The organism is Pseudomonas sp. P65(2024) (assembly GCF_057480955.1).
This window is the reverse complement of the sequence record NZ_JBLIYX010000002.1, coordinates 57250-113219: the sequence shown is the minus strand read 5'-3', so window position 1 is coordinate 113219 and position 55970 is coordinate 57250. Positions and strand designations below refer to the sequence as shown.

General features: G+C 65.2%; 51 protein-coding genes (2 of these 51 only partly in view). 16 read left to right on the top strand and 35 right to left on the bottom strand.

What is annotated here, in order from left to right; translation table 11 throughout:
* The 7 genes from AC25MA_RS03260 to urtA form a co-directional block, all read right to left on the bottom strand.
* Positions 1–132, bottom strand: partial view of a GNAT family N-acetyltransferase gene (locus AC25MA_RS03260; RefSeq protein WP_028691304.1) — the 5' portion only. 411 nt of this gene lie to the left of the window's left edge; 132 of the gene's 543 nt are visible here — the first part of the coding sequence; the start codon lies at positions 130–132; its stop codon lies beyond the left edge, outside the window.
* Between the two features lie 5 nt (positions 133–137).
* A complete protein-coding gene (locus AC25MA_RS03255) occupies positions 138–662 on the bottom strand; it encodes a GNAT family N-acetyltransferase (RefSeq protein ID WP_028691303.1) in 525 nt (174 codons plus the stop codon).
* A 31-nt stretch (positions 663–693) separates the two neighbouring features.
* Positions 694–1392: an urea ABC transporter ATP-binding subunit UrtE gene (gene urtE, locus AC25MA_RS03250; RefSeq protein WP_028691302.1), complete on the bottom strand. Its 699-nt coding sequence runs from the start codon at positions 1390–1392 to the stop codon at positions 694–696.
* A gap of 127 nt (positions 1393–1519) precedes the next feature.
* Positions 1520–2377 carry an urea ABC transporter ATP-binding protein UrtD gene (urtD, locus tag AC25MA_RS03245; protein WP_028691301.1) on the bottom strand — a complete coding sequence of 286 codons (858 nt, stop codon included), beginning with the start codon at positions 2375–2377 and terminating at the stop codon, positions 1520–1522.
* Positions 2374–3453: an urea ABC transporter permease subunit UrtC gene (gene urtC / locus AC25MA_RS03240; protein ID WP_062572703.1), complete on the bottom strand. Its 1080-nt coding sequence runs from the start codon at positions 3451–3453 to the stop codon at positions 2374–2376. Before urtC ends, urtD begins: the two co-directional genes overlap by 4 nt.
* Positions 3453–4940 (bottom strand): urea ABC transporter permease subunit UrtB, encoded by a 1488-nt coding sequence (gene urtB, locus AC25MA_RS03235; protein WP_028691299.1) that lies wholly within the window; start codon positions 4938–4940, stop codon positions 3453–3455. The genes urtC and urtB overlap by 1 nt, the downstream gene beginning before the upstream one ends.
* A gap of 138 nt (positions 4941–5078) precedes the next feature.
* Positions 5079–6344: an urea ABC transporter substrate-binding protein gene (gene urtA, locus AC25MA_RS03230; RefSeq protein WP_028691298.1), complete on the bottom strand. Its 1266-nt coding sequence runs from the start codon at positions 6342–6344 to the stop codon at positions 5079–5081.
* Positions 6345–6859: 515 nt separating this feature from the next.
* Between urtA and AC25MA_RS03225 the strand changes: the two genes are divergently transcribed.
* On the top strand, positions 6860–7159 hold the full coding sequence (locus AC25MA_RS03225; protein WP_028691297.1) for a hypothetical protein: 300 nt from the start codon (positions 6860–6862) through the stop codon (positions 7157–7159).
* Positions 7160–7245: 86 nt separating this feature from the next.
* On the opposite strand, the gene cycA is transcribed toward AC25MA_RS03225, so the two are convergent.
* The 13 genes from cycA to cbiE form a co-directional block, all read right to left on the bottom strand.
* Entirely contained in the window at positions 7246–8661 is a 1416-nt protein-coding gene (gene cycA, locus AC25MA_RS03220; protein WP_028691296.1) for a D-serine/D-alanine/glycine transporter, read from the bottom strand.
* Between the two features lie 231 nt (positions 8662–8892).
* Positions 8893–10257, bottom strand: a complete 1365-nt coding sequence (locus tag AC25MA_RS03215) for a PepSY-associated TM helix domain-containing protein (protein ID WP_088852335.1) — start codon at positions 10255–10257, stop codon at positions 8893–8895.
* Positions 10258–10315: 58 nt separating this feature from the next.
* A complete protein-coding gene (locus tag AC25MA_RS03210; protein ID WP_028691294.1) occupies positions 10316–12382 on the bottom strand; it encodes a TonB-dependent copper receptor in 2067 nt (688 codons plus the stop codon).
* A gap of 69 nt (positions 12383–12451) precedes the next feature.
* Complete coding sequence (locus AC25MA_RS03205; RefSeq protein ID WP_028691293.1) at positions 12452–12877, bottom strand: DUF2946 domain-containing protein; 426 nt, start codon at positions 12875–12877, stop codon at positions 12452–12454.
* A 25-nt stretch (positions 12878–12902) separates the two neighbouring features.
* Positions 12903–13385, bottom strand: a complete 483-nt coding sequence (locus AC25MA_RS03200; protein ID WP_028691292.1) for a copper chaperone PCu(A)C — start codon at positions 13383–13385, stop codon at positions 12903–12905.
* A 47-nt stretch (positions 13386–13432) separates the two neighbouring features.
* Complete coding sequence (locus AC25MA_RS03195; RefSeq protein WP_197866998.1) at positions 13433–13822, bottom strand: DUF2946 domain-containing protein; 390 nt, start codon at positions 13820–13822, stop codon at positions 13433–13435.
* A 240-nt stretch (positions 13823–14062) separates the two neighbouring features.
* Complete coding sequence (locus AC25MA_RS03190) at positions 14063–14917, bottom strand: SPFH domain-containing protein (RefSeq protein WP_197866997.1); 855 nt, start codon at positions 14915–14917, stop codon at positions 14063–14065.
* 26 nt (positions 14918–14943) lie between these two features.
* Positions 14944–15381, bottom strand: a complete 438-nt coding sequence (locus AC25MA_RS03185) for an NfeD family protein (RefSeq protein WP_088852331.1) — start codon at positions 15379–15381, stop codon at positions 14944–14946.
* Positions 15382–15453: 72 nt separating this feature from the next.
* Positions 15454–15864, bottom strand: coding sequence for a type II toxin-antitoxin system tRNA(fMet)-specific endonuclease VapC (gene vapC / locus AC25MA_RS03180; protein WP_028691288.1), 411 nt, complete (start codon positions 15862–15864; stop codon positions 15454–15456).
* The gene (gene vapB / locus AC25MA_RS03175) at positions 15864–16094 is read right to left on the bottom strand and encodes a type II toxin-antitoxin system VapB family antitoxin (protein WP_036986184.1); all 231 of its coding nucleotides are present in this window, start codon (positions 16092–16094) and stop codon (positions 15864–15866) included. The genes vapC and vapB overlap by 1 nt, the downstream gene beginning before the upstream one ends.
* Positions 16095–16176: 82 nt before the next feature.
* Positions 16177–16905: a cobalt-precorrin-6A reductase gene (locus AC25MA_RS03170; protein WP_486971783.1), complete on the bottom strand. Its 729-nt coding sequence runs from the start codon at positions 16903–16905 to the stop codon at positions 16177–16179.
* Positions 16902–17996 (bottom strand): cobalt-precorrin-5B (C(1))-methyltransferase, encoded by a 1095-nt coding sequence (locus AC25MA_RS03165; protein ID WP_069016473.1) that lies wholly within the window; start codon positions 17994–17996, stop codon positions 16902–16904. Before AC25MA_RS03165 ends, AC25MA_RS03170 begins: the two co-directional genes overlap by 4 nt.
* On the bottom strand, positions 17989–19200 hold the full coding sequence (gene cbiE, locus AC25MA_RS03160) for a precorrin-6y C5,15-methyltransferase (decarboxylating) subunit CbiE (protein WP_486971782.1): 1212 nt from the start codon (positions 19198–19200) through the stop codon (positions 17989–17991). The genes AC25MA_RS03165 and cbiE overlap by 8 nt, the downstream gene beginning before the upstream one ends.
* Positions 19201–19367: 167 nt before the next feature.
* Here cbiE and cobG point away from each other — a divergent pair, with 167 nt between their 5' ends.
* From cobG to cobJ, 4 genes are read left to right on the top strand one after another with little or no spacing between them, the layout of a single operon-like run.
* A complete protein-coding gene (gene cobG, locus AC25MA_RS03155) occupies positions 19368–20693 on the top strand; it encodes a precorrin-3B synthase (RefSeq protein WP_069016472.1) in 1326 nt (441 codons plus the stop codon).
* Complete coding sequence (locus AC25MA_RS03150; protein ID WP_011535884.1) at positions 20686–21312, top strand: precorrin-8X methylmutase; 627 nt, start codon at positions 20686–20688, stop codon at positions 21310–21312. Before cobG ends, AC25MA_RS03150 begins: the two co-directional genes overlap by 8 nt.
* The gene (locus AC25MA_RS03145) at positions 21309–22043 is read left to right on the top strand and encodes a precorrin-2 C(20)-methyltransferase (protein WP_175406169.1); all 735 of its coding nucleotides are present in this window, start codon (positions 21309–21311) and stop codon (positions 22041–22043) included. Before AC25MA_RS03150 ends, AC25MA_RS03145 begins: the two co-directional genes overlap by 4 nt.
* Positions 22031–23731, top strand: coding sequence for a precorrin-3B C(17)-methyltransferase (cobJ, locus tag AC25MA_RS03140; protein ID WP_486971781.1), 1701 nt, complete (start codon positions 22031–22033; stop codon positions 23729–23731). Before AC25MA_RS03145 ends, cobJ begins: the two co-directional genes overlap by 13 nt.
* Positions 23732–23743: 12 nt before the next feature.
* On the opposite strand, the gene AC25MA_RS03135 is transcribed toward cobJ, so the two are convergent.
* The 11 genes from AC25MA_RS03135 to AC25MA_RS03085 form a co-directional block, all read right to left on the bottom strand.
* A complete protein-coding gene (locus AC25MA_RS03135; RefSeq protein ID WP_028691281.1) occupies positions 23744–24340 on the bottom strand; it encodes a MarC family protein in 597 nt (198 codons plus the stop codon).
* Positions 24341–24411: 71 nt separating this feature from the next.
* Complete coding sequence (locus tag AC25MA_RS03130; RefSeq protein ID WP_486971780.1) at positions 24412–27177, bottom strand: hybrid sensor histidine kinase/response regulator; 2766 nt, start codon at positions 27175–27177, stop codon at positions 24412–24414.
* A 136-nt stretch (positions 27178–27313) separates the two neighbouring features.
* On the bottom strand, positions 27314–28609 hold the full coding sequence (gene purD / locus AC25MA_RS03125; protein WP_028691279.1) for a phosphoribosylamine--glycine ligase: 1296 nt from the start codon (positions 28607–28609) through the stop codon (positions 27314–27316).
* Between the two features lie 182 nt (positions 28610–28791).
* Positions 28792–30399 (bottom strand): bifunctional phosphoribosylaminoimidazolecarboxamide formyltransferase/IMP cyclohydrolase, encoded by a 1608-nt coding sequence (purH, locus tag AC25MA_RS03120; RefSeq protein ID WP_028691278.1) that lies wholly within the window; start codon positions 30397–30399, stop codon positions 28792–28794.
* 79 nt (positions 30400–30478) lie between these two features.
* Positions 30479–30799: a DNA-binding transcriptional regulator Fis gene (gene fis, locus AC25MA_RS03115; protein ID WP_011535876.1), complete on the bottom strand. Its 321-nt coding sequence runs from the start codon at positions 30797–30799 to the stop codon at positions 30479–30481.
* On the bottom strand, positions 30796–31809 hold the full coding sequence (gene dusB / locus AC25MA_RS03110; RefSeq protein ID WP_028691277.1) for a tRNA dihydrouridine synthase DusB: 1014 nt from the start codon (positions 31807–31809) through the stop codon (positions 30796–30798). Before dusB ends, fis begins: the two co-directional genes overlap by 4 nt.
* A gap of 228 nt (positions 31810–32037) precedes the next feature.
* A complete protein-coding gene (locus AC25MA_RS03105; RefSeq protein WP_028691276.1) occupies positions 32038–33366 on the bottom strand; it encodes a DUF3426 domain-containing protein in 1329 nt (442 codons plus the stop codon).
* A 43-nt stretch (positions 33367–33409) separates the two neighbouring features.
* The gene (gene prmA, locus AC25MA_RS03100; protein ID WP_232853681.1) at positions 33410–34288 is read right to left on the bottom strand and encodes a 50S ribosomal protein L11 methyltransferase; all 879 of its coding nucleotides are present in this window, start codon (positions 34286–34288) and stop codon (positions 33410–33412) included.
* Between the two features lie 170 nt (positions 34289–34458).
* Positions 34459–37269 (bottom strand): FAD-binding and (Fe-S)-binding domain-containing protein, encoded by a 2811-nt coding sequence (locus AC25MA_RS03095; protein ID WP_486971779.1) that lies wholly within the window; start codon positions 37267–37269, stop codon positions 34459–34461.
* Positions 37270–37340: 71 nt separating this feature from the next.
* Positions 37341–38486, bottom strand: coding sequence for an FMN-dependent L-lactate dehydrogenase LldD (gene lldD, locus AC25MA_RS03090; RefSeq protein WP_028691273.1), 1146 nt, complete (start codon positions 38484–38486; stop codon positions 37341–37343).
* Between the two features lie 63 nt (positions 38487–38549).
* Entirely contained in the window at positions 38550–40220 is a 1671-nt protein-coding gene (locus AC25MA_RS03085; RefSeq protein WP_486971778.1) for a lactate permease LctP family transporter, read from the bottom strand.
* Positions 40221–40480: 260 nt separating this feature from the next.
* Here AC25MA_RS03085 and AC25MA_RS03080 point away from each other — a divergent pair, with 260 nt between their 5' ends.
* On the top strand, positions 40481–41248 hold the full coding sequence (locus tag AC25MA_RS03080) for an FCD domain-containing protein (protein WP_028691271.1): 768 nt from the start codon (positions 40481–40483) through the stop codon (positions 41246–41248).
* 113 nt (positions 41249–41361) lie between these two features.
* Here AC25MA_RS03080 and smpB read toward each other — a convergent pair whose 3' ends face one another.
* Positions 41362–41844, bottom strand: a complete 483-nt coding sequence (smpB, locus tag AC25MA_RS03075) for an SsrA-binding protein SmpB (protein ID WP_011532120.1) — start codon at positions 41842–41844, stop codon at positions 41362–41364.
* 161 nt (positions 41845–42005) lie between these two features.
* Between smpB and AC25MA_RS03070 the strand changes: the two genes are divergently transcribed.
* Entirely contained in the window at positions 42006–42440 is a 435-nt protein-coding gene (locus AC25MA_RS03070) for a type II toxin-antitoxin system RatA family toxin (protein WP_028691270.1), read from the top strand.
* Between the two features lie 85 nt (positions 42441–42525).
* On the opposite strand, the gene AC25MA_RS03065 is transcribed toward AC25MA_RS03070, so the two are convergent.
* The gene (locus AC25MA_RS03065; RefSeq protein WP_028691269.1) at positions 42526–43044 is read right to left on the bottom strand and encodes an outer membrane protein assembly factor BamE; all 519 of its coding nucleotides are present in this window, start codon (positions 43042–43044) and stop codon (positions 42526–42528) included.
* Positions 43045–43141: 97 nt separating this feature from the next.
* Here AC25MA_RS03065 and fur point away from each other — a divergent pair, with 97 nt between their 5' ends.
* Entirely contained in the window at positions 43142–43546 is a 405-nt protein-coding gene (gene fur, locus AC25MA_RS03060; protein ID WP_028691268.1) for a ferric iron uptake transcriptional regulator, read from the top strand.
* Between the two features lie 95 nt (positions 43547–43641).
* On the opposite strand, the gene recN is transcribed toward fur, so the two are convergent.
* Positions 43642–45315: a DNA repair protein RecN gene (gene recN / locus AC25MA_RS03055; protein WP_028691267.1), complete on the bottom strand. Its 1674-nt coding sequence runs from the start codon at positions 45313–45315 to the stop codon at positions 43642–43644.
* A 182-nt stretch (positions 45316–45497) separates the two neighbouring features.
* Between recN and grpE the strand changes: the two genes are divergently transcribed.
* From grpE to AC25MA_RS03015, 8 genes are all read left to right on the top strand, one after another.
* Entirely contained in the window at positions 45498–46052 is a 555-nt protein-coding gene (gene grpE / locus AC25MA_RS03050; RefSeq protein WP_028691266.1) for a nucleotide exchange factor GrpE, read from the top strand.
* Positions 46053–46153: 101 nt separating this feature from the next.
* Positions 46154–48079 carry a molecular chaperone DnaK gene (gene dnaK / locus AC25MA_RS03045; RefSeq protein ID WP_028691265.1) on the top strand — a complete coding sequence of 642 codons (1926 nt, stop codon included), beginning with the start codon at positions 46154–46156 and terminating at the stop codon, positions 48077–48079.
* A gap of 211 nt (positions 48080–48290) precedes the next feature.
* The gene (gene dnaJ, locus AC25MA_RS03040) at positions 48291–49415 is read left to right on the top strand and encodes a molecular chaperone DnaJ (RefSeq protein WP_028691264.1); all 1125 of its coding nucleotides are present in this window, start codon (positions 48291–48293) and stop codon (positions 49413–49415) included.
* A 13-nt stretch (positions 49416–49428) separates the two neighbouring features.
* A complete protein-coding gene (gene dapB / locus AC25MA_RS03035; RefSeq protein WP_486971777.1) occupies positions 49429–50235 on the top strand; it encodes a 4-hydroxy-tetrahydrodipicolinate reductase in 807 nt (268 codons plus the stop codon).
* A 226-nt stretch (positions 50236–50461) separates the two neighbouring features.
* On the top strand, positions 50462–51598 hold the full coding sequence (gene carA, locus AC25MA_RS03030; protein WP_023629348.1) for a glutamine-hydrolyzing carbamoyl-phosphate synthase small subunit: 1137 nt from the start codon (positions 50462–50464) through the stop codon (positions 51596–51598).
* 105 nt (positions 51599–51703) lie between these two features.
* Positions 51704–54925: a carbamoyl-phosphate synthase large subunit gene (gene carB, locus AC25MA_RS03025; protein ID WP_028691262.1), complete on the top strand. Its 3222-nt coding sequence runs from the start codon at positions 51704–51706 to the stop codon at positions 54923–54925.
* The gene (gene greA, locus AC25MA_RS03020) at positions 54922–55404 is read left to right on the top strand and encodes a transcription elongation factor GreA (RefSeq protein WP_011532131.1); all 483 of its coding nucleotides are present in this window, start codon (positions 54922–54924) and stop codon (positions 55402–55404) included. Before carB ends, greA begins: the two co-directional genes overlap by 4 nt.
* Positions 55382–55822: a hypothetical protein gene (locus tag AC25MA_RS03015; RefSeq protein WP_011532132.1), complete on the top strand. Its 441-nt coding sequence runs from the start codon at positions 55382–55384 to the stop codon at positions 55820–55822. The genes greA and AC25MA_RS03015 overlap by 23 nt, the downstream gene beginning before the upstream one ends.
* Positions 55823–55968: 146 nt before the next feature.
* Here the strand turns inward: AC25MA_RS03015 and yhbY are convergent, their stop codons facing one another.
* On the bottom strand, positions 55969–55970 hold a 2-nt sliver of the coding sequence (gene yhbY / locus AC25MA_RS03010) for a ribosome assembly RNA-binding protein YhbY (RefSeq protein WP_003249945.1). 307 nt of this gene lie beyond the right edge of the window; only 2 of the gene's 309 nt are visible here; the start codon falls outside the window, past its right edge; only part of the stop codon is in view: it crosses the right edge, with 2 bases visible at positions 55969–55970.

Genomic DNA, 55970 nt, shown 5'->3' with positions numbered 1-55970 from the left:
CTGCTCGTCGATATCGGCCAGAAACCCCACCGACGCGCCCTGGCGCACCGCATTCAGCAAAAGGGCCACCAGCCCGTCGCGGTAGTACGCCAGGCCTTCGTGGGTGACGCGGTGCAGCTGGGCGGTGTTCATTGGCTTCAGGTCCTTGAAGGGGGAAGGGTGTTGTCATCCAGGTAAAGCTGCATGAAGGTCAGGTCCAGCCAGCGCCCGAACTTCACCCCCACCTGCGGCATCTGCCCGGTGATGCTGAAGCCCAGGCGTTCGTGCAGGCGGATCGATGCGGCATTGCCGCTCTCGATGGCGGCGACCATCACATGTTTGTCGCAGTGGCGCGCGCGCTCGATCAGCGCGTCCATCAACACCGGGCCCAGGCCCTTGCCGCGTTGGTCGCCACGCACGTACACCGAATGCTCGACGGTGTGGCGAAAGCCCTCGAACGGTCGCCAGTCGCCAAATGAGGCATAGCCCAGCACGCCGCTGTCGTCCACCGCCACCAGGATCGGATAGCCCTGCTGCGCACGGGCCTCGAACCAGGCCTGGCGGTTGCCCAGGTCCACGGGGGTTTCGTTCCAGATCGCCGTGGTGTTGGCCACGGCGTCGTTGTAGATGTCGAGGATACCCGGCATGTCGTCGATCAGGGCGTCGCGGATCTGGTAACTCATGACAGCGTCTCGCAAGGGAAGTGGCTGCAGATTAAATGGTAACCAGGCCGCGCACACCTTCGGCCTGCATGTTTTCACCCCGGCCGCGCTGGACGATCTCACCGCGGGCCATGACCAGGTACTGGTCGGCCAGCTCCTCGGCGAAGTCGTAGAACTGCTCCACCAGAAGGATGGCCATGTCACCCCGGTCGGCGAGCGTGCGAATCACTGCGCCGATTTCCTTGATCACCGACGGCTGGATGCCTTCGGTGGGCTCGTCGAGGATCAGCAGGCGCGGGCGGCTGGCCAGGGCGCGGCCGATGGCCAGCTGTTGCTGCTGGCCACCGGAGAGGTCGCCGCCACGGCGTTGCTTCATCTGCTCCAGCACCGGGAACAGTTCGTAGATGAAGGCTGGCACTTCCCGGGCCTCGCGGGCGGGGAACCGCGACAGGCCCATCAGCAGGTTTTCCTCGACGGTCAGGCGCGGGAAGATTTCGCGGCCCTGCGGCACGTAGCCGATGCCGGCCTGGACCCGTTGCTGGGGCTTGAGCGTGGTAATGGGTTTGCCTTCCCATTCCACGCGGCCCTCGCGGGCCGGCAGCAGGCCCATCAGGCAGCGCAGCAGGGTGGTCTTGCCCACGCCGTTGCGGCCCAGCAGGCAGGTGACCTCGCCGACCTTGGCCTCGAAGGACAGACCGCGCAGGATGTGGCTGCCACCGTAGTATTGGTGCAGGGTGTCGATTTTCAGCATGTGTTGTTCCTGAACGCTGGGGGTGACTGCACGGGCCTGTTCGCCGGCAAGCCGGCTCCTACAGGAGGGCGCGATCTTCCGTAGGAGCCGGCTTGCCGGCGAACAGGCCCGTGCAGCCACCTGGAATTCATCGGCCGAGATACACCTCGACCACCCGCTCATCCTCCTGCACCTGCGCCAGCGACCCTTCCGCCAGCACACTCCCCTGGTGCAGCACCGTCACATGGTCGGCAATGCTGCCGACGAAGCCCATGTCATGTTCCACCACCATCAGTGAATGCCTGCCCGCCAAGGAGCGGAACAGCTCGGCGGTGAACGCGGTCTCGGCATCGGTCATCCCCGCCACCGGCTCGTCGAGCAGCAGCAACCTCGGCTCCTGCACCAGCAGCATGCCGATCTCCAGGAACTGCTTCTGCCCGTGGGACAACAGCCCCGCCTGGCGCTGGGCCAGGGGCAGCAGGCGCAGGGTGGTCAGCACCTCCTCGATGCGCTGGCGCTGCTCGCCGGACAACCGCGCCACCAGGCTTGCCCACACCGACTTGTCGGCCTTGAGCGCCAGCTCCAGGTTCTCGAACACCGTCAGCGCCTCGAACACCGTGGGTTTCTGGAACTTGCGGCCGATGCCGGCCTGGGCGATCTGGCATTCGCTCATGCGGGTCAGGTCGAGGGTGTCGCCGAAAAACGCGGTCCCCGTGTCGGGCCGAGTCTTGCCGGTGATCACGTCCATCATCGTGGTCTTGCCGGCACCGTTGGGGCCGATGATGCAGCGCAACTCACCGACGCCGATGTACAGGTTCAGATCGTTGAGCGCCTTGAAGCCGTCGAAACTGACGCTGATGCCCTCCAGGCTCAGCACCGTGCCGTGGCGGGTGTCGAGCCCAGTCTCGCGGCGCCGACCGAGGCCGATCGCCTCGCGACCGCTGCCGATCTGGTCGAAGATCGGCTCCAGCATGAATTCCGGATGCACCGGGGGCACGCTTCTCATGGCTGGCTCCTTTTCTTCACAAGGCCGACCACGCCCTTGGGCAGGTACAGGGTGACGAGGATGAACAGCGCGCCGAGGAAGAACAGCCAGAACTCGGGGAACGCCACGGTGAACCAGCTCTTCATGCCATTGACCAGGCCGGCGCCGAGCAGAGGCCCGATCAACGTGCCGCGCCCGCCCAGGGCCACCCACACGGCGGCCTCGATGGAGTTGGTCGGCGACATCTCGCTGGGGTTGATGATGCCCACCTGCGGCACGTACAGCGCCCCGGCCAGGCCGCACAGCACGGCGCTGAGCACCCATACCAGCAGCTTGAAGCCACGCGGGTCGTAGCCGCAGAACATCAGGCGGTTCTCGGCGTCACGCACGGCAGTGAGCAGGCGCCCGAACTTGCTCTGGGTCAGGCGCCAGCACAGGAACAGGCTGCCCAGCAGCAGGCCGACCGTGAGCAGGAACAGCACGGCCCGGGTGCCCTGGGCGGCGATGTCGAAACCGACGATGGTGCGGAAGCTGGTGAAGCCGTTGTTGCCGCCAAAGCCTGTCTCGTTGCGGAAGAACAGCAGCATCCCGGCGAAGGTCAGGGCCTGGGTCATGATCGAGAAATACACGCCCTTGATCCGCGAGCGGAACGCGAAGAAGCCGAACACCAGCGCCAGCAGCCCCGGCGCCAGCACCACCAGGCACAGCGCCCAGGCGAAATGCTGGGTGCCGGCCCAGTACCAGGGCAGCTCGCTCCACGACAGGAAGGTCATGAACCCCGGCAGGCCGTCGCCGGCCGCCTGGCGCATCAGGTACATGCCCATGGCGTAGCCGCCCAGGGCGAAGAACAGGCCATGACCGAGCGACAGCAACCCGGCGTAGCCCCAGACCAGATCCAGGGCCAGGGCGACGATGGCGTAGCAGAGGACCTTGCCGACCAGGGTCAGGGTGTAGGCCGAGACCTGCAAGGCGTGCCCGTCGGGCAGCAGCGACAGCAGCGGCAGGGCCAGCAGCACCAGGACGACAACGGCGCCGACGGCCATTGAAACCCGGGTGCCAGCCTTGCGCGTGGCAGTGACAATCAATGGCTGGTTCATCAGTCGATTACCCGTCCCTTGAGGGCGAACAGGCCTTGCGGGCGCTTCTGGATGAACAGAATGATCAGCGCAAGGATGAGGATCTTGCCCAGCACCGCACCGATCTGCGGCTCCAGCAGTTTGTTGGCGATGCCCAGTCCGAAGGCCGCCCACAGGCTGCCGGCCAGTTGGCCGACACCGCCGAGCACCACCACCAGGAACGAGTCGATGATGTAGCTCTGGCCCAGGTCCGGCCCCACGTTGCCGACCTGGCTCAAGGCCACGCCGCCGAGCCCGGCGATGCCTGAGCCGAGGCCGAAGGCGAGCATGTCGACGCGCCCGGTGGACACCCCGCAGCAGGCGGCCATGTTGCGGTTCTGGGTGACCGCGCGCACGTTCAGGCCCAGCCGCGTGCGGTTGAGCAGCAGCCAGGTAAGCAGCACCACCGCCAGGGCGAAGCCGATGATCACCAGGCGGTTGTACGGCAGCACCAGGTTGGGCAGCACCTGGATGCCGCCGGACAGCCAGGCCGGGTTGCTCACCTCGACGTTCTGCGCGCCGAAGATCAAGCGCACGGCCTGGATCAGGATCAGACTGATGCCCCAGGTGGCCAGCAGGGTTTCCAACGGCCGGCCATACAAGTGACGGATCACTGTGCGCTCCAGCGCCATGCCGACACCCGCGCTGACGGCGAAGGCCACCGGCAAGGCGATCAACGGATAGAACTCGATGGCGCCGGGGGCATAGCGTTGCAGCAGCACCTGGACCATGTAGGTGCTGTAGGCGCCGAGCATCAGCATCTCGCCGTGGGCCATGTTGATCACCCCGAGCAGGCCGAAGGTGATCGCCAGACCCAGCGCCGCCAGCAGCAGGATCGAACCCAGCGACAAGCCGCTGAAGGCCTGGCCGAGCAATTCACCGACCAGCAGCTTGCGCTGTACCTGGGCCAGGCTGGTTTCGGCGGCGGTGCGCACGGCGGCGTCGGTTTCGGCGTCGGGTTGTAGTAGCGCTTCAAGGCGGGTGCGTGCCAGTGGGTCGCCGGTTTCGCCGAGCAGGCGCACGGCGGCCAGGCGTACCGCGGGCTCGCTGGCGCCCAGTTGCAGGTTGGCCAGGGCCAGGCCGAGGGCCGCGTGCACGGCGGCGTCGGGTTCGCTGGCGAAGCGGCGGTCGAGGAAGGCCATTTGCGCCGGTTGTGCGGTTTTTTGCAGTTGTTGGGCGGCGGCCAGGCGGATGCTGGCTTGGTCGCTGAATAGCCGATGGCTGGCCAGGGCGTTGTCGATCAGGCCGCGCAGGCGGTTGTTCAGGCGCAGCTTGCGGGTGTCGTTTTCGGCGATGCGGCCTTGGCGCAGGTTGTCCAGCAGCGGCAGGCGGGCGGCATCGGGTTGCGCGGCCCAGGTTTCGAGCAGGCGCGCCTGGTCGGCGGGCTTGGCGCTGAGGAAGAACTCGCCTTCGCTGGCGTGGCTGGCCAGGGGCAGTAACAACAAGAGGGTGAGCAGGAATCTGAGCATTAGTTATTCCTGTGTAGTCAGGGTAAGGCGAGGGCTTCGCCCTCGATCGCGACACAAGGCCGCTCCCACATGGGAACGCGATCTACCTGTGGGAGCGGCCTTGTGTCGCGAAAGGGCCGCAAAGCGGCCCCTGGTCACTCAATTACCTTTCACCGCATAATCCGGCCGCTTGTCATTCCCCGGAATGAACGGGCTCCAAGGCTGCGCCCGCAGCGGCTCCTCGGTCTGCCACACCACGCTGAACTGTCCGTCATCCTGGATCTCGCCGATCATCACCGGCTTGTGCAGGTGGTGGTTGGTCTTGTCCATGGTCAGGGTGAAGCCAGACGGCGCCTTGAAGCTCTGCCCGGCCAGTGCCTCACGCACTTTGTCCACATCGGTGGACTTGGCTTTTTCCACCGCTTGCGCCCACATGTGGATACCTACGTAGGTGGCCTCCATAGGGTCGTTGGTCACCGCCTTGTCGGCCCCCGGCAGGCCCTTGGCCTTGGCGTAGGCCTTCCAGTCGGCGACGAACTTCTGGTTCACCGGGTTATCCACGGACTCGAAGTAGTTCCACGCCGCCAGGTGCCCCACCAGCGGCTTGGTGTCGATGCCACGCAGCTCCTCTTCACCCACCGAGAAGGCCACCACCGGTACATCGGTGGCCTTCAGCCCCTGGTTGGCCAGCTCCTTGTAAAACGGCACGTTGGAGTCGCCATTGACCGTGGAGATGACCGCCGTCTTGCCGCCGGCGGAGAACTTCTTGATGTTGGCGACGATGGTCTGGTAATCGCTGTGGCCGAACGGCGTATACACCTCTTCGATGTCCTTGTCGGCCACGCCCTTGCTGTGCAGGAAGGCGCGCAGGATCTTGTTGGTGGTGCGCGGGTAGACGTAGTCGGTGCCCAGCAGGAAGAAGCGCTTGGCGCCGCCACCATCCTCGCTCATCAGGTATTCCACGGCCGGGATTGCCTGCTGGTTAGGCGCGGCGCCGGTGTAGAACACGTTCGGCGACATCTCTTCACCCTCGTACTGCACGGGGTAGAACAGCAGCCCATTGAGCTCCTCGAACACCGGCAGCACCGACTTGCGCGACACCGAGGTCCAGCAGCCGAACACCACCGCCACCTTGTCCTGGGTCAGCAACTGGCGGCTCTTCTCGGCGAACAGCGGCCAGTTGGACGCCGGGTCCACCACCACCGCCTCGAGCTGCTTGCCGTTGACCCCGCCCTTGGCGTTGATCTCGTCGATGGTCATCAGCGCCATGTCCTTGAGCGAGGTCTCGGAAATCGCCATGGTCCCCGACAGCGAATGCAGGATGCCGACCTTGATGGTCTCGGCGGCCTGGATGCTCCAGCTCAGGCCCATCGCGGCGATCGATGCGCTGAGGGTGAAGGCCTTGATCAGACTGCGTCGCTTCATGTGCTCACTCCGATGTGATGGTGGGTGTTGGCCTAGTCGGAGATTGCAAAGGCTGTGCCGAGCGATGGAAGGTGCTTGGTAGAGCGGTTGTGCGACGAATCGGGGCGCGAGGAGGAGCCAGGATGGTGCTTGCAGGTTGGGCTTGCACAGGATTGGGTCGGGGGCGATGAACACTTTTGACACATAAGCGGTACTTGAGTACCGTGCCGCACCGCAGTAGTTTCTGCGGTTCGGGATTGGCGTCCCGCTGTCAGAACCGGGCACATCGCACCTGCGATAGCGTGTCCTGCATGGTTGCACCCGTTATGGGCGGAGCCGTGTGTGGGAGCCTTCGGGCTCACCGGACCTTCTGACCGGCAACGCCAACCCGCACGGCTCCGTCCACCCATATTGGCGTATGGGCACGGAGATACACTTCAGAAGGCTGCAAGGAGTCGCACCATGCTCAAGAAGATCGTTCCAGATCCACCGTTCGTATTTGTCGAGATCGCCACCTTTCATCGAGAGGTGCAGCCATGAACCAGGAATCGCTGGTCAACCTCACCCCGCGCAAATCACGTCCCGTCACCGCTTGCTCCCACTTTGGCACCTGCAATCACGCCCATGATCCGATTCTCTCGGTACGTGCTGGCGTTGATAGCGAGGATGCGCTGGTGTGCGCCGTGGCGGCGTTGAAGGCGGCGTATGAGACCAATGCTGCCGCGTTGGAGAAGGCGGGGGAGCCGTTGCGCAGTTTGCTGACGGCGACGGAGAACTCGCTGGAGAAAGGCCTGGCGCTGGCTGAAGCCGTGCTTGAAGGGTTGGAGCAAGGCTAGCGGGCCTCATCGCGGGGCAAGCCCGCTCCCACGCCGACCTCACACGGCAGGCGTGGGAGCGGGCTTGCCCCGCGATGGGTTCAGGATCAGTTGTTCGACGCCCCACGCACGGCGGTACGCGGCTGACGCCTGCTGCGCACGAACTGATAGGTCACCGCCAGAATCACGAACCAGATCGGCGTCACCACCAGCGCCGAGCGCGTATCCGCCTCCAGGCTCAACAGCACCAGAATGCCGGCAAAGAACACCAGGCACACGTAGCACATGAAACGCCCGCCGGGCATCTTGTAGGTGGACTGCTCATGCAGCGCCGCGCGCTGTTTGCGGTAGCTCAGGTACGACAGCAGGATCAGCGTCCACACGAACATGAACAGCACCGCCGACACCGTCGTCACCAGGGTGAAAGCTTCGATCACATTGGGTACCAGGTAGATCAGCACCGCGCCCAGCAGCAGGCAGGTGCAGGAGAAGTACAGGCCGTTGGCCGGCACCGCGCGGCGCGAGAGTTTCTCGAACGCCTTGGGCGCATCGCCCTCCTGGGCCAGGCCGAACAGCATGCGGCTGGTGGAGAACACGCCGCTGTTGGCCGACGAGGCCGCAGAAGTCAGCACCACGAAGTTGATGATGCTCGCCGCCGCCGGCAGGCCGGCCAGCACGAACAGCTCGACGAACGGGCTCTTGCCCGGCACCACGTCGCGCCATGGGGTGACGGCCATGATGGCGATCAGCGCCAGCACGTAGAACACGATGATGCGGACCGGGATCGAGTTGATCGCCCGCGGCAGGGTGCGCTCGGGGTTCTTCGCTTCGGCGGCTGTGGTGCCCACCAGTTCGATACCGACGAAGGCGAACACGGCGATCTGGAAGCCGGCGAAGAAACCGAGCAGGCCGTTGGGGAACATGCCGCCGTCATTCCACAGGTTGGCCAGGGTGGCGGTATGGCCGCTCGGCGACTGGAAGCCGGTGATAACCATGTACAGGCCGGTGGCGACCAGGCCCATGATGGCGATGATCTTGATCAGGGCGAACCAGAATTCCATTTCGCCGAACATCTTCACCGTCACCAGGTTCAGCGACAGCAACAAGGCCACGCAGCTCAGCGCCGGTATCCACTGCGGAAGGTCCGGGAACCAGAATTGCGTGTAGGCGGCGATCGCCACCACGTCGGCGATGCCGGTGACCACCCAGCAGAACCAGTAGGTCCAGCCGGTGAAGTAGCCGGCCCAGGGGCCGAGCAGGTCGGCGGAGAAATCGATGAACGACTTGTAGTTGAGGTTCGACAGCAGCAGCTCGCCCATGGCGCGCATGACGAAGAACAGCATGAAGCCGATGATCATGTAGACGAAGATGATCGACGGGCCGGCCAGGCTGATGGTCTTGCCCGAGCCCATGAAGAGGCCGGTGCCGATGGCGCCGCCAATGGCGATGAGCTGGATGTGACGGTTGGTCAGGTTGCGTTGCAGGTGCTGCTCTTCGGAGGGTGTCTGGGAGGTCCGGGTCATAGGCTGCATTCCATTGAGGGTCAGTCTTTTTGTGAGCGAAAGCCGCGTAGGCTATCACGTCGCGTTCCAATCGCGGGTGTGGCAGATCGGCACGATCTTGGCGGTACAGCGCGGTGCTCGACATGACGGGAATCAATGGTTGTTGGTGCCGGCCTCATCGCGGGGCAAGCCCGCTCCCACGCTGATCTCACAGGGCAGGCGTGGGAGCGGGCTTGCCCCGCGATTGCGATATCAGGCCCTGACCATGATCTGGCGTCTCACCACCAGGCTATCCACCCCCCACATCACCACCATCGAAATCCCCACCAGCGGGAAGGCGACGCCCAGCACCACCATCACCCCCACTGCCGTCTTCCAGCGCGGCAGGTCATGACGCAGCGGCGGCACGCCCAATCCACCCGTGGGCTTGCGCTTCCACCACATCACCAGCCCGCTCACCGAGCCCAGCAGGATCATCAGGCACACCAGCAGGATGACGATTTGGTTCAACGGCCCGAACATCTTGCCTTCGTGCAGCATCACCCCAAGCTCAGTGGCGCGTGCCACCGGGCTGTAGTCCTGCCAGCGCACATCGGCCAGCACCTTCCCGGTGTACTGGTCCACATGCAGGGTGGCGTCGTTGCGCGGATCGTCAGCGAATACCGCAATGGTGAACACCCCGTCAGCACTGCTTGGCAGGGTGATGCTGTAGCCCGGCTCGACCTCGCGCAGATTGGCGATGTTCTCGACCTGCTGCAGGCTCACCTGCGGCGCCGCCGGGGCGTGATCCATCATGTGATGCCCGGCATGCTCGGCATGGGCGCCGGACACTGGCATCGGCGTGTTCTCCATCGCCCACGGCACGGTCTGGCGGTGGGCGCTGTTGAGGTCGCGGGCTTCTTTGTCGGACTTGGGCACGTCGTTCCACATGGCCGCCGGGAAGCGGTTCCACAGGTCGGCATACTGTTTGCCCCACAGCCCGGTCCAGGTCATGCCGCTGAGCAGCATCAACAGCAGCAGGGCCGAGCCCCAGAAACCGGTGACGGCATGCAGGTCGCGCCACAGCAAGCGGCCGCGCGCGCTGAAACGTGGCCACAGCACCCCGGCGCTGCTGCGCCCGCGTGGCCACCACAAATAGAGGCCGGACACGACCAGGACAATGCCCCAGCCGGCCGCCAGTTCCACCAGCCGGTCACCGACCGTGCCGACCATCAGTTCGCCATGCAAGGCGCGTGCGATGGCCTGCAGGTTCTGTTTGCCATCCTGGTCGCCCAGTACCTTGCCGCTGTACGGGTCGACGAAGACATTCAGCTCGCGCCCGCCGTCATGCACCACGAACTGTGCGCTGCGCTCGGCGCTCACCGGCGGCAGATACTGTCCCACCTGGCCTTGTGGATAAGCCTGGCGCACGTTGGCCAGCAGCGTGTCGGCGCCCTGTCGGTGATGGCCGGCCTCGACCACCATCAGCTCGCGGTACATCAACGGATCGAGTTGCGGCTTGAACAGGTAGATGATCCCGGTAAGCGCCAGCAGGATCATGAATGGCGCCACGAACAGCCCGGCATAGAAATGCCAGCGCCACGCAAGGTTGTAGAAGGAAACGTTTGGTTTGCTCATTAGAGCCTCCCGTAGACCTTAAGTGGGCGCGGTCAGGTCCCGCGCCCGTTTGTTGTTGTCAGAAGCTGAAGTCGACCTTGGTCCAGAAGGTCCTGCCTGGCTCGTTCACCGGGTCCGTGGCGCTGGCCGGGTAGCCGAACCCGGCGTTCCCGGCCAGGTTCAGGTGCTCGGCGTAGGCCTTGTCGAACAGGTTGTCGACGCCCGCGCTGAGCTTGAGGTTGTTGTTGACCTTGTAGGCGCCGTTGAGCGAGAACACGCCGAAGCCTGAGCTTGTGTCGTAATCCTTGCCGACCACGTTGCCCTGGTTTTTGGCAATGCGGTTCTGCTCGGCGACCAGGCGCCACAGGGCACCGACGCTCCAGGTGTCGCGGCTGTAGGTCAGCCCCAGGCGGCTCTCCAGCGGTGGCATCTGTGGCAGGGCCTTGCCGTCGCTGCTGTTCTTGCCCCAGGCGTAGGCCAGGGTGGCGTCGGCCTTCCAGTTCTCGGTCAGTTTGTAGGCCGCGCCCAGTTCGCCGCCCATGATGCGGGCGTCGACGTTCTGCGCCTGGGAGGTGAGCGAGCCCATCATGTTGCGCTGGTAGTCGAACAGGATGTAGTCGCGGACCTGCCCGACATAACCCGAGGCCCAGGCCTCCAGGCGCTCGTCGCGGTACTGGATGCCGAAGTCGAGCTGGGTGGTCTTCTCCGGCTTGATGCCGTCGAAGGCGTTGACCGAGCCGGCCGGGGCGCGCTTGGGCGAGAACAGCTCCCAGTAGTCGGGGAAGCGCTGGGTGTGGCCGAGGCCGATGTAGGTGGTGGCCGGAATCGCCGCCAGGTCGTGCTCGTAGCGCACGAAGCCGCTGGGCAGGGTGTCGGCGCGGGTGTCGCCTTCGGTGGCGCTGCCCTTGCGGAAATCGCGGGCCGAGGCACGGTCCAGGCGGGCGCCGGTGACCAGGCGATCCTCACCGGTCGCATACCAGGTGAGCTCGCCGAAGGCGCCGTAGTTGTGGAAGTCGGCGTCCTTGGTCCAGGGCTGGCCCTTGTGCGCGTTGACGCCCATGCCGCCGCGCTGGCGGTGTTCGTTGGTCTGCGCGTCGATGCCGCTGATCAGTTGCACGTCGGCCCAGCGCCAGGTGGCCTTGATCCGTGCGCCCATGGTACGGCGGTCGACGTTGCTGACCATGGGCATGCCCATCATGCCGGTGCCCGACGGAGTGCGCAGGGTGTAGTTGTCCATCACGTGGTCAGCGTAGTTGTAGTAGACCTGCGCCTCGACCTTGTCGAGCACCTCGCCCAGGTTGGACTTCTCGAAGCGCAGCCCCAGGCTCTCGCGCTTGAACTGCGAACCGTCCATGCCGCGTCCGGCGGAGCGAGCCTCGCCGTCGCCCTTGCCAGCGGTCAGTTCCAGCAAGGTGTCGGCGTCCGGGGTCCAGCCGAGGCTGACGTCGCCGTTCCACTTGTCCCAGCGCGACGGCACGGTATCGCCGTTGCCGTCCTCGAAGTCGTCCGAGTGCGACTGGTTACCGATGAAGCGCACGTAGCCGAGCTGGTTGCCGGCCGCGGCGTCGAGGACCTTGTCGAAGCGGCCGTTGGAGCCAGCCAGTACGCTGCCGTTGACCCGGCTACCCAACTCGCCGAACTTCTCCGGCTCACGCTCGAAGAGAATGGTGCCAGCGGAGCCGCCCGGCCCCCAGATCACGCTCTGCGGGCCCTTGATCACGGTGAGGCGGTCGTAGGTTTCCGGCGAGATGTACGAGGTTGGCGCGTCCATGCGGCCCGGGCAGGCGCCGAGCATCATGCCGCCGTTGGTGAGGATGTTCAGGCGCGAACCGAACATGCCGCGCAGCACCGGGTCGCCATTGGTGCCGCCAGCGCGGATCACCGAGAACCCGGGGATGGTCTTGAGGTAGTCACCGCCGTCGCTGGCCGGCACGGGCTGGCGCGGATCCTTGGGGTTGGTGACCACGGTCAGCGGCGAGCTCGGGGCGATGGCGGTGATCACCGTCGGGCTCAGTTCGGCCGTATCGTGGATGTGGCCTTCGTGGCCGGTTTCGGCGGCAAGGGCCAGTGGCGCGAGCAGCGAGCCGCAGAGCACGGCGATGGTGCCGCGCAGGGAAAGGGCAAAAACAGGGGTGCAGCCGGACATAATGATTCCAGTCGATCAGTCATGAGTCAGCGCGAAGCCTCCTGGCTTCGGGCGTTTAGCGTGTGGTGTTCAGGCGACGATCGATCGGGGCGGTGCGCGGCTGCGGGCGCCGGGGAATACAGCCTGCCGGGCATGGCCCTGGCGCGTGGCGACGGTGAGGTGGGTGGGTGGGGTGACGCTGCCCGCGCTGAGCGGGCTGAGGCTTTGGGGCAGGGCGGGGCAGTTGAACAGCAGGCTGCAGTAGCCACACTTCTCCCACATCACATGCAACTGGCCATCGTTGCCGTGGCCGTGGTGCTCGTCGTGACCGTGCGCCATCGGCATGCTCATGTCCATGGGCATGGACATGCCGGCGTGGTGCTCCATTGGCATCGACTGGGAAACCAGCGGGCCGATGAAGATCATCCACATGGCGAACAGGCTCAGCCAGCCGCCACCGACGCGCCTGCGATCAGGGCGGGTAGTGCGGACGGAGCTGTAGCGCGGCAGGCTCATGGCGAGCGCCAGTCAGTCGATCAGGTCAGTGCGCGTGCTCGTGCGCGGCCTGCTCGGCCGGTGGCTGCTTCTGCACGGCGACTTCGACGGTGATGTCACCGGCCTTCTCGAAGTGCAGGGTCAGCGGGAAGCGCTTGCCGTCGGTCAGCAGGCTGCGATCCTTGGGCTGCATGATCATCACGTGGTAGGCGCTGGGGGCGAAGGTCAGGTCCTTGCCGGCAGGCACCACCACGCTTTGCACCTGCTGCATCTTCATGGCGCCGGCGGCGCTCATCGCATGCTCGTGCAACTGGGCGTCGGCGCTGATCGGCGTGTCCGCCGAGAGCAGGCGGTCATCGGTCTTGCCGTTGTTGTGCACGACGAAATAGGCCGCGACGTTAGGCGCGTTCGGCGGTAGCTCCAGCGACCAGGGGTGGGCGATGTGCAGGTCGCCTTTGCTGTACTCGTGGGCGTTGGCGTAGGCACCGGGCAGCAGCAGGGCGGCCAGGACAAGGGCTTGCTTGAGCATGGGAGAGTCTCCGATCTGTTGAGGTTCAGGCCGACAGCGTAGTGAACTCAGGCCGGAGGAGAGGCACGGGGATTGAGCGCGGGCCATAGCTGGCGCGGCGTGGGTTGGTAGTCAGCGAGTTGCGGCGAGTGCCCCGCTGGCAGCACGGGCGGGTTGTGCAACTGCGGCGTATAGCTGGGCAGGGCCAGCAAGGGCGCGGCACCCAGGCAGCACCAGCAGTTCGTCATGCTGGCGCTGTCGTCGCTTTGCGGACCGAGGTCGATCTTGGCCAGGGCCTGGACATCGACCTTGGCCTTGTTGGCCATGCTGGAACAGAAAGCCCCCCACAGCAGCTGTTCGGCCGGGCCCTTGGGCGCGGCAGAAGACAGCGGCATGGCCAGCAGGTTGAACAGCACTGCGAAGCAGGCTATCCAGGCGATGTGCCGACGTGGGGGCATGGAGAGATCCGGTCAGGAATCGTGATGGCTATTGTACGGCGGAGTATAGGTAAAAAAGCTGGGGTGCGGTGAAGTGCCGCACCAGGGGCTGCTGCGCAGCCCATCGCGACACAAGGCCGCTCCCACAGGAGGATACGTTTCCCTGTGGGAGCAACTGTCTTGCTCACATGCTAAAAGCTGGCGCAATTACTGTGGGAGCGGCCTCGTGTCGCGAAAGGGGCGCAAAGCGCCCCGGCGTTATCAGACCTTGCCACGCCCCAGCAGTCCACGCACGGTTTCCTGCAGGTCAGCCGGCAGCACCACCACTTTCGAATTGTCGCTGCTCGCCAGGTTCTCCATCGCGCCAATGTAACGCTCACCCAGCAGGTACATGGCCGGCACGGTATCGCTGCCCACCGCTTCCTTGACCAGGGTGATCGCCCGCGCCGATGCCTCGGCCAGGTTGACCTGGGCCTCGGCATCCAGCTTGGCCGCCTGCAGGCGCGCCTCGGCTTCGAGGATGGCAGCCTGCTTGTTGCCTTCGGCGCGGGTCACGTCGGCTTTACGCTCACGCTCGGCAGCCGCCTGGCGTTCCATGGCGGTCTGCATGCTCGGCGAGGGCTTGATGTCCTGGATCTCCACCGAGCGCACGGTCACGCCCCAGTCTTCGGTCTGCTCGGACATCGCCTCGCGCAGGCGCGCCTTGATCTGCTCGCGGCTGGACAGCGCTTCGTCCAGGTCCATGGCGCCGACGATGGCGCGCAGCGAGGTCATGGTCAGGCTGGTGACGGCGAACGAGAAGTTCTGTACGCCGTACGAGGCCTTCTGCGGGTCGACCACCTTGGCAAAGCACAGGGCGTTGGCGACGATCACCGCGTTGTCCTTGGTGATGATCTCCTGCTGCTGCACGTCGAGGATGATGTCCTTGGTCGGCAGGCGGTAGGCGACTACGTCCATGTACGGGATGACGATGTTCAGGCCCGGCTTGAGGGTGCTGTGGTAGCGGCCCAGGCGTTCGACGATCCACTCCTCGCCCTGAGGCACGATGCGCACTCCCTTGAACACGGTGATGAGAACGAATGCGGCGAGGGTGCCGACGACGATGAGGCTGGTCATGGTGCGAACTTCCTTTTAGTGCGGATTCAGGCCCGGGTGACCCGGGCGGTGTTGCCTTCGATGGCGGCCAGGCGCACGCGCTCGCCGGCGGGGATGTCGCTGTCGGCGACGCAGGTCCATTCCTCGTTGCCGAGGATCGGTTTCTGGAAGCGCACCCGGCCTTTCTGGAACTGCGACACGTTGGCGGTCAGCAGGCCGACCTCGCCGATCACGCTGTCGGCGGTCCAGCGCACGTCTGGCTTCTTGCGGCGGAACACCTTGAACCAGAGCACGGTGGTGATCGATGAGAACACCACCCACAGCAGGCCCTGCATATCGAGTTGCAGGCTGGGCGCGAGCAGCGAGACGAGCGACACCAGCACGGCGCCGATGCCGAACCAGAGGATGAAGAAGGTGGGGAGTACCAGTTCCAGCAGGATCAAGGCCACGCCGAAGACGAGCCAGATCCACCATTGCATTTCCATATGGGTGGAGCCTTCCAGAAGGGGAGAGGTGATTTTACGGCAGGATCAAGGCACAGGGCCATCTCGCGACCGTCAGCGTGGATGTGTCACCCAATCTTCCACACGCAGCCCCGGAACACGCTGGAACTCGCGCAGGTTGTTGGTCACCAGCGTGAGGCCGCGCGCGCGGGCGTGGCCGGCAATCATTCTGTCGTAGGGGCCGATGGGCGTGCCGGCCTTGGCCAGTTCCGCACGTAGCTGCGCGGTGTGAGCTGCGCCCTGAATGTCGTAGTCAAGCACATCGAGCCGTGCGGCGAACCCCTCGACAATGGCCAGATTACGCTCCGGCGCGGCGGACTTTTCCGCACCGTAGATCAACTCCATCAGGGTTACCGTGCTGATGGCCAACTGGCCGTGGTGCCGATTGAATGCCTCGCGCACCACTTGTGGCTTGTTCTTGATGGTGAAAATGCAGATGTTGGTATCGAGCATGTACCTGAGCATCAGAATCCTTCGCGCTCCTGGTCGGCTGGCTGTTCCCTGCTCGCCATGAAGTCCGAACTCACATCGTCACCCTCGAACCAGCTGTCCCAGCTTTCGCCGGCAGGCGAGATGATACGGGAACGGCCCACCGCGACGATGTCCACTCGGGTGACGTCTTCTGGAAGGGCGAGGGCTTTTGGCATGCGGATAGCCTGGCTGCGGTTGCTTTTGAAGACTGCACCTTGCTCCATGATGGGCCTCCTTGAAAGCGCAAATGTATGTCCGGAGTTTAATTCCAGGAGTGGATATGTCAATGGGATATACGTAGCATGATCAGGCCTTGAACAGGCCGAGTGCCTCTAGCAGCGACCCTGCATCGTGAAATGCCCGATCCACTTCCGGCAGCACCGGCCGCTCGAGCACCAGTACTGGAATCCCGCGCTCCCGCGCCACTTCCAGTTTCGGCTCGGTGGCCGTGCTGCCGCTGTTCTTGCTCACCAGCACGTCGATCTGCCGACGTTCGAACAGGGCACGTTCATCGTCGATGAGGAAGGGCCCGCGCGCACCGATCACTTCGCAGCGGTCATTGCCGGGGCACGCCTCGAGGGCGCGCAGGGTCCAGAACTGGTGTGGCGGGATTTCGTCCAGGTGTTGCAGGGGCTCTCGACCCAGGGTGAACAAGGGGCGTTCGAATGGGGCCAGCGCCGCGATCAGCCCGGCCCAGTTCTCGACTTCGCGCCAGTCATCACCGGCCTGCGCCTGCCATGCCGGACGGCGCAGGGCCCAGCAGGGAATGCCGGCGCAGTGTGCGGCGAGGGCGGCGTTGCGGCTGATCTGCGCGGCATAGGGATGGGTGGCGTCGATCAGCAGGTCGATGCCTTCGGCGCGCATGTACTCGGCCAGGCCTTCGGCGCCGCCATAGCCGCCGACTCGCACCTGGCAGGCCAGGTCCTGGGGAATGCGGCCGATGCCGGCGAGGCTGTAGACATGTTGCGGACCCAACTGGCGGGCGATGGCCAGGGCTTCGGTGACGCCGCCGAGGAGCAGGATGCGCCCGTTCATGCCACACCCGCCTTGCCGACGATGCCACCCTGGCGGTCGATGGCGAACACTTCCACCTGCACCTGGGCCGGCACCACGCTGCGGGCGAAGACCAGGGCGTGGCGGCACACCTCGTCACCCAGGGCGATGCCGGCGGCATGTGCCAGGGCGAGGGCCTGCTGGCTGGTGTTGGCGGCGACGATCGCCTGTTGCAGGGCCTGGTCCGCGCCAATGGCCGCCGCCCAGCCCGCCAGTTGCGGCAGGTCGATGCTCGAATGACGGCTGTGCAGGTCCATGTGCCCGGCGGCCAGCTTGCTGATCTTGCCGAAGCCGCCGCACAGCGTGAGGCGCGGCACGGGTACCTTGCGCAGGTGCTTGAGCACGGCACCGACGAAGTCGCCCATCTCGATCAGGGCGATCTCCGGCAGGTTGTAGACCCGGCGCATGGTGTCTTCGCTGGCGTTGCCGGTGCAGGCGGCGATATGGGTGTAGCCGTTGGTGTGGGCGACGTCGATGCCCTGGTGGATCGAGGCGATGTAGGCCGAGCAGGAGAACGGCCGGACGATGCCGCTGGTGCCCAGGATCGACAGCCCGCCGAGGATGCCCAGGCGTGGGTTCATGGTCTTGAGGGCCAGCTGTTCGCCGCCCTGCACGTTGACCGTCACCTCGAAACCGCCGTGGTAGCCGCAATCGCCCGCCAGTTGCAGCAGATGGTCGCTGATCATCTTGCGTGGCACCGGGTTGATGGCCGGTTCACCGACTGCCAGCACCAGCCCCGGGCGAGTCACGGTCCCCACGCCCGCGCCCGCGACGAAGCGAACGCCAGGTTCGGCGCACAAGCGCACCTGGCTGAAGAGCAGGGCGCCGTGGGTGACATCGGGGTCGTCGCCGGCATCCTTCAGGGTGCCGGCCTCGGCCAGGTCGCCCTTAAGGTGGCAGAACTCCAGGCGCATCTGCACCACCTTGCCCTTGGGCAGGGTGATCTCCACCGCGTCGTGCCGTTGCCCGGTCAGCAGCAGGCGCGCCGCCGCCAGGCTGGTGGCGGTGGCGCAACTGCCAGTGGTCAGGCCGCTGCGCAGTGGCGCGGGCTGTTCACGGGTTTCTTCACGCATCGAGAGGCTTCACCACGTCGAGCAGGGAGATCGGCAGGGCCTGGCGCCAGGTGTCGAAACTGCCCAGTGGCTGGGTATGGGCGATATGGATGCGGGTCAGCTCGCCGCCGTGCTGCTCGCGGAACTGCGCCAGGGCGACCTCGCTTTGCAGCGTGACGGCGTTGGCAACCAGGCGTCCGCCCGGCAGCAAGCGCTCCCAGCACAGGTCGAGCACGCCTTCGCGGGTGACGCCGCCGCCGATGAAGATCGCGTCGGGACGTTCCAGCCCGGCCAGCGCTTCGGGGGCCTTGCCGCGGATCAGTTGCAGGCCGGGCACGCCGTGGGTGTCGCGGTTGTGTTCGATGTAGCCCTGGCGGCCTTCGTCGGCCTCGATCGCAAGTGTGCGGCAGCTGGGATGGGCGCGCATCCACTCGATGCCGATGGAACCGCAGCCAGCGCCCACGTCCCACAGCAGTTCGCCGGGTTGCGGGGCGAGGCGGGCCAGGGTGATAGCGCGCACATCGCGCTTGGTCAACTGGCCGTCGTGACGGAAGGCGCCGTCGGGCAGGCCGGCTACTCTAGGCAGACGTGGGGTGTCGGGTGAGGCCTGGCATTCGATGGCGACCAGGTTGAGCGTGGCGATGTCGCCGTGCGGCCAGTCGTCGGCGGTGCCGCACAGCCTGCGCTCCTGTGGGCCGCCGAGGTGTTCGAACACCTGGAGACGGCTGGGGCCGAAGCCATGGTCGCGCAGTTGCGCGGCGATGGATGCCGGGCTGCTTTCGTCGTTGCTCAGCACCAGCAGGCGCATGCCACTGTGCAGATGGGCATTGAGCGCGGTCAGCGGGCGGGCGACCACCGAGACCACCTGTACCTCCTGCAACGGCCAGCCCAGGCGGGCGGCGGCCAGGGCACAGGAGGAGGGCATCGACAGCACCTGCAGTTCGTCGGCGGGCAGCTGGCGCGCCAGGCTGGCGCCGACGCCGTAGAACATCGGGTCGCCGCTGGCCAGTACGCATACCGGCTCGCCGCGCAGGGCCAGGACCGGGGCCAGGGAGAAGGGGGTAGGCCAGTGCAATTGCTCGGCGGTCACGCAGCGGGGCAGCAGCGCCAACTGGCGTGGGGCACCGATGATTCGCGTGGCTGACAGCAGAGCGCGCCGGGCCTGTTTGCCCAGGCCGCTGAAGCCGTCTTCGCCGATGCCTATTACTGTCAGCCAGGGGGCCATCTGTTCCTCGTACCAATCATTGATCGCGGGGCAAGCCCGCTCCCACGAGGGGGCGTGGAAGCGGGCTTGCCCCGCGATTCGTCTAAGCGTTCGACCACCGGTTTTTCATGCCGCCGGACAAAGCAGGCATAATACCGCGCCTTCTACACTGAAGCGCACTTTCACGATTGCCGGATACCCCCTTGACGCAGCCCCCGTCCTCCGAAGTTTCGCCCCGTCCCTCGGCCTGCCCGGGGTTGTGGCGCATCGTTGCTGCGCGCGACGGTGGCATTTGCCGGATCAAGCTACCGGGCGGCCTGCTGCTGGCCGACCAGGCCGATGCCGTGGCCGACGCCGCCGAGCGCTTCGCCGGCGGGGTGATCGAGGCGACCAACCGAGCCAACTTGCAGATCCGTGGCATTGGCCAGGATCACGGTGGGCTGGTCGAGCATCTGCTGGCCGCCGGGCTCGGCCCGCGTGACGCGGCGGGCGATGATGTACGCAACCTCATGCTCAGCCCACTGGCCGGCCTCGATCCGGCCATGCTGTTCGACACCCGACCATTGGCCGGGCAGATCCTCGAGCTGCTGGAAAGCACACCCCGGTTTCACAAGCTGTCGGCCAAGTTCGCCGTGCAGCTCGATGGTGGCGAAGCGCTTGCGATGCTCGAACACGCCCATGATCTGTGGCTGTCGGCGATGCAGCGTGAAGGACGCATCTGGTTGCGGTTCGGCCTCGCAAGCAGCCTGTCGAATGGCCTGGCGCTGGGCGCGGTACCGGTGGAGCAGGGACTGGCGTTGGTGCGGGCAGTGCTGGAGCGCTTCCTTGACCTGGCGACACCTGAGCAGTCTCGCATGCGTCAATTGCTGCAGGTGTGCCCGGTGGAGCACTTCCTTGAAGGGCTGCCCCTCCAGATCGACACCACATTGATGGCCTGGCAGCGCTCGGCGACGACCAGCCCCTGGCTGGGCGTGCTGCTCCAGCGCCAGGGCGTGGCCTTGGGCGCCGCGCCGCCTCTCGGTCGTCTGATGCCCGCTATGTTGCGCAGTGCCGCGCGCATCGCCCGGCAATTGGGCGATGGCAGCTTACGCCTGACGCCTTGGCAGAGCCTGGTGCTGACCTCCCTCGAACCGACCGAGCTGGAAAACGCACGCGCGCAACTGACGGCATCCGGCATGCTCTGCGACAACGAACATCCCCTGGCGCGGGTCGTTGCCTGCACCGGCTCCAGCGGTTGCGCCAAGGCCCAGGCCGACACCAAGGCCGATGCCATTGCCCTGGCCGCACTGCTGCACCACGGCGCCCCGGGAAGCGTGCACCTGTCCGCCTGTCCACGTTCCTGCGCCATGGCCCATGTGGCCCCGGCCACCCTGCTGGCCCGCGCCCCGGGCCGCTATGACCTTTACTTGCGCGACGCGCGCTTGCCGGGTTTCGGCAGGCTGCGCGGCGCCGACCTCACCCCAGAAGAAGCAGGCGCCATGCTCGACCTGCCGACGGAGCACCTTGATGATTGACTACATCCGCGATGGTCAGGAGATCTATCGCAATTCCTTCCGAATCATCCGCGAGGAAGCCCGGCTCGAGCGGATCCCCGCCGATCTCGAAAAGCTCGCCGTGCGCGTGATCCATGCCTGCGGCATGGTCGAGGCCATCGATGGCCTGCAGTTTTCCGAAGGTGCCGGTACCGCCGGCCGCGAGGCCCTGGCCAAGGGCGCGCCGATCCTCTGTGACGCGCACATGGTCGCCGAAGGCATCACCCGCGCCCGGCTGCCAGCGAACAACCCGGTGATCTGCACCCTGCGCGACCCGAGCGTGCCGGACCTGGCCAAGGCCGAAGGCAACACCCGCTCGGCGGTGGCCCTGGAACTGTGGCGCCCGCACCTGGAAGGCAGCGTGGTGGTGATCGGCAATGCACCGACCGCATTATTCTACCTGCTGGAAATGCTCGATGCCGGCGCGCCGAAACCGGCGCTGATCCTCGGCTTCCCGGTCGGCTTTGTCGGCGCCGCCGAATCCAAGGCGATGCTCGCCGCCGACAGCCGTGGCGTGCCGTTCGTGATCATGCAGGGCCGCCTGGGCGGCAGCGCGATGGCCGCCGCCGCGGTCAACGCCCTGGCCACGGAGGTGGAATGATGCACGCACGCGGACGACTGCTGGGCCTGGGCGTGGGCCCGGGCGATCCCGAACTGATCACGGTCAAGGCTCTGCGCCTGCTGCGCGAGGCCCCCGTGGTGGCGTACTTCGTGGCCAAGGGCAAGCGCGGCAATGCCTTCGGTATCATCGAGGCGCACCTGCAAGCTGAACAGATCCTGCTTCCCCTGGTATACCCGGTGACCACCGAGGCGCTGCCCGCGCCGCTCTCCTACGAGCAGGTGATCAGCGACTTCTACGACGAAGCCAGTCTGCAGGTTGCCGCGCACCTGGATGCCGGCCGCGATGTGGCGGTGATCTGCGAAGGGGACCCGTTCTTCTACGGCTCCTACATGTACCTGCACGATCGCCTGGCATCGCGCTACGAGGCCCAGGTGATTCCGGGCGTCTGCTCGATGCTCGGTGGCGCCTCGGTACTCGGTGCGCCGCTGGTGTATCGCAACCAGACCCTCACCGTGCTCTCCGGTGTGCTGCCCCATGAAGAGCTCAAACAGCGCCTGGCCGCTGCCGACGCGGCAGTGATCATGAAGCTGGGGCGCAACTTCCCCAAAGTGCGCCAGGTGCTCGGCGAGCTGGGCCTGGATAGCCGTGCGCTGTACGTGGAGCGGGCGACCATGGCCAACCAGAAGATCGTCGCGCTGGATGAAGTCGACCCGCAGTCCTCGCCGTATTTCTCGCTGATCATCGTGCCGGGTGAGAAATGGCAGGGATGATCAAGGCACCGGCAATCGTCATTCTCGGCCCGGGCAGCTTGGCTACCGCGCAGCGAATCCAGCAGCGTTATCCACAGGCCGTGATCCATGGCCTGCAAGGGCGTGTGGAGGGTGCCGACCAATACTACGCAGTCTTCGGCGACACCCTGCGCGATCTGTATCAGCAAGACACGCCGATCATCGCCTTGTGCGCGGCGGGTATTGTCATTCGCACACTGGCGCCGCTGTTGAGCGAAAAAGGCGTCGAGCCGCCGGTGCTGGCCGTGGCCGAGGACGGCAGCGCCGTGGTGCCGCTGCTCGGTGGCCTGGGCGGGGTCAATGTCATGGCCCGCGAAATCGGCGAGGCGCTGGGTGTCAGCGCGGCGATCACCACCAGTGGCGAGCTGCGCTTCGGCACTTGCCTGCTCAACCCGCCCGAGGGCTACGCACTGGCGGACCTGGAGCAGGGCAAGCGTTTCGTCTCCGACCTGCTGGCGGGCGAAACCGTGCGTGTCGAAGGCGACGCGCCGTGGCTCGAGCACGCGCAGTTGCCTGCAGGTGACGATGCGCGGCGCACCATCCATGTGGGGAGTGCACTGCGTCTGGCCAGCCGTGATGAACTGCTGATCCATGCGCGTTGCGTGGTGGTGGCGGTCACAGCCGGCAGCGCTGACCTGGCGCAACAGGTGCGGGAGGAGCTGCTGCGAGCGAATATCGCCGAGCCCGCGTTGGCCTGCCTGCTGGCGAGCGAAGCCGAGATGGCGGAGCCGACCCTGGACGAGGCTGCCCAGGCGCTGAACGTCGCCCTGCGCTTCGCCCCGGCCGCCGAGAGCCTGGAGCGGATGCTGGCTGATGCATTGCCGCAAGCGCGTGTGGGTTCGTCCATGGGGCTCGCCCACGCCGTTGCCGCGGCACCGGTCGACATCGACCGCGTTGGCCGTCGCCGGGGGCGCCTGGCCGTGATCGGCCTGGGCCCTGGTGCCGCCGAGCTGATGGTGCCGGCGGTCAAGGCGGAGCTGGCGCGGGCGCAGGATGTGCTCGGCTACGAAACCTACGTGCGCATGGCCGGCCCCTTCCGCGACGATCAAGTGCTGCACTGCACCGACAACCGCGAAGAGATGCAGCGCGCCCGCCATGCCTTCGAGCTGGCGGCCCAGGGCCGTTCGGTGGTGGTGGTATCGTCCGGTGATCCGGGCGTATTCGCCATGGCCGCCGCAGTGCTCGAAGCGTTGCACGAGTCCGGCGACCCGGCCTGGCAGCGCGTCGAGTTGCAGATCCTGCCCGGCGTCTCGGCCTCGCTGGCCACCGCCGCGCAAGCGGGGGCACCGCTGGGGCACGATTTCTGCGTGATGTCGCTGTCGGACAACCTCAAGCCCTGGTCGATCATCGAAAAACGCCTCGACCTGGCCGCCCAGGCGGATCTGGTGCTGGCGTTCTACAACCCGATCTCCAAGGCCCGGCCTCATCAGTTGGGCGTGGCGCTGGAAGTGGTACGTCGCCATCGCGACGCAGGCACCCCCGTGGTGCTGGGCCGTGATATCGGCCGGCCGGGGCAGGCGCTGCGGGTGGTGACCCTGGGCGAGCTGCTGCCGGAGATGGTCGATATGCGCACCCTGGTGCTGGTCGGTTCCTCGACCACCTGCACCTTCCCCCGTGCCGATGGCGGCCAGTGGGTGTACACGCCGCGCTGGTACCCCGCCAAGCCTTGAGCGAAGCCGGGGTCAGGGCAGCAGGTAGCCCTTGATCCCGGTGAAGATGATCTGCGCCGCCAGGGCGCAGACGAACAGTCCCATCAGGCGGCTGACGATCTGCAGGCCCTGGTCGCCGAGCAGCCGCTCGATACGGTGCGAGAGGTACAGCACCAGGCCGACGGTGAAGCTGGCCAGGGCGATGCTGACGATGGCCAGCAGCTTGTCGTCCCAGTGCGGCTGGCCCACCCCCATCACCAGCAGTGCACCGATGGTGCCCGGGCCGACGGTGAGCGGAATGGTCAGCGGCACGATGGTCACGTCCTGCTGCACGTTGTCAGTCTGCACAGCCGACTTGCCCTGGGCCATGCCCAGCGCCGAGATGAACAGCACCGAGCCCGCGCCGATGCGGAAGGCGTCGGCGGTGATGCCGAATACCCCGAAGATCACCCGCCCGAACAAGTACAGCAGCACGCTGGCGACCAGCGTGGCAATGGCCACCCGCCAGGCCAGTTGCTTGCGTTCCTTGCTGGAGTGGCCGCGGGTCAGGCCGATGAAACATGAGAGCACGAAGAACGGGCTGTAGAGCACGAGCATCTTCAGGTAGACGCTGAACAACTCATGGAGCATGGGGGCGGGTCCGCGACGGGATAGGTGGCACCTGTATAGCACGGAACCTGCGGGATGGGCGCGGGCTTCTCTCAGGCCAGCGGGTCAGACACTACCTGACGCTGCCCCGCCCAGAACTGGATCAGCTCACGCAATTGCGACAGCTCCACCGGCTTGGCCATGTGCCCATCCATGCCGGCCAGGCGCGCCCGCTCCTTGTGTTCGTTGAGAATGTGCGCGGTCAGCGCCACCACCGGGGTGCGCGGACGCTGGTTGGCGGTTTCCCAGGCACGCAGCTGCTGGGTGGCTGAGAAGCCGTCGAGTACCGGCATCTCGCAGTCCATCAGCACCAGGTCGTAGTGCCTGGCCTTCATCGCCTGCAGGGCTTCCTCGCCGTTGCTGGCGGTGTCCGGCTCGAGGTTGAGCTTGCCGAGCATGCCGCGGATGACCTTGGTCGAGATGCTGTTGTCCTCGGCCACCAGGATGCGGAAGTCGCCGGGCAGGTCCAATGGCACCGGGCTGCCGGCCGGCAGCGGCGGCGCGGCCTGCTCGCGGCCGCGCAGGGCGAGCTCCTCGGCGAGGGTGGTCTTGAGCGTGTAGCCGGCCACCGGCTTGGCGAGGATGCGCTTGACCCCGGCGTTGCGGGCGATGATCTTGCTCGGCGCATTGCTGATGCCGGTAAGCATGACCACCAGGATATCGTGGTTCAGGCTCGGGTCTTCCTTGATCTTGGCCGCCAGCTGCATGCCGGTCATGCCGGGCATGTTCTGGTCCAGCAGCACCGCGTCGAAGTAGTCGCGCAGGTGCGCCTTGGTACGCAGCAACGCCAGCGCTTCCTTGCCCGACGGCACCGCGCTGACGTTCATGCCCCAGGCGCTGCACTGCTGCACCAGTACCTTGCGGCAGGTATCGTTGTCGTCGACCACCAGCACCCGCGCATCGCGCAAAGGGCTGTCGAGGTCGGTGGCCGGCTGCTCCAGGCGCAGCGGGTCCAGCGGCAGGGTCAGCCACAGGGTGTTGCCCATGCTGGTGCTGGTCTTGATGCCGAACTCGCCTTGCATCAGGCCGATCAGCTGCTTGGCGATCACCAGGCCCAAGTGGCCGCCGAGCTTGTTGCTGGAGAGGAAGTGGCGGCTGTGCAGTTCGGCCTGTAGCAGGGCATCGCGCTCGGCGGGCGGCATGGGCTCGCCGCTGTCCTGCACGGCAATGCGCAAGCGCGGGCTGTCGCCGCGTTGGTCGAGGGCCACCACCAGCAGGATCTCGCCCTGGGTGGTGTTTTTCAGGGCGTTGTCCAGCAGACTCGACAGGGCCTGGCGCAGGCGTGTCGGGTCGCCGCTGACGACCCTGGGCACCTGAGGCTGGGTGAAGCTGATCAACTCGATGTTCTGCTGCTCGGCCTTGGCCCGGAAGATGTTCAGGCAATCCTCGATCAGGGCATTGAGGTCGAACTGCACATCGTCCAGTTCGATCTGCCGCGACTCGAGCTTGGAGATGTCGAGGATTTCGTTGATCAGGGTGAGCAGTTCGTTGCCGGCGCTGTGGATGGTTTGTACGTAGTCGCGCTGTTTAACCGACAGCGGCGTGCCCAGCAGCAGCTCGGTCATGCCCAGCACACCGTTCATGGGGGTGCGGATCTCGTGGCTGATCTTGGCCAGGAACTCGGCCTTGGCGTTGATCTCGGCATCGCTGGCGGCCAGGGCGCGGCTGGCGCGGAAACGCTCCTCGCTGATCCGGCGCAGGCGTTCGCTGACCGCGAGGTTGAGCAGCAGGCCGCTGACCACCGTCAGCGCCATGAGGATGCACAGCAGCCAGGGCGTGGGGGTGCGGGTCAGGCCCAGCAGGGCCGGCAGCAGCACCAGGCCGCCGAGGTTGAATACAAGCATCGCCACGGTGAACAACCGCGCCGGACCGTAGCCCTTGTACCAGTGATAGCTGCTGACCAGCAGCATGCTCAGGCTGCCCAGTGCGAGCAGGGCGTAGGTCATCAGGTTCAGCGGCAGCGTGTCGACGAACAGCAGCACCATGCCGCTGACCGCTGCCACCACCATTTCCATGTGCAGCAGGCGGTTGAGCCGCGCCGAACTGCAGGGAGAGAAGAAATGCAGGGTGAAGTACAGCCCGGCCAGGCCCGCCAGCACCAGGGTCAGGTAGGCCGCCGGCGTTTGCGCGCTGTGCCACAGCTGACTCCACGGGCCAGTGAGATTGAGCAGGATCAGCGCGCTGAGCAGCATCAGGCCGTGGTACAGCGCCAGGACCAGCGTGGTGCTGGAGCGTGAATAGGCGAAGCGGATCAGGTTGTGCAGGATCAGCATCACCAGCCCGCCGAACAGCAGGCCGAACAGCAGCGACTGGCGCTGGTCGGCGGCGGCGTGGGCGGTGGACTTGACGCTGATGGCAGGGCGCAACTGGTGTTCGGAGACCAGTCGCAGGTAGATGTCCAGTGGCTGGCTGCTGTGCGGCAGCGGCAGCACATGGTCCCGGCCGCGCTGGGTCGGGCTCAGGCCATCGCCCTGGCGCCCATGGTGCAACTGGCGCAGCAGCTTGCCGCCTTCGAGGGCGTAGAGGTCCAGGCGCGACAAGTCGGGGGCGAAGATGCGGACCAGTTGCTCCTGGTCGTGCGGTTCCAGGCGATAGTGCAGCCAGAGTGCCTGGTCGGGGAGGGCGGCATCCAGTTCGTCGAGGGCCAGGGGGCTGAACTGGTTGCGGTAACGCTCGGAGCGTACATCGGACAATTGCAGGTTGCCCTGTTCATCGAGCAGCGCCGACCAGCCTGCGGCCTGTTCGGCGTGTGCCGGGAGCAGGCAGAGCAGGGTCAGCAGGCTGACGATCAGGGCTATGGCAATCCGAAGCCGACGCACGACGAAATCCCTTCTTAGCTAATGTGCCGGATAACAACTATGCGCGGCGCGCCAAGGCGAAGGCAAGGCCCCGGCGGGGCCTTGACGACGAGCCGAAGGCCGCGTGCGCGGAGCGCCACGGCCGTTCGGTACCTTTTTACTGCTGGTGCTCACCGCGCTCGCGGGCGATGGCCCGGTAGCCGATGTCGGTGCGGTAGAAGCTGGCGTCCCACTTGACCTGTTCGGCCAGGCGGTAGGCCTGCTGCTGGGCGGCCTCGACGGTGTCGCCCATGGCGGTGGCGCAGAGCACGCGGCCGCCAGCGGTGACCACCTGGCCGTTCTTCAACGCGGTACCGGCGTGGAACACCTTGCCTTCAAGCTTGGCGGCGGCATCCAGGCCGCTGATCGCGGCGCCCTTGGCGTAGTCGCCCGGGTAGCCGCCAGCCGCCAGCACCACGCCCAGGCTCGGACGCGGGTCCCACTGGGCCTCGACCTTGTCCAGGGCCTTGGCGAAGGCGGCTTCGACCAGCAGTACCAGGCTCGACTCCAGGCGCAGCATGACCGGCTGGGTCTCCGGGTCGCCGAAGCGGCAGTTGAACTCGATGACCTTGGGGTTGCCCGCCTTGTCGATCATCAGGCCGGCATACAGGAAGCCGGTGTAGACATTGCCTTCCTCGGCCATGCCGCGCACGGTCGGCCAGATTACCTGGTCCATCACGCGCTGGTGCACGTCGGCGGTGACCACCGGGGCAGGGGAGTAGGCGCCCATGCCACCGGTGTTCGGGCCGGTGTCCTGGTTGCCGACGCGCTTGTGGTCCTGGCTGGTGGCCATGGGCAGCACGTTGTGGCCGTCGACCATGACGATGAAGCTGGCTTCCTCGCCGTCGAGGAACTCTTCGATCACCACCCGCGAACCGGCTTCGCCGAAGGCATTGCCGGCGAGCATGTCGCGCACGGCGTCTTCGGCTTCCTGCAGGGTCATGGCGACGATCACGCCCTTGCCGGCGGCCAGGCCGTCGGCCTTGATCACGATCGGCGCGCCTTTCTCACGCAGGTAGGCCAGGGCCGGCTCGATCTCGGTGAAGTTCTGGTAGTCGGCGGTCGGGATCTTGTGACGGGCCAGGAAGTCCTTGGTGAAGGCCTTGGAGCCTTCCAGCTGGGCCGCGCCCTTGGTCGGACCGAAGCAGTCCAGGTTGCGGCTGCGGAACAGGTCGACGACGCCGAGCACCAGCGGCGCTTCCGGGCCGACGATGGTCAGGTCGACGTTGTTCTCGGCGAAGTCGGCCAGTTGCTCCAGGGCGGTGACGTCGATGGCGACGTTCTCGCACTTGGCTTCGGTGGCGGTGCCGGCGTTGCCCGGGGCAACGAAGACTTTCTCGACGCGTGGGTCCTGGGCGACTTTCCAGGCCAGGGCGTGTTCACGACCGCCGCTGCCGATGATCAAAACTTTCATGTCAAAACCTCGAATTCTTTCGGACGGGAGGCAAGGCCTCACGCTGTACGAGGTCGCAATGAAGCAGGTAGATGCAAGGCGGGGCCGGTTCCGATGAGCGGAGTTGCCTTCTGGCAATGAGCATCAGCGGAACCGGCCCCAACGCAGCAGATGCCTGCTTCAGTGCGGCCGATTGCCGTAAATCAGTGGCGGAAGTGGCGCATGCCGGTGAACACCATCGCAATGCCGGCTTCGTCGGCAGCGGCGATGACTTCGGCATCACGCATCGAGCCACCCGGCTGGATCACGGCGCTGATACCCACTTTAGCCGCATTGTCGATGCCGTCGCGGAACGGGAAGAACGCGTCCGAGGCCATCACCGCGCCCTGCACCTGCAGACCGGCGTGTTCGGCCTTGATCGCGGCGATGCGCGCGGAGTTGACGCGGCTCATCTGGCCGGCGCCGACGCCGATGGTCTGGCGGTTCTTGGCGTAGACGATGGCGTTGGACTTGACGAACTTGGCCACTTTCCAGGCGAAGACCAGGTCGTGGACCTCCTGCTCGGTCGGTGCGCGCTGGGTGACGATCTTCAGGTCGTCGGCGCTGATCATGCCGATATCGCGGCTCTGCACCAGCAGGCCACCGTTGACGCGTTTGAAGTCCCAACCGGCGGCGCGCTCGGCTGGCCACTCGCCGCACTCCAGCAGGCGTACGTTCTGCTTGGCGGCCACGACTTCGCGGGCGGCCTGGGAGATTGTCGGGGCGATGATCACTTCGACGAACTGACGTTCGACGATAGCTTTGGCGGTTTCGCCGTCCAGTTCGCGGTTGAAGGCGATGATGCCGCCGAAGGCCGATTCGGTATCGGTGGCGTAGGCCAGGTCATAGGCCTTGCGGATGCCGCCCTCATCTTCAGGCACCACGGCCACGCCGCATGGGTTGGCGTGCTTGACGATGACGCAGGCCGGCTTGACGAAGCTCTTCACGCACTCCAGCGCGGCGTCGGTGTCGGCCACGTTGTTGAACGACAGCTCCTTGCCTTGCAGCTGGATCGCGGTGGAGATGCTGGCCTCGCCCTTCTTGGCCTCGACGTAGAACGCCGCGCTCTGGTGCGGGTTCTCGCCGTAGCGCATTTCCTGGGCTTTGACGAACTGACTGTTGAAGGTGCGCGGGAATTCGCTGCGGCCTTCGGTCGACAGGGTCTGCTTGGCCTGGTCGATGGTGCCCATGTAGTTGGCGATCATGCCGTCGTAGGCGGCAGTGTGCTCGAACGCCTTGAGCATCAGGTCGAAGCGCTGGGCGTAGGTCAGGCCACCGGCCTTGAGGCCCTCGACGATACCGGCGTAGTCACCAGTGTTGACCACGATGGCCACGTCTTTGTGGTTTTTCGCTGCCGAACGGACCATGGTCGGGCCGCCAATGTCGATGTTCTCGATGGCGGTCGGCAGGTCGCAGCCCGGCTTGCTGATGGTGGCTTCGAACGGGTACAGGTTGACCGCGACCAGGTCGATCGGCTTGATGCCGTGCTCGTTCATGATGGCGTCGTCGGTGCCGCGACGGCCGAGGATGCCGCCGTGGATCTTCGGATGCAGGGTCTTGACCCGGCCGTCCATCATTTCGGCGAAGCCGGTGTAATCGGCCACTTCCACCGCGCTCACGCCATTGTCCTTGAGCAGCTTGTAGGTGCCGCCGGTGGACAGGATCTCGACACCGAGCTGTTGCAGCTCACGGGCGAATTCGAGGATACCGGTCTTGTCGGAGACGCTGATCAGGGCGCGGCGGATCGGCAGGCGGGTAGTCTGGTCGGTCATTTCAGATTCCATAACGCGGTGGAGTCAGCAAAAAAGGCGCCTCTTTGCATGAGCGCCTTTTCTGGTTGGGGTTCTGGCCTTACAACAGATCGTACTGCTTGAGCTTCTTGCGCAGCGTGCCTCGGTTGAGTCCGAGCATCTCGCTGGCTTTGGTCTGGTTGCCCTTGACGTAGTTCATCACGCATTCGAGCAAGGGCGCCTCGACTTCCGAGAGCACCAGGTTGTACACGTCCGTGACGGTAGCGCCTTCCAGGTGGGCGAAGTAGTTGTGCAGCGCCTTCTCGACGCTGTCGCGCAGGGTCTGGCCCTCCTCGCTCGGCGTGTTCAGGTGCTGCTTGAGGTTGGCGTTGTCGCTCACGGGCGTTGTTCCACTCACTAATGTCTCGGTCATCATCGTCATGCGGCCACCCCTTGTTCGTCCTCTGTCCCAAGGCTCTGTCGACGTTCGGCGAAAAACGCCTGAACGTTGGCGCACTGCGCTTGTGTGTCTTCCAAAGCGTTGAACCGGCTGCGGAACTCCTTGCCGCCGGGTCGGGTCGCCAGGTACCAGCCCACGTGCTTGCGGGCGATACGCACGCCCATCACATCGCCGTAGAAGGCGTGCAGCGCAGCCAGGTGCTCCAGCAGAATGCGTTCCACTTCGTCCAGCGCCGGTGCGGGCAAATGCTCGCCCGTGCGCAGGTAATGCTCGATCTCGCGGAAAATCCACGGCCGCCCTTGGGCGGCACGGCCGATCAGCAGGCCGTCGGCACCGGTGGCGTGCAGCACCGCCCGGGCCTTTTCCGGCGAGGTGATGTCGCCGTTGGCAAATACCGGGATCGACACCGCCTGCTTGATCGCGGCGATGGTGTCGTACTCGGCGTCACCGGTGTACAGGTCGGCGCGTGTGCGGCCATGCACCGCCAGCGCCTGGATGCCGGCCTGTTCGGCGATCTTCGCCACATTCAGGCCGTTCTTGCTCGCCCGGTCCCAGCCGGTGCGGATCTTCAGCGTCACCGGGACGTCCACGGCGCCGACGACGGCGTGGAGGATCTCGGTGACCAAGGCTTCATCTCTCAATAAAGCAGAGCCTGCGGCCTTGTTGCAGACTTTTTTCGCCGGGCAACCCATGTTGATGTCGATGATCTGGGCGCCGGCCTCGACGTTTGCCCGGGCCGCCTCGGCCATCATCTGCGCGTCGCCGCCGGCGATCTGCACCGAGCGCGGCTCGGGATCACCTTCGTGGATGCGGCGCAGGCTCGACTTGCGGCTGTTCCACAGGCGCATGTCGCTGGAGACCATCTCCGAGACCACCATGCCCGCCCCGAGGCGTTTGCACAGGGTGCGAAAAGGCTGGTCCGTGACGCCGGCCATGGGAGCCAGGATCAGGTTGTTCTGCAGTGTGTAAGGGCCGATGCGTACCGCCGACATAGGTGTTCCCTGTTGTGGGGCCGAATCATTGGAGTTCGAAAAAGGGATGGCATGATACCCGCTCTCGATGACCGGATAAAGATGAATCTGGATAAAATCTGAACAGTTGCGGCGTTATGACCGATGCCGCGGGTACTGGAAATTCAGCACGTTGCGCTGAACCTGGGGCCGCTTTGCGGCCCGTTCGCAACGCTGGCAAGCCAGTAGGGCGGGCTTGCCGCCGGTCGCTTATTCCGGCGAGCGGAAGCTCAGGCTGTAGTTCACCGCCTTCGGCCCCGGGTCGAGGATGTCCAGGGCGATATGGATCGGCGTTTGGCTGGGCATCTCGCCGCGGCCGGCCAGTTCGCCCGACAGGTATTCGCTGGGCTTGAAGCGCCGGCTGGCGATCAGCTGGCCGTTGAGGTCGGCGAAGCGCAGTTCCAACAAGGGGAAGGGCTGGGCGAAGGGGGCACGGTTGTAGATGATCGCGTCGACGATCAGCGCGCCCTTGAAGTCCGGGTGGCTGCGCACCACCAGATTGCTGCTCTTGATCCGCGAGATGTCCACGCGGGTCGGCACCTGGCAGCCGAGCGCCGGACACAGTTGCTGGAACCAGGGGCGGTACTGGTCCTGGCGGGCCATCTCGTCGAAGTGGAACCAGACGTACTGGAACGCCAGCAGGGCGGCGGCCAGCAGCGTCAGGAAGCTCCACAGCAGGCGCTTGCCCCAGTTCGGCGCGGGCTTTTCCCAGTCCAGCTGCAACGGATCGTCGACCACATTGACCAGCGGCTCCTTGCGCGTGCGCTCGGGCTTGATCGCCAGGCTCGGCTCCAGGCGCTGCCCGTGCTGTTCATCGGGCTCCTCGTCGCGGGCCGAGAGCGGCTCGCTGCGGACCTCGTCGTCCAGCGCCGACAGCCCCTTTTGCGGAACCGGCTCGTCGTTGACGGACAACCGCTCCAGTGGCTCGTCGAGGTCGTCGGCCGGTGGCTGGTGGCGCACCGGCGGTTCGTCGTCCAGGTCGAGATCGGCGTTGCCGAGCGTCGGTTCGGTGCGTTCGTCGGCCGCGGCTTCCAGGTCCAGCGGTTCCTGTTCGACCAGTACCGGCGCTTCCTCGCGCACCTGTGCGGGCGTCAGGTCGTCATCGGTGGCCGTGCCGAACAGTTCATCGCCATGTCCATCGCCTACTTGCTCATCGCGACGGGCTTGCAGCACGCTCTGCGCCGCGCCGCGCCGGTCACCCGGGCTGCGTCGTTCAAGGCGCGCCAGTTCCTGGTCGAGGTCGAGGGCGTCCAGTTCCTCGGCGGTGACGCTCCAGTTGTCGTCGCCCGGTGCCGGGGTTTCGGCCGCCGGCTCGGCTGCCGTGGCCACCGGTGCGACCGGCTCGGCCACGGCGGGCGGTGCCTCGGCGCGGCCTTCGGCGGTGGCGGCGCGGTTCTGCTCCAGCAGCTGTTTCGCCGCGTTGAACACCTGCAGGCAATGGCCGCAACGCACCACGCCGCGGGCCACGCTCAACTGGTGATGGGTGACGCGAAAGCTGGTCTGGCAATGCGGGCACTGGGTGACGAAACTGTCGGTCATGCGGCTGTCCGGGGAGCTGTGCAGGAAATGAGTCTAGGCGCGCTTAGCGGCGGCGACCACTGATACGTACCCAGCCGTCGCGCACGACGATCGGGTCCAGGTCGAAGTCGGCCGTATAGGCGGCGGCCACTTCCTCGCCTTGTTCGGCAAGGATGCCCGACAGCGCCAGCAGGCCCCCGGGACGCACCAGGCCGGACAGTTGCGGCGCCAGCGAGACCAGCGGGCCGGCCAGGATATTGGCCACCAGCACGTCGGCCTGCATGGCCGGCATCTGCTCGGGCAGGTGCAGGGCGAACCGCGCGTCGGCGATACCGTTGCGCTGGGCATTGTCGCGCGAGGCTTCCAGCGCCTGCACGTCGATGTCGGTGCCGACTGCCTCGCGGGCGCCCAGCAGCAGCGCGGCGATGGCGAGGATGCCCGAGCCGCAGCCGAAGTCCAGCACCTGCGTGCCTTCCATTTGCTGGCCGTCAAGCCATTCCAGGCACAGCGCGGTGGTTGGGTGGGTGCCGGTGCCGAACGCCAGGCCCGGGTCGAGCAGCAGGTTGACGGCGTCCTTTTCAGGGGCTTCGTGCCAGCTCGGCACGATCCACAGGCGCTGGCCGAAGCGCATGGGCTGGAAGTTGTCCATCCAGCTGCGTTCCCAGTCCTGGTCCTCGATCACCTCGGCGTGGTGCTCGGGCAGCTCGGCGCCGGTCAGCAGGCGCAGGTGGGCGAACACCTGCTCGGGCTCGGCATCGGCCTCGAACAGCGCCAGCAGGTGCGTGTGCGACCACAGCGGGGTGGTGTTGAGGTCCGGTTCGAAGATCGGTTGGTCTTCGGCGTCCATGAAAGTCACCGAGACGGCGCCTACTTCGAGCAGGGCATCTTCGTAGGTTTCGGCTTGTTCCGGGCTGATGGCCAGGCGTACTTGCAGCCAGGGCATGGCGGGCACCTTTGGTAAATCGACAGGGGCAGCCCGAGGCTGCGCGAAAAGGCCGCCAGTTTACTTGAGTGCGGGGGCTTTGTGCAGGACGCAGTTGTGGTGCCGTAATTAACCGGTGCCATCGCCGGGCTAGCCCGCTCCCACGGGAGAGCGCGGGGCAGCCCTGCGGTTCAGAGGCTTCGCGCGCGGGTAACCCGGTCGACCAGGTACACCAGGCCGTGATAGTCGATGCCGCTGTGGCTCGACAGGCCGATTTCGCAGGTGCGGCTGGTGGAGATCCCTTCGCTGCAATACTGCACGGCGTCCTTGAGTGTGCGCAGGGAGTGGGCGTTGAGCTCCGGGGTGGTGAAGCCCTTGTCGCCGGCGAAGCCGCAGCAATGGATGCCCTCGGGGATCACCACCTGCCGGCTGCAGCGGCGCGCCAGGTCGATCAGCGCCTGGCTTTCACCCAGGTGCTGGGTGCTGCAGGTCACGTGCACCGCCACCGGCTCGTCCTGGGGGGTGAACTCCAGCCTGTCGACCAGGTGGGTGCGGATGAAGCGCACCGGGTCGTACAGGTCCAGCCGCGACTCGCCCAGGTCCTGCGCCAGGCGCAGGGTGCAGGGACTGGTGTCGCAGTAGATCGGGTCGAGGCCGCCGCGGCTGGCGTGCAGCAGGGCGTTGATCAACTGCTGGCGCTTGTGCTCGGCCTGCTCGGGGTAGCCCTTGGAGGCGAACGGCTGGCCGCAGCACAGGCTGTCGGCGTTGTCCGGGAATACTACCTGGTAGCCGGCCTTTTCCAGCAGGGCGCGGGTCTTGTCCAGCAGCGAGCTCTGTTCGCGGTCGGCGTAGGCCGGGCCCATCACTCGCGACACGCAGGCGGCCAGGTAGACGACCCGTGGTCGGGCATCGTGGCTCGGCGCGGGGAAGTCGATGGCGCGCAGCGGCTGCGGCATGGCGGGCGTCCACTGCGGCAGGCGGCCCTTGCTGGCCCTGCTCAGGCTGGCGCTGAGGCGGCTCATGCGTGGAGCGCCGAGCAGCTTGCGCGCGCCATTGGCGGCGGCCAGGGTGAAGCGGGCGCCGCGCAGGGTGGTGTGGAAATGCTCGGCCAGCCAGTCGGCGGCCTTGCCGTGCTCAGCGGCCTGGCCGCGCAGCTTCTTCACCAGCTCGCCGGTATTGATGCCCACCGGGCAACGCTGGGCGCACAGGCCCGTGGCGGCGCAGGTGTCGATACCTTGGTACTGATAGGTGCGCAGCAGTTCGCGGGTGTCGACGCCGGCGCGCTTCCTCGCCTGGATGTCGCGCCACATGACGATGCGCTGGCGTGGGCTCAAGGTCAGCCCTTTCGATGGGCACACCGGCTCGCAGAACCCGCACTCGATGCATTTGTCGACGATCTCGTCGGCGGCCGGCAGCGGCTTGAGGTTCTTCAGGTGAATGTCAGGATCCTCACTCAGCACCACATCGGGGTTGAGGATGCCGTTCGGGTCGAGCAGGCGCTTGAGCTGCCACATCAGCTGGTAGGCGTCGTTGCCCCATTCCAGCTCGACGAACGGCGCCATGTTGCGCCCGGTGCCGTGCTCGGCCTTGAGTGAGCCGCCGAACTCCACCGCCACCAATTGCGCCACATCGTCCATGAACGCCTGGTAGCGCGCCACTTCTTCGGCATTGTTGAAACCCTGGGTGAAGACGAAGTGCAGGTTGCCTTCCAGGGCGTGACCGAAAATGATCGCCTCGTCGTACCGGTGCTTGTCGAACAGCTGGATCAGGCGGTTGACGCCTTCGGCCAGTTGCTTGATGGGGAAGGTAACGTCCTCGATGATCACCGTGGTGCCGGTCTGGCGCACGGCACCGACGGCGGGGAAGGTGTCTTTGCGAATCTTCCACAGCTGGTTGTACACCGCCGGGTCTTCGCTGAAGGCGACCTTCTGCTCCAGCGGGAACTCGGCGATGGCTGCCATCACCTGGTCGAGCTGCTCGTGCAACAGGCTCTGGCTGGCGGCGCGGGACTCGATCAGCAGGGCGCAGGCGTTGTCGGAAAGGCCTCTCACCCATGCCGGCATGCCAGGCATCTCTTGCACCGAACGCAGGCTGCGGCGGTCGAGCAGCTCCACGGCGGACACCGGTTGCGGCTTGAGCAGGGTCACCGCTCGGCAGCAGCTTTCGACGCTCGGAAACACCAGCAGCGCGCTGGCCTTGTGCGGATGGTCGGGCACGGTGTCGTAGGTGACGGCGCTGATGAAACCGAGGGTGCCTTCGGAGCCCACCAGAAGATGCTGCAGGATGTCGAGCGGCTGGTCGTAGTCCACCAGCGCGTTGAGCGACAGGCCTGTGGTGTTCTTCAATCGGTACTTGTGGCGGATGCGATCGGCCAGTTCGGTGTTGGCGCGGGTCTCGCGGCCAAGGCGCGCGAGTTCATCCAGCAGGCCGGCGTGGCTTTGCTCGAACGCGGCAACACTGGCCGGGTCCTCGCTGTCCAGGCGGGTGCCGTCGGCCAGCACCAGGCGCAGGCCGGCAAGGGTGTGGTAGGTGTTCTGCGCGGTGCCGCAGCACATGCCGCTGGCGTTGTTGGCGACGATGCCGCCGATCTTGCAGGCGTTGATCGAGGCCGGGTCCGGGCCGATCTTGCGCCCGAAGGGTGCGAGCCAGGCGTTGGCCTGGGCACCGATTACCCCGGGCTGCAGACGGATCTGCGTGCCCTGGCCGCGAATCTCCCGGCCGTTCCAGTTGTCGCCGAGCACGATCAGCACCGAGTCGCTGATGGCCTGGCCCGACAGGCTGGTGCCGGCGGCGCGGAACGTCACGGGTACCCGGTCACGCTGGGCCAACTGGAGCAGGGCGACCACTTCGTCCTCGGATTCCACGCGCACCACCAGCTTGGGAATCAGTCGGTAGAAACTGGCGTCGGTACCGAACGCCAAGGTCGAGGTCGGGTCGTCGAAGCGGCGTTCGGCAGGGATCAGGCGCTCGGCATCACGCAGGAACGCGGCGGGCAGGCTCATGCAGTCTCCTCGCGGGGCCGCGGCGTCTTGTGCGCGGCGTGCCCCGGGTAATCAGGCGTTGGCGGGCGCGCTCAGGCGCCCAGTTCGCGGACCAGCGAGTCGCGGGTGATCTCGCCGATGGACTTGGCGCCAGTCAGCACCATGGCCACGCGCATTTCTTTCTCGAACAGCGCCAGCAGGTTCTTCACGCCCGCTTCGCCATGGGTGGCCAGGGCATAAAGGAAGGCGCGGCCGATCAGCACGGTATCGGCGCCCAGGGCGACCATGCGCACTACGTCCAGGCCGTTGCGGATTCCGGAGTCGGCGAGGATCTTGATGTCGCCCTTCACCGCGTCGGCGATCGCCGGCAGGGCGCGGGCGCTGGACAGCACGCCGTCGAGCTGGCGGCCACCGTGGTTGGAGACGACGATGCCGTCGGCGCCGAACTTGACCGCGTCGCGGGCGTCATCGGCGTCGAGTATGCCTTTGATGATCATCGGGCCGTCCCAGAATTCGCGGATCCACTCCAGGTCTTTCCAGGAGATGGACGGGTCGAAATTGTTGCCCAGCCAGCCGATGTAGTCGGCCAGGCCCGTAGGGTTGCCCCGGTATTTGGAGATGTTGCCCAGGTCATGGGGGCGGCCGAGCAGGCCGACATCCAGCGCCCACTGCGGGTGAGTCATGGCCTGCCACATGCGGCGCAGCGGCGCGTTCGGGCCGCTCATGCCGGAGTGGGCATCTCGGTAGCGGGCGCCGGGCACGGGCATGTCGACGGTGAACACTAGGGTCTTCACGCCGGCCGCCTTGGCGCGCTCCAAGGCGTTGCGCATGAAGCCACGGTCTTTCAGTACATACAGCTGGAACCACATCGGCCGGTCGATGGCCGGGGCCACCTCTTCGATCGGGCACACCGATACCGTGGACATGGTGAATGGGATGCCGTGGGCCGCCGCCGCGCGCGCCGCCTGCACTTCGCCACGGCGGGCGTACATGCCGGTGAGGCCGACCGGGGCCAGGGCCACAGGCATGCTCAGGGTTTCGTCGAACAGCCGGGTCTCCAGGCTCAGGTCCGACATGTTCTTCAGCACGCGCTGACGCAGGGCGATGCTGGCCAGGTCCGAGACGTTGTGGCGCAGGGTGTGCTCGGCGTAGGCGCCGCCGTCGGCGTAGTGGAAGAGGAAGGGGGGCAGCTTGCGTTGGGCCGCGGCGCGATAGTCGGTGGAGGCGGAAATGATCATGGATTCTCGCAGCGTGGGTTGAAGGCGGTGCCGGGCGCTGGTCGGCGCCCGGGCCCTTTCACTTTAGTGATGAACCAGCATGCCGGTCAGCCAATAGGCCTGGATCAGGGTGATCAGGCCGACGATGGTGGCGAAGAACAGGCTGTGCTTGACGGTGAAGCGGAACAGGTCGGATTCCTTGCCGACCAGGCCGGTGGCGGCGCAGGCCACGGCGATCGACTGCGGCGAGATCATCTTGCCGGTTACGCCGCCGCTGGTGTTGGCCGCCACCAGCAGGGTGTCGTTGACCCCGATCTGGTGCGCGGTGGTGGCCTGCAACGAGCTGAACAGGGCGTTGGACGAGGTGTCGGAACCGGTCAGGAACACGCCCAGCCAGCCCAGGAACGGCGAGAAGAACGGGAACGCGGCGCCCGTGCCGGCCAGCACCAGAGCCATGGTCGAAGACATGCCCGAGTAGTTGGTGACGAAGGCGAAGGCCAGCACCATGCCGATCGACAGGATTGGCCAGCGCAGTTCCCAGAAGGTCTCCTTGAAAGTGGTCAGACCAGTTTTGAAGTTGATCTTCAATACCCACATCGAGATCAGCGCCGAGAGGAAGATCGCGGTGCCGGTGGCGGAGATCGGGTCGAGCTTGAACACCGCCGGCATGGCGGTCGGCGCGGTGACGATCGGCGCGGTCTTGATCACCAACTGGTCGAGGTGCGGGATGGCGAAGTTGAACACGAAGTTGTACATCGCGCCGCCCGGGGCGAAGGCCGCCTTGAACGGCTTCAGGGTCCAGATCGTGACCAGCACGGTCAGGATCAGGAACGGCGACCAGGCCTTGAAGATCTCGCCGAAGCTGTACGGCGAAGGCTGGCTGCCACCCGATTGCACGACGGCGGCGCCGACGCTGCCCTTGGCTTCGGCGAACGAGCGCTTGGGCTGCCAGACCTTGAGGAACAGGGTCAGGGCGATCAGGCTGGCCAGGGCAGAGGTGATGTCCGGCAGCTCCGGGCCGATGAAGTTGGAGGTGAAGTACTGGGTGACGGCGAAGCTCAGGCCGGCCACCAGGGCGGCGGGCCAGGTCTCTTTCACGCCGCGCACGCCGTCCATCATGAACACCAGCCAGAACGGCACGAACAGCGACAGCAGCGGCAGCTGGCGGCCAGTCATGGCGCCGATGTGGAAGGCGTCGATACCGGTCACTTGCCCGGCGACGATGATCGGGATGCCCAGGGCGCCGAAGGCCACTGGCGCGGTGTTGGCGATCAGGCACAGGCCGGCGGCGTACAGCGGGTTGAAGCCCAGGCCCACCAGCAGCGCGGCGGTGATGGCCACCGGGGCGCCGAAGCCGGCCGCGCCTTCGAGGAAGGCACCGAAGCAGAAGCCGATCAGCAGCACTTGCAGGCGCTGGTCGTCGGTGATCGACAGCACCGAGCTGCGAATCACCTCGAACTGGCCGCTCTTGACCGTGAGCTTGTAGAGGAATACCGCAGCGACGATGATCCAGGCAATCGGCCACAGGCCGTAGAGGAAGCCATAACCCGCGGCGGCCAGGGCCATGTCGACAGGCATCTGGAAGGCGAAGATCGCCATCAGGATCGACAGCGCAAGGGTGATGCTGCCGGCGACGTGGCCCTTGAGGCGGAACACGGCAAGGGCGAGGAAGAAGAATACGATGGGGATGACCGCCGCCAGCGCGGACAGGCCTAGGCTACCAAGCGGAGTATAGAGTTGTTGCCAGGTTTGCATATGGGGTGGCCCCTAATTGTTGTTGGTCAAGGCTCTGGCATTGGATAATTGGTAATACCAATTTACAATGGCTGGGCGCTAGGTTAAGAGCGCCGCGCAGGGTGTGTCAATTTGTCCTGTGGAAAACTTTGGTCGGATGCCGATGAGCGGGCATCTGAGCGGCAGGGAAAATCGCCGCCTGATGGGTGTCGGCGCCGGCCGGATAGGCGCAGAATAGGCGCCCCCGGATTCGCATCCCCGGGGTTCGTGGAGAGCAAGCAATGGTTTTTGATCAGGTCCGTCAGCGGCGCCTGTCCGACGACATCGTCGACCGGTTGGAAGGGATGATTCTCGAGGGCACGCTGACTTCGGGGCAGCGCCTTCCCGCCGAGCGCGTCCTGGCCGAGCAGTTCGGCGTGTCTCGTCCGTCACTGCGCGAGGCCATCCAGAAGCTGGTGGCAAAGGGGCTGCTGGTCAGCCGTCAGGGTGGCGGCAACTATGTGGCCGAAGCCCTGGGTTCCACCTTCAGCGACCCGCTGTTGCAGCTGTTGGAGCGCAATCCGGAGGCTCAGCGCGACTTGCTGGAGTTCCGTCATACCTTGGAGGCGTCATGCGCCTACTACGCGGCCCAGCGTGCTACCGAGCCTGATCGCGAGCGTTTGAAGACGGCGTTCGATGCGCTGCAGGATTGCTACAGCCGTGTCGGCGAGGTGGACCGGGTGGAGGAGGGCGCGGCCGATGCGCGTTTCCACCTGGCCATTGCAGAAGCCAGTCACAACGCTGTGCTGCTGCATACCATCCGCGGCTTGTTCGACCTGCTCAAGCGCAACGTGGTGACCAACATCGGCGGCATGTACCAGCAGCGCACGGAGACCCGCGACATGCTGATCAGTCAGCATCGCGAGTTGTACCTGGCGATTGTCGAGGGGCGGGCGGACGATGCGCGGGAGGTGTCGAGCCGGCATATCCTGTATGTGCAGGAGGTGCTGCAGGAGGCGCAGCAGGAGGCCCAGCGGGTGGCCCGGGCGGAGCGGCGCAGCGGGCGCTGAGAGACGGCGTACGCGGTTCTTGTGGGAGCGGCCACCACTCAAGATCGTCGGGGCTGCTTCGCAGTCCTATCGCGACACGAGGCCGCCCCTACAGTGACCGAGCAGGGCAGGAATTATTCTTCCTTGCCCTTGTTGCGCATCGTGCGTTGCAGTTCGCGGTTGGAGTCGCGTTCGCGCACGGTGTCGCGCTTGTCGAACTCCTTCTTGCCCTTGCCGAGCGCGATTTCGCACTTGATCAGGTGCTTGCTCCAGTACAGCGACATCGCCACGCAGGTGTAGCCCTTCTGCGCCACGGCCGCTTCCAGGCGCTCCAGCTCGCGCTTGTTCAGCAGCAGCTTGCGGGTGCGGATCGGGTCGGCGATGACGTGGGTGCTGGCGGTTGTCAGCGGGGTGATGTGGCTGCCGAACAGCCAGGCTTCGCCATCCTTGAGCAGCACGTAGCTGTCGGTCAGGTGCGCCTTGCCGGCCCGCAGGCTCTTTACTTCCCAGCCGGACAGGACCAGCCCGGCCTCGAACTTGTGTTCGATGAAGTAATCGTGTCGCGCCTTCTTGTTCTGCGCGATGGTCCCGGTCGGATGTTTCTTTTGCTTAGCCATAGGGGCGGCATTATAGGGAGAGTCCGCGTCCTCGGCTATGGGGTTTAGGTGCGCTTGAGCCAGTTGTGTGAATCCCGGACAATACAGGCCTCGTTCTGCCACACAGAACCGTATTCGAGGCGCTGCGACGCGCCGCCGCCCAGATTGGAAGTGACGCCTGGATGACTACCCATATTCAACGCTCCGCCCTGCTGCCGTTCCCTGCCCAGGCGCTCTACGACCTGGTCAATGATGTGGCCAGCTACCCGGAGTTCCTGCCCTGGTGCTCGGCTTCCACCGTGCTCGAGGCCAGCGACACGCACATGCGGGCCAGGCTGGAAGTGGCCAAGGGCGGTATGAGCCAGCAGTTCACCACGCGCAATGTGCTGGTGCCGGGCCAGTCGATCGAAATGAACCTGGAAGATGGGCCGTTCACCCAGCTGCACGGTTTGTGGGTGTTCAAGCCGCTGGGCGAGAAGGCCTGCAAGATCAGCCTCGACCTGTCGTTCGATTATGCCGGCGCCCTGGTGCGGGCGACACTGGGGCCATTGTTCAATCAGGCGGCCAATACCATGGTCGATGCGTTTTGCCAGCGTGCCAAGCAGATCAATGGCTGATTAGGGCTCGTGGTCTGATCCGCAGGCTTTTCGACAGCGCAATAAAAAGCCCGGACTGGATCCGGGCTTTTTAGTGTCGGCGCATTTACTGCGGCGAGGTTTCCAGCGGTGCTGGCGTCGGGACCGGGGTGGTCTCGATGTTGTCGATTTCTTTTTGCAGTGTGTCTTCCAGCGAGCCTGGCTTGGCCGGCTTTTCGGATTGGCTGGGCTGCTTGACCGGGCTGACCGTGGTGTCGCCGCTGCCGCCGAGGATTTCCTGGTCGCGGCTGACGCCCGGCATGAAGTCGCCGGAGAGGCTGACCAGTTGGTCGCTCTCGTTGAAGAAGATGCTCATGCGCTCTTGCTGGCGCTGGCCGCCGCCGGGCTGCAGGCTGTACAGGTAGTCCCAGCGGTTGGTGTGGAAAGTGTCCTGCAGCAGCGGGTTGCCCATGATAAACCTTACTTGCCGGCGGGTCATTCCCGGACGCAATTGGTCTATCATGTCCTGCGTGACGACATTGCCCTGCTGGATGTCGATTTTGTAAACCCCGGGAAACGAGCAACCGGCGAGTGCGAGCAGTCCCACTAGGGTGAGGCTGGTTAGCAAGAGCTTGGTGTTTTGCATCGGTGGGCGACTTCCACTATCTTGGCTGGACAACGTAAACCCCGATCATACCCGTATTAAGAGAAGCTGCGAAGCAGCATCGGCGAGAAAGCTGACCATGGTTGAAAATAGCGAATTGCGCAAAGCGGGCCTCAAGGTTACCCTGCCTCGAGTCAAGATTCTTCAGATGCTCGACTCCGCCGAGCAGCGTCACATGAGTGCCGAGGATGTCTACAAGGCGCTGATGGAAGCTGGCGAGGATGTCGGTCTGGCGACCGTGTACCGCGTACTGACCCAATTCGAAGCGGCGGGCCTGGTGGAGCGCCACAACTTTGATGGCGGCCACGCGGTGTTCGAGCTGGCGGATGGCAAGCACCACGATCACATGGTCAACGTGGACAGCGGTGAAGTCATTGAGTTCTTCGATGCCGAAATCGAGAAGCGCCAGAAAGAGATCGTTGCCGAGCATGGCTTCGAGCTGGTGGACCACAATCTGGTTCTGTATGTGCGTAAAAAGAAGTAACGATTTAGATCGTTATTGATGACAAAGGCGACCTTCGGGTCGCCTTTGTGCTTTGTGGTGTCTCAAGTCTTGCGCGATTTCTGGAGCGCGAAGGCTCAGGCCTTGCTGCTCACTACCATCTTGCGCGCATGGGCCAGCGACTCCTTGGTCAGGTCGATCCCACCCAGCATCCGCGCCACTTCCTCGACCCGCTCACGCTTGCCCAGGCTGGCCACGGCGGTGTGCGTGGTGTCGCTGTTGCGCACCTTGTGCACGAACAGGTGGTGATGGCCCTGCGCTGCCACCTGGGGCAGGTGGGTCACGGTTAGGACCTGGCCGCGCTCGCCGAGGCGGCGAAGCAGTTGGCCGACGATCTCTGCCGTCGGGCCGCCGATCCCCACGTCCACTTCGTCGAACACCAGGGTCGGAATGCGCGAGGTCTGCGCGGTGATCACCTGGATCGCCAGGCTGATACGCGACAGCTCACCGCCCGAGGCGACCTTGGCCAGGCCCTTGAGTGGCTGGCCGGGGTTGGCGCTGACCAGCAGTTCGATCTGCTCCAGGCCATGGGGCGAAAGGTCGCCGTTGTCGAAGGGCGTAAGTTCGATGCAGAAGCGCCCGCCGGGCATGCCCAGGCGCTGGATTTCCTGCTCGACGGCGGTGGCCAGTTGCTTGGCGGCCTGCTGGCGCAGCGCGCTCAGCTCGCTGGCTTTCTCTTTATAGTGCTGGGCGTAGGCGGCCAGCTCCTCGCCCAGGCGCTCAACCGACTCGTCGCTGGCGTTAAGTCCTTCGAGCTCCTCCATCAGGCGCTGTTGCAGGTGCGGCAGCTCGGTGGGGTGTACACGGTGTTTGCGGGCGAGGGTATAGATGGTGTCCAGGCGCTCTTCCAGGGCCTGAAGGCGCATCGGGTCGGCGTCGAAGTTGTCGAGGAAGCGGTTGAGTTCGCCAACGGCCTCCTCTACCTGGATCTGCGCGCTGGCGATCAGGTTGACCGCCTCGTCCAGCGCCTTTGGGCCGTTGACGACAGCGGTGAGCCGGTTGAGGCTGACGGTCAGGGCGCTCAGCACGTTGCCCGAGTCGCTTTCGCTGCACTGCTCGATGACCTGGCGGCAGATGCCGAACAGCGCCTCGGCGTTGGTCAGGTTCTTGTGTTCCTGTTCCAGCTGTTCCAGCTCGTTTTCGCCAAGGCCGAGGTTGTCCAGTTCTTCCAGCTGGTAGCTGAGCAGTTGATGGCGCGCCCGTTGCTCGTCTCCGGAATTGCTCAGGCGCTCCAGCTCCTGGCGTGTCTGGTTCCAGCGCTTGGCGGCCAGTTGGACCTGGCGGGCCAGGTCGCTGGCGCCGGCGTATTCGTCAACCAGTCGGCGGTGGGTGTCGGTCTTGAGCAGTGACTGGTGTTCATGCTGGCTGTGGATGTCGATCAGCAGTTCGCCCAGGGCCTTGAGGTCGCCCAGTGGGCAGGGGGTGCCGTTGATGTAGCCTCGGCTGCGGCCCTCGGCGGTAATCACCCGGCGCAGGATGCACGGCCCGTCGCTTTCCAGGTCGCGCTCGGCGAGCCAGGCGTGGGCCTCGGGGATGTCGATCAGGTCGAAGGTGGCGAGGATGTCTGCCTTGTCGGTGCCCGGGCGCACCACGCCGCTGTCGGCGCGGTCGCCCAGGGCCAGGCCGAGGGCGTCGAGCATGATCGACTTGCCAGCCCCGGTCTCGCCGGTGATCACGGACATGCCGCGGGCGATTTCGAGGTCGAGGTGTTCGACGATGGCGTAGTTGTGAATGGACAGGTGCACCAGCATGGGGCGGCTCCCGGAAGGTCGTGTCTGGATATTTATACAGTGCTTTTCGCGAGTCTGCCAATAGCCGGTCGACGAATGTGGAAAAGCACCTTCCCCCTTGAACCTGGTTTTTCCGACCCCATATAGCCGGCAAGACATGGCGAGCCTGGCTCGCACGACAGAAATCGTGGAGGAGAAACCCAATGGCTGACGAACAGCTGGATGAGAAGAACCTGAATTCCGAAGAAGCAGGCGCCGCGAATGCCGATGCCCGTGTCCTGGAGCTCGAGGAGCAGCTGGCCGCCGCCAAGGACCAGTCCCTGCGCGCCGCCGCCGACCTGCAGAACATCCGCCGCCGTGCCGAGCAGGATGTCGAGAAGGCCCACAAGTTCGCCCTGGAGAAGTTCGCCGGCGACCTGCTGCCGATCATCGACAGCCTGGAGCGTGGCCTGGAACTGTCCAATGCCGACGACGAGACCATCAAGCCGATGCGCGAAGGCATCGAGCTGACCCTGAAGATGTTCCAGGACACCCTCAAGCGCTACAACCTCGAGGCCATCGATCCGCACGGCCAGCCATTCAACGCCGAGCACCACCAGGCGATGGCCATGCAGGAAAGCGCCGAGGTCGAGCCGAACAGCGTGCTGAACGTGTTCCAGAAAGGCTACCTGCTCAACGGCCGCCTGCTGCGCCCCGCCATGGTGGTGGTCAGCAAGGCGCCGAGCGCTGCGCAGCCTTCGATCAATGAAAAGGCTTGAAATCTTTCCGGGCACCCCCATCTAGGTGTCAAGCCTTCAAGTATTAGTGCAGTGGGCCAAGGCAGTCGCTGCTATCAAATTCAAGTTTCGGGAGAATCAACATGGGTAAAATCATCGGTATCGACCTGGGGACCACCAACTCCTGCGTCTCCGTGCTGGAAAACGGCACCGCCAAGGTCATCGAGAACGCTGAAGGCGCGCGTACCACGCCTTCGATCATCGCCTACGCAAACGACGGCGAAATCCTGGTCGGTCAGTCGGCCAAGCGCCAGGCGGTCACCAACCCGCACAACACCCTGTTCGCTGTGAAGCGCCTGATCGGCCGCCGTTTCGAAGAAGATGTCGTGCAGAAAGACATCAAGCTGGTGCCTTACAAGATCGTCAAGGCCAGCAACGGTGACGCCTGGGTCGAGGCCTCCGGCAAGGAAATGGCTCCGCCGCAGATCAGCGCCGAAGTCCTGAAGAAGATGAAGAAGACTGCCGAAGATTACCTCGGCGAGCCGGTCACCGAAGCGGTCATCACCGTGCCGGCCTACTTCAACGACAGCCAGCGTCAGGCCACCAAGGATGCCGGTCGCATCGCCGGTCTGGACGTAAAACGCATCATCAACGAACCGACCGCCGCTGCGCTGGCGTACGGCATGGACAAGGCCAAGGGCGACCACACCGTCATCGTTTACGACCTCGGTGGTGGTACCTTCGACGTTTCGGTCATCGAAATCGCCGAAGTCGACGGTGAGCACCAGTTCGAAGTACTGGCCACCAACGGCGACACCTTCCTGGGTGGCGAAGACTTCGACATGCGCCTGATCGACTACCTCGTCGACGAGTTCAAGAAAGAGTCCGGCATGGATCTGAAGAACGATCCCCTGGCCCTGCAGCGCCTGAAAGAAGCCGCTGAAAAGGCCAAGATCGAGCTGTCCTCGAGCCAGCAGACCGATGTCAACCTGCCGTACATCACCGCAGATGCGACCGGGCCGAAACACTTGAATGTGAAGATCTCCCGCTCCAAGCTGGAGTCGCTGGTCGAAGACCTGGTCAACCGTACCATCGAGCCATGCCGCATCGCCCTGAAGGACGCCGGCATCGACGCCAGCAAGATCGACGACGTGATCCTGGTCGGTGGCCAGACCCGTATGCCGATGGTGCAGAAAGCCGTTGCCGACTTCTTCGGTAAAGAAGCGCGCAAGGACGTCAACCCGGACGAAGCCGTTGCCATGGGTGCCGCCATCCAGGGCGCTGTTCTGGCTGGTGACGTCAAGGACGTGCTGCTGCTGGACGTCAGCCCGCTGACCCTGGGTATCGAAACCATGGGCGGCGTGATGACCGCGCTGATCGAGAAGAACACCACCATCCCGACCAAGAAGTCGCAGGTGTTCTCGACCGCCGATGACAACCAGGGCGCCGTGACCATCCACGTGCTGCAGGGTGAGCGCAAGCAAGCTTCGCAGAACAAGTCGCTGGGCAAGTTCGACCTGGCCGACATCCCGCCAGCTCCGCGCGGCGTGCCGCAGATCGAAGTGACCTTCGACATCGACGCCAACGGCATCCTGCACGTCGGCGCGAAGGACAAGGCCACCGGCAAGGCGCAGTCGATCGTGATCAAGGCCAACTCCGGCCTGTCCGACGAAGAAATCGAGAAAATGGTGCGTGACGCCGAGGCCAACGCCGAGGAAGATCGCAAGTTCGAAGAACTGGCCGCCGCCCGTAACCAGGGTGACGCGCTGGTTCACTCGACCCGCAAGATGGTCGCTGAAGCCGGTGACAAGGTCACCGCTGAAGAGAAGACCGCCATCGAGGCCGCCGTGGTCGCCCTGGAAGCCGCCGTCAAAGGCGACGACAAGGCCGCCATCGACGCCAAGGTCGAGGAGCTGTCCAAGGTCTCGGCGCCTGTTGCCCAGAAGATGTACGCCGAGCAGCAGGCCGAGCAGCCACAGGGCGGCGCCCAGCAGGCCGAGCCGGAAGCCAAGCACGACGACGTGGTTGACGCCGAGTTCGAAGAAGTGAAAGACAACAACAAGCAGTAATTCCTGCATGTTGTCGGCCGGTTCACCGTCGTTTGCTGGTGAACTGGTAGGATGTCGCCGCGCGGGAGCTTGCTCCCGCGTTGGCGTGTCTGGAACACGAGAATTATTTACGGCATCTGTCGCGGCGCATTCGCCCATGACGGCAGGTGCTGGTGGCATGGCGCACGATGCGCCGAGGTATGCCGAACGCCCCCAAGAGTGCAAATGACCTATGGCAAAGCGTGATTTTTATGAGGTCCTGGGTGTCGAGCGTGGCGCCAGTGAAGGTGATCTCAAGAAGGCCTACCGCCGTCTGGCGATGAAGTACCACCCGGATCGCAACCCGGGCGACAAGGAGTCGGAAGACCTGTTCAAGGAGGCCAACGAGGCCTACGAGGTGCTGTCCGATGCCAGCAAGCGCGCGGCATACGACCAGTATGGCCACGCCGGTGTTGACCCGAGCATGGGTGGCGGCGGTGCCGGTTTCGGTGGTGCCAACTTCTCCGACATCTTTGGCGATGTCTTCAGCGACTTCTTCGGCGGCGGCCGCGGAGGCGGTCGTGGTGGTGCCCAGCGCGGCAGCGACCTGCGCTACACCCTCGAGCTCAACCTCGAAGAGGCGGTGCGCGGCACCACGGTCAACATTCGTGTGCCCACGCTGGTCAACTGCAAGCCGTGCGACGGCTCCGGCGCCAAGAAGGGCTCGACACCGTCGACCTGCCCGACCTGCGGCGGTATCGGCCAGGTGCGCATGCAGCAGGGCTTCTTCGCCGTGCAGCAGACCTGTCCGCGTTGCCATGGCCAGGGCAAGATCATCACCGACCCTTGCGGTTCGTGCCACGGCGAAGGTCGTGTAGAGGAGTACAAGACGCTGTCGGTCAAGGTTCCGGCCGGTGTCGATACCGGTGATCGCATTCGCCTGTCCGGCGAAGGCGAGGCGGGCGCCCATGGTGGTCCTACCGGTGACCTGTATGTGGTCGTCAATGTGCGCGAGCACCCGATCTTCCAGCGCGACGGCAAGCACCTCTACTGCGAAGTGCCGATCAGCTATACCGATGCCGCCCTGGGTGGCGAGCTGGAAGTGCCGACCCTCGATGGTCGCGTGAAGCTGAAGATCCCCGAAGGCACCCAGACCGGCAAGCAGTTCCGCTTGCGCGGCAAGGGCGTGGCGCCGGTGCGCGGTGGCGCGGCAGGCGACCTGCTGTGCCGGGTGGCGGTGGAAACGCCGGTCAACCTCAGTCGTCGCCAGCGCGAGCTGCTCGAAGAGCTGCGCGATTCGCTGGAAGGCGACAGCTCCCATTCGCCCAAGGCCAGCGGCTGGTTCGAGGGTGTGAAGCGCTTCTTCGGCGATCTCTGAGAAGGAACAGGCTATGCGACGTATTGCGGTAATGGGCGCGGCGGGGCGGATGGGCAAGACCCTCGTCGAGGCTGTGCAGCAGCAGGCGCCCCAGGCCGGGCTGACAGCGGCGATCGATCGCCCGGACAGCTCGCTGGTCGGGGCCGATGCCGGTGAGCTGGCGGCCCTGGGGCGTATCGGCGTGCTGATCTGCGATGACCTGGCCAAGGTCGCCGACGAGTTCGATGTGCTGATCGATTTCACGCATCCTTCGGTGACCCTGAAGAACCTGGCGTTCTGCCGCAAGGCGGGCAAGGCCATGGTCATCGGCACCACCGGTTTCACGCCGGAAGAGAAAGGGTTGCTGGCGGAGGCGGGCAAGGAGATTCCGATCGTCTTCGCCGCGAACTTCAGCGTGGGCGTGAACCTCAGCCTCAAGCTGCTGGACATGGCGGCCCGGGTGCTGGGCGATGATGTGGATATCGAGATCATCGAAGCCCATCACCGGCACAAGGTCGACGCGCCGTCGGGGACCGCTCTGCGCATGGGTGAAGTGGTTGCCAGTGCGTTGGGGCGCGACTTGCAGGAAGTGGCCGTTTATGGCCGTGAAGGCCAGACTGGCGCCCGTGATCGCAAGACCATCGGTTTCGCTACTGTACGTGCCGGTGATGTGGTCGGTGACCACACCGTGCTGTTCGCCGCCGAAGGCGAGCGCCTGGAGATCACCCACAAGGCCTCCAGCCGCATGACGTTCGCCAAGGGCGCCGTACGCGCTGCGCTGTGGCTGGAAGGGCGTGAGCCTGGCCTGTACGACATGCAGGACGTGCTTGAGCTGCGTTGATGTCGCGGGGCTGCCTGGCAGCCCCTTGTCGCATTAGTGTGGTTTAGAGACACATCTACGGTAGACCCAAAACGCACTTTTCTGTAAGCTACAGCTTTAGTGTGTCCACTAAAAGCGCGCAGCGAATTGAATTCAGCACTTAAAAGCGGGGTGACGTGTCCATACGTCACTCCGCTTTTTTGCAACCTGCGATCGCCCTTTCATGCTTGATTTACGGGAGGTCTTCTTGACAAAGCCAGCCATACTCGCCCTTGCCGACGGCAGTATTTTTCGCGGTGAAGCCATTGGTGCCGACGGTCAGACCGTTGGCGAGGTGGTATTCAACACCGCTATGACCGGCTACCAGGAAATCCTTACAGACCCTTCCTACTCGCAGCAAATCGTCACCCTGACCTACCCGCACATCGGCAATACCGGCACCACCCCGGAAGACGCCGAATCCAACCGCGTCTGGTCCGCCGGCCTGGTCATCCGCGACCTGCCGCTGTTGGCCAGCAACTGGCGCAATACCCAGTCGCTGCCTGAGTACCTCAAGGCCAACAATGTTGTCGCCATCGCCGGTATCGATACCCGTCGCCTGACCCGTATCCTGCGTGAAAAAGGCGCCCAGAACGGTTGCATCCTCGCCGGTGACAACATCACCGAAGAGCAGGCCATCGCCGCTGCCCGTGCCTTCCCGGGCCTGAAGGGCATGGACCTGGCCAAGGTCGTTTCCACCAAGGAGCGCTACGAGTGGCGTTCCAGCGTCTGGGAACTGAAGACCGACAGCCACCCGACCATCGACGCTGCCGACCTGCCGTACCACGTGGTTGCCTTCGACTACGGCGTCAAGTTGAACATCCTGCGCATGCTGGTCGCGCGTGGTTGCCGCGTGACCGTGGTGCCTGCCCAGACCCCGGCCAGTGAAGTGCTCGCGCTCAACCCCGATGGTGTGTTCCTGTCCAACGGCCCTGGTGATCCGGAGCCATGCGACTACGCCATCCAGGCGATCAAGGAAATCCTCGAGACCGAGATTCCGGTCTTCGGCATCTGCCTCGGCCACCAACTGCTGGCCTTGGCCTCCGGCGCCAAGACCGTGAAGATGGGTCATGGCCACCACGGTGCCAACCACCCGGTCCAGGATCTGGACACCGGCGTGGTCATGATCACCAGCCAGAACCACGGCTTTGCCGTCGATGAAGCCACCTTGCCGGCTAACGTACGCGCCATTCACAAGTCGCTGTTCGACGGTACCCTGCAGGGTATCGAGCGCACCGACAAGAGCGCGTTCAGCTTCCAGGGTCACCCTGAAGCGAGCCCAGGCCCGACCGACGTCGCGCCACTGTTCGATCGTTTCACCGATGCCATGGCCAAGCGCCGCTGAGCATCCTGCTTCAAGGCCCCGGGCCGGCTCGCGCCGCGCCCGGCAGTGCCTGACCCAGATTGTTCAAAGCGGCTTGCCGACTGACCCCGGATTTGAGTGACAACCATGCCAAAACGTACAGACATCAAAAGCATCCTGATTCTCGGCGCTGGCCCGATCGTGATCGGCCAGGCCTGCGAATTCGACTACTCCGGCGCCCAGGCCTGCAAGGCCCTGCGCGAGGAAGGTTTCCGCGTCATCCTGGTGAACTCCAACCCGGCCACCATCATGACCGACCCGGCCATGGCCGACGCCACCTACATCGAGCCGATCAAGTGGCAGTCGGTGGCCAAGATCATCGAGAAAGAGCGCCCTGACGCCGTCCTGCCGACCATGGGTGGCCAGACCGCGCTGAACTGCGCCCTGGACCTGGAGCGCCATGGCGTCCTGGAGAAGTTCGGCGTAGAGATGATCGGCGCCAACGCCGACACCATCGACAAGGCTGAAGACCGTTCGCGCTTCGACAAGGCGATGAAGGACATCGGCCTGGAGTGCCCGCGCTCCGGTATCGCCCACAGCATGGAAGAGGCCAACGCGGTCCTCGAGAAGCTCGGCTTCCCATGCATCATCCGCCCATCGTTCACCATGGGCGGCACGGGCGGTGGTATCGCCTACAACCGTGAAGAGTTCGAAGAAATCTGCACCCGTGGTCTGGACCTGTCGCCGACCAAGGAGCTGCTGATCGACGAATCGCTGATCGGCTGGAAGGAATACGAGATGGAGGTGGTCCGCGACAAGAAGGACAACTGCATCATCGTCTGCTCGATCGAGAACTTCGACCCGATGGGCGTGCACACCGGTGACTCGATCACCGTTGCTCCGGCACAGACCCTGACCGACAAGGAATACCAGATCATGCGCAACGCCTCGCTGGCGGTGCTGCGTGAAATCGGTGTCGAGACCGGCGGCTCCAACGTGCAGTTCGGTATCTGCCCGAACACTGGCCGCATGGTCGTGATCGAGATGAACCCGCGGGTTTCCCGTTCCTCGGCTCTGGCTTCCAAGGCCACCGGCTTCCCGATCGCCAAGATCGCCGCCAAGCTGGCCATCGGCTACACCCTCGACGAGCTGCAGAACGACATCACCGGTGGCCGCACCCCGGCGTCCTTCGAGCCGTCGATCGACTACGTCGTCACCAAGCTGCCACGCTTCGCCTTCGAAAAATTCCCGAAAGCCGACGCCCGCCTGACCACCCAGATGAAATCCGTGGGTGAAGTCATGGCCATCGGCCGCACCTTCCAGGAATCCCTGCAGAAAGCCCTGCGCGGCCTGGAAGTCGGTGCCTGCGGCCTCGACCCGAAAGTCGACCTGGCCAGCCCGGAAGCCGCCAGCATCCTCAAGCGCGAGCTGACCGTGCCGGGCGCCGAGCGTATCTGGTACGTCGCCGACGCGATGCGTTCGGGCATGACCATCGAGGAAATCTTTGCCCTGACCGGCATCGACCTGTGGTTCCTGGTACAGATGGAAGACCTGATCAAGGAAGAAGAAAAGGTCAAGACCCTGGCCCTGTCGTCGATCGACAAGGACTACATGCTGCGCCTCAAGCGCAAGGGCTTCTCGGACCAGCGCCTGGCCAAGCTGCTCGGCATCACCGACAAGAACCTGCGCCGTCACCGCCACAAGCTGGAAGTGTTCCCGGTGTACAAGCGCGTCGACACCTGCGCCGCCGAGTTCGCCACCGATACCGCCTACCTGTACTCGACCTACGAGGAAGAGTGCGAGGCCAACCCGTCGACCCGTGACAAGATCATGATCCTGGGTGGCGGCCCGAACCGTATCGGCCAGGGCATCGAGTTCGACTACTGCTGTGTGCACGCCGCGCTGGCCCTGCGTGAAGACGGTTACGAGACCATCATGGTCAACTGCAACCCTGAGACCGTCTCCACCGACTACGACACCTCCGACCGCCTGTACTTCGAGCCGCTGACCCTGGAAGACGTGCTGGAAGTCTGCCGCGTCGAGAAGCCGAAGGGCGTGATCGTCCACTACGGCGGCCAGACCCCGCTGAAACTGGCGCGTGCCCTGGAAGAAGCCGGCGTACCGATCATCGGTACCAGCCCGGACGCCATCGACCGCGCCGAAGACCGCGAGCGCTTCCAGCAGATGGTTCAGCGCCTGAACCTGCTGCAGCCGCCAAACGCCACCGTTCGCAGCGAAGACGAAGCCATCGCTGCCGCTGGCAAGATCGGTTACCCGCTGGTGGTTCGCCCGTCCTACGTGCTGGGCGGCCGCGCCATGGAGATCGTCTACGAACTGGACGAGCTCAAGCGCTACCTGCGTGAAGCGGTGCAGGTCTCCAACGACAGCCCGGTGCTGCTCGACCACTTCCTCAACTGCGCCATCGAGATGGACGTGGACGCGGTCTGCGACGGCACCGACGTGGTGATCGGCGCGATCATGCAACACATCGAGCAGGCCGGCGTTCACTCCGGCGACTCGGCGTGCTCGCTGCCGCCTTACTCGCTGAGCAAGGAAGTACAGGACGAAGTCCGCGTCCAGGTCAAGAAAATGGCCCTGGAGCTGGGCGTGGTCGGCCTGATGAACGTGCAGCTGGCCCTGCAGGGCGACAAGATCTACGTGATCGAGGTCAACCCACGCGCCTCGCGTACCGTGCCATTCGTCTCCAAGTGCATCGGCACTTCCCTGGCGATGATCGCGGCCCGCGTCATGGCCGGCAAGACCCTGAAAGAGCTGGGCTTCACCCAGGAAATCATCCCGAACTTCTACAGCGTCAAGGAAGCCGTCTTCCCGTTCGCCAAGTTCCCGGGGGTTGACCCGATCCTCGGCCCTGAGATGAAATCGACCGGTGAAGTCATGGGCGTCGGCGATAGCTTCGGCGAAGCCTTCGCCAAGGCCCAGATGGGCGCCAGCGAAGTGCTGCCGACCGGTGGTACCGCGTTCATCAGCGTGCGTGACGACGACAAGCCGCAAGTGGCTGGCGTTGCCCGCGACCTGATCGCCCTGGGCTTCGAAGTGGTCGCCACTGCCGGCACCGCCAAGGTAATCGAAGCGGCCGGCCTGAAAGTGCGTCGCGTGAACAAGGTGACCGAGGGGCGTCCGCACGTGGTCGACATGATCAAGAACGACGAAGTGTCGCTGATCATCAACACCACCGAAGGTCGCCAGTCGATCGCTGACTCCTACTCGATTCGTCGCAATGCGTTGCAGCACAAGATCTACTGCACCACCACCATTGCGGCCGGTGAAGCCATCTGCGAGGCGCTGAAATTCGGTCCGGAAAAGACCGTTCGTCGCCTGCAGGATCTGCATGCAGGACTCAAAGCATGAGCATTACCAAATACCCGATGACCGTCCAGGGCGCTCGCGCCCTGGAGGAAGAGCATCTGTTCCTGAGCAAGACCGAGCGCCCACGCCTGAGCCAGGCGATCGGCGAGGCTCGCGAGCTGGGCGATCTCAAGGAAAACGCCGAATACCACGCCGCCCGTGAGGAGCAGGGCATGGTCGAGGCGCGTATCCGCGATATCGAAGGCCGTCTGCAGAACTCGGTGGTGATCGACGTCACCACCATCGCCCACACCGGCAAGGTGATTTTCGGCACCACCGTGGTGCTGGCGAACACCGAGACCGATGAAGAGGTGACCTACCAGATCGTTGGCGAAGACGAAGCCGACGTGAAGCAGGGCAAGCTCTCCAGCGGTGCGCCGATCGCCCGCGCCATCATCGGCAAGGAAGAAGGTGATACTGTCGTCGTCAAGACGCCAAGTGGCACGGTCGAGTACGAGATTGTCGAAGTCAAGCACATCTGACCGGCGCCTGCGGGCGCCATCCCTCGAGGGGATCCTCTGGCAGCTGGCCCAGGTGTTCTGGGTCGGCGGCCTGTGGGTGTTCCACGTGGGGCTGGTGCCGGCGCTCAAGGTCAGTGGCCTGGCGCCTTTGCTGGTGCACGACGTGGCTGCGCAGATCGACCGCTGGTTGATTGGCGTGGCCATGCTCGGGTTGTTGACCCAGTTGGCAGTGCTGGCGAGGGTGGATGGCCTGGCGGCCTGGTGGCGGCAGTTCCGCGGCCAGATGCTGCTGCTCGGCTTCGGCGCCTGCGTCAGCTACTACACGCTGCGCTACGGGATCTCCGTGGGCGAGCGTTGGCAGATGTTCTGCTTCCTGGTGCTGGGCTTCTCCGGCATCGTGCTGGTGGCCCAGCCGGTCCCGGTCAGGGCGCGGCGGTAAGCGACTCAATATCGCCGGGGCCGCTTTGCGGCCCTTTCGCGATGCAAGGCCGCTCCCGCAGGGATTGCGCTGCGCCGGAGGTCGGTGCGGCCCCCTGTGGGAGCGGCCTTGTGTCGCGAAAGGGCTGCGCAGCAGCCCTGCTACCGTT

Excerpts from the sequence above, each read along its gene's own strand:
- AC25MA_RS03255 (WP_028691303.1), bottom strand. The coding sequence starts at position 662 with ATGAGTTACCAGATCCGCGACGCCCTGATCGACGACATGCCGGGTATC.
- urtE (WP_028691302.1), bottom strand. The coding sequence starts at position 1,392 with ATGCTGAAAATCGACACCCTGCACCAATACTACGGTGGCAGCCACATC.
- urtD (WP_028691301.1), bottom strand. The coding sequence starts at position 2,377 with ATGAGAAGCGTGCCCCCGGTGCATCCGGAATTCATGCTGGAGCCGATC.
- urtC (WP_062572703.1), bottom strand. The coding sequence starts at position 3,453 with ATGAACCAGCCATTGATTGTCACTGCCACGCGCAAGGCTGGCACCCGG.
- urtB (WP_028691299.1), bottom strand. The coding sequence starts at position 4,940 with ATGCTCAGATTCCTGCTCACCCTCTTGTTGTTACTGCCCCTGGCCAGC.
- urtA (WP_028691298.1), bottom strand. The coding sequence starts at position 6,344 with ATGAAGCGACGCAGTCTGATCAAGGCCTTCACCCTCAGCGCATCGATC.
- AC25MA_RS03225 (WP_028691297.1), top strand. The coding sequence starts at position 6,860 with ATGAACCAGGAATCGCTGGTCAACCTCACCCCGCGCAAATCACGTCCC.
- cycA (WP_028691296.1), bottom strand. The coding sequence starts at position 8,661 with ATGACCCGGACCTCCCAGACACCCTCCGAAGAGCAGCACCTGCAACGC.
- AC25MA_RS03215 (WP_088852335.1), bottom strand. The coding sequence starts at position 10,257 with ATGAGCAAACCAAACGTTTCCTTCTACAACCTTGCGTGGCGCTGGCAT.
- AC25MA_RS03210 (WP_028691294.1), bottom strand. The coding sequence starts at position 12,382 with ATGTCCGGCTGCACCCCTGTTTTTGCCCTTTCCCTGCGCGGCACCATC.
- AC25MA_RS03205 (WP_028691293.1), bottom strand. The coding sequence starts at position 12,877 with ATGAGCCTGCCGCGCTACAGCTCCGTCCGCACTACCCGCCCTGATCGC.
- AC25MA_RS03200 (WP_028691292.1), bottom strand. The coding sequence starts at position 13,385 with ATGCTCAAGCAAGCCCTTGTCCTGGCCGCCCTGCTGCTGCCCGGTGCC.
- AC25MA_RS03195 (WP_197866998.1), bottom strand. The coding sequence starts at position 13,822 with ATGCCCCCACGTCGGCACATCGCCTGGATAGCCTGCTTCGCAGTGCTG.
- AC25MA_RS03190 (WP_197866997.1), bottom strand. The coding sequence starts at position 14,917 with ATGACCAGCCTCATCGTCGTCGGCACCCTCGCCGCATTCGTTCTCATC.
- AC25MA_RS03185 (WP_088852331.1), bottom strand. The coding sequence starts at position 15,381 with ATGGAAATGCAATGGTGGATCTGGCTCGTCTTCGGCGTGGCCTTGATC.
- vapC (WP_028691288.1), bottom strand. The coding sequence starts at position 15,864 with ATGCTCAGGTACATGCTCGATACCAACATCTGCATTTTCACCATCAAG.
- vapB (WP_036986184.1), bottom strand. The coding sequence starts at position 16,094 with ATGGAGCAAGGTGCAGTCTTCAAAAGCAACCGCAGCCAGGCTATCCGC.
- AC25MA_RS03170 (WP_486971783.1), bottom strand. The coding sequence starts at position 16,905 with ATGAACGGGCGCATCCTGCTCCTCGGCGGCGTCACCGAAGCCCTGGCC.
- AC25MA_RS03165 (WP_069016473.1), bottom strand. The coding sequence starts at position 17,996 with ATGCGTGAAGAAACCCGTGAACAGCCCGCGCCACTGCGCAGCGGCCTG.
- cbiE (WP_486971782.1), bottom strand. The coding sequence starts at position 19,200 with ATGGCCCCCTGGCTGACAGTAATAGGCATCGGCGAAGACGGCTTCAGC.
- AC25MA_RS03150 (WP_011535884.1), top strand. The coding sequence starts at position 20,686 with ATGATTGACTACATCCGCGATGGTCAGGAGATCTATCGCAATTCCTTC.
- AC25MA_RS03145 (WP_175406169.1), top strand. The coding sequence starts at position 21,309 with ATGATGCACGCACGCGGACGACTGCTGGGCCTGGGCGTGGGCCCGGGC.
- cobJ (WP_486971781.1), top strand. The coding sequence starts at position 22,031 with ATGGCAGGGATGATCAAGGCACCGGCAATCGTCATTCTCGGCCCGGGC.
- AC25MA_RS03135 (WP_028691281.1), bottom strand. The coding sequence starts at position 24,340 with ATGCTCCATGAGTTGTTCAGCGTCTACCTGAAGATGCTCGTGCTCTAC.
- purD (WP_028691279.1), bottom strand. The coding sequence starts at position 28,609 with ATGAAAGTTTTGATCATCGGCAGCGGCGGTCGTGAACACGCCCTGGCC.
- purH (WP_028691278.1), bottom strand. The coding sequence starts at position 30,399 with ATGACCGACCAGACTACCCGCCTGCCGATCCGCCGCGCCCTGATCAGC.
- fis (WP_011535876.1), bottom strand. The coding sequence starts at position 30,799 with ATGACGATGATGACCGAGACATTAGTGAGTGGAACAACGCCCGTGAGC.
- dusB (WP_028691277.1), bottom strand. The coding sequence starts at position 31,809 with ATGTCGGCGGTACGCATCGGCCCTTACACACTGCAGAACAACCTGATC.
- AC25MA_RS03105 (WP_028691276.1), bottom strand. The coding sequence starts at position 33,366 with ATGACCGACAGTTTCGTCACCCAGTGCCCGCATTGCCAGACCAGCTTT.
- prmA (WP_232853681.1), bottom strand. The coding sequence starts at position 34,288 with ATGCCCTGGCTGCAAGTACGCCTGGCCATCAGCCCGGAACAAGCCGAA.
- AC25MA_RS03095 (WP_486971779.1), bottom strand. The coding sequence starts at position 37,269 with ATGAGCCTGCCCGCCGCGTTCCTGCGTGATGCCGAGCGCCTGATCCCT.
- lldD (WP_028691273.1), bottom strand. The coding sequence starts at position 38,486 with ATGATCATTTCCGCCTCCACCGACTATCGCGCCGCGGCCCAACGCAAG.
- AC25MA_RS03085 (WP_486971778.1), bottom strand. The coding sequence starts at position 40,220 with ATGCAAACCTGGCAACAACTCTATACTCCGCTTGGTAGCCTAGGCCTG.
- AC25MA_RS03080 (WP_028691271.1), top strand. The coding sequence starts at position 40,481 with ATGGTTTTTGATCAGGTCCGTCAGCGGCGCCTGTCCGACGACATCGTC.
- smpB (WP_011532120.1), bottom strand. The coding sequence starts at position 41,844 with ATGGCTAAGCAAAAGAAACATCCGACCGGGACCATCGCGCAGAACAAG.
- AC25MA_RS03070 (WP_028691270.1), top strand. The coding sequence starts at position 42,006 with ATGACTACCCATATTCAACGCTCCGCCCTGCTGCCGTTCCCTGCCCAG.
- AC25MA_RS03065 (WP_028691269.1), bottom strand. The coding sequence starts at position 43,044 with ATGCAAAACACCAAGCTCTTGCTAACCAGCCTCACCCTAGTGGGACTG.
- fur (WP_028691268.1), top strand. The coding sequence starts at position 43,142 with ATGGTTGAAAATAGCGAATTGCGCAAAGCGGGCCTCAAGGTTACCCTG.
- recN (WP_028691267.1), bottom strand. The coding sequence starts at position 45,315 with ATGCTGGTGCACCTGTCCATTCACAACTACGCCATCGTCGAACACCTC.
- grpE (WP_028691266.1), top strand. The coding sequence starts at position 45,498 with ATGGCTGACGAACAGCTGGATGAGAAGAACCTGAATTCCGAAGAAGCA.
- dnaK (WP_028691265.1), top strand. The coding sequence starts at position 46,154 with ATGGGTAAAATCATCGGTATCGACCTGGGGACCACCAACTCCTGCGTC.
- dnaJ (WP_028691264.1), top strand. The coding sequence starts at position 48,291 with ATGGCAAAGCGTGATTTTTATGAGGTCCTGGGTGTCGAGCGTGGCGCC.
- dapB (WP_486971777.1), top strand. The coding sequence starts at position 49,429 with ATGCGACGTATTGCGGTAATGGGCGCGGCGGGGCGGATGGGCAAGACC.
- carB (WP_028691262.1), top strand. The coding sequence starts at position 51,704 with ATGCCAAAACGTACAGACATCAAAAGCATCCTGATTCTCGGCGCTGGC.
- greA (WP_011532131.1), top strand. The coding sequence starts at position 54,922 with ATGAGCATTACCAAATACCCGATGACCGTCCAGGGCGCTCGCGCCCTG.